Source organism: uncultured Devosia sp. (assembly GCF_913055165.1).
In the GTDB taxonomy this organism is placed as follows: domain Bacteria; phylum Pseudomonadota; class Alphaproteobacteria; order Rhizobiales; family Devosiaceae; genus Devosia.
In genome coordinates this window covers 1-57,671 of the sequence record NZ_CAJXJS010000013.1, presented here as the reverse complement: position 1 = coordinate 57,671, position 57,671 = coordinate 1, and the positions used below count along the sequence as shown (strand labels likewise).

Annotated in this window: 49 protein-coding genes and 1 pseudogene (1 of these 50 running past the window's edge); 27 read left to right on the top strand and 23 right to left on the bottom strand. The window is 62.9% G+C overall.

Translation table 11 applies throughout. The features are described 5' to 3' along the window. The 4 genes from QZ564_RS06550 to QZ564_RS06535 all read right to left on the bottom strand — a co-directional run. Nucleotides 1-209, bottom strand: partial view of an outer membrane beta-barrel protein gene (locus QZ564_RS06550; RefSeq protein ID WP_297106581.1) — the start only. Its footprint begins 1,057 nt before the window's first position; the window shows 209 of its 1,266 coding nt (coding positions 1-209); it begins with the start codon at nt 207-209; its stop codon lies beyond the left edge, outside the window. A gap of 149 nt (nt 210-358) precedes the next feature. Continuing rightward, entirely contained in the window at nt 359-808 is a 450-nt protein-coding gene (locus QZ564_RS06545) for an NfeD family protein (RefSeq protein WP_297106578.1), read from the bottom strand. A gap of 12 nt (nt 809-820) precedes the next feature. After that, on the bottom strand, nt 821-1,816 hold the full coding sequence (locus QZ564_RS06540; protein WP_297106575.1) for an SPFH domain-containing protein: 996 nt from the start codon (nt 1,814-1,816) through the stop codon (nt 821-823). A 79-nt stretch (nt 1,817-1,895) separates the two neighbouring features. Next, complete coding sequence (locus tag QZ564_RS06535; protein ID WP_297106572.1) at nt 1,896-2,732, bottom strand: GH25 family lysozyme; 837 nt, start codon at nt 2,730-2,732, stop codon at nt 1,896-1,898. Between the two features lie 186 nt (nt 2,733-2,918). Here QZ564_RS06535 and QZ564_RS06530 point away from each other — a divergent pair, with 186 nt between their 5' ends. Both QZ564_RS06530 and QZ564_RS06525 read left to right on the top strand, forming a co-directional pair. After that, nucleotides 2,919-4,445, top strand: a complete 1,527-nt coding sequence (locus QZ564_RS06530) for a YifB family Mg chelatase-like AAA ATPase (protein ID WP_297106569.1) — start codon at nt 2,919-2,921, stop codon at nt 4,443-4,445. A 19-nt stretch (nt 4,446-4,464) separates the two neighbouring features. Continuing rightward, nucleotides 4,465-4,917: an NUDIX domain-containing protein gene (locus QZ564_RS06525; RefSeq protein ID WP_297106566.1), complete on the top strand. Its 453-nt coding sequence runs from the start codon at nt 4,465-4,467 to the stop codon at nt 4,915-4,917. Between the two features lie 45 nt (nt 4,918-4,962). Here the strand turns inward: QZ564_RS06525 and cfa are convergent, their stop codons facing one another. From cfa to QZ564_RS06510, 3 genes are all read right to left on the bottom strand, one after another. Beyond that, nucleotides 4,963-6,078: a cyclopropane fatty acyl phospholipid synthase gene (cfa, locus tag QZ564_RS06520; protein ID WP_297106563.1), complete on the bottom strand. Its 1,116-nt coding sequence runs from the start codon at nt 6,076-6,078 to the stop codon at nt 4,963-4,965. 108 nt (nt 6,079-6,186) lie between these two features. Continuing rightward, nucleotides 6,187-7,482: an isocitrate lyase gene (gene aceA, locus QZ564_RS06515; protein ID WP_297106561.1), complete on the bottom strand. Its 1,296-nt coding sequence runs from the start codon at nt 7,480-7,482 to the stop codon at nt 6,187-6,189. A gap of 124 nt (nt 7,483-7,606) precedes the next feature. After that, complete coding sequence (locus QZ564_RS06510) at nt 7,607-7,834, bottom strand: hypothetical protein (protein ID WP_297106558.1); 228 nt, start codon at nt 7,832-7,834, stop codon at nt 7,607-7,609. Between the two features lie 148 nt (nt 7,835-7,982). Here QZ564_RS06510 and QZ564_RS06505 point away from each other — a divergent pair, with 148 nt between their 5' ends. After that, nucleotides 7,983-9,392: a short-chain fatty acyl-CoA regulator family protein gene (locus tag QZ564_RS06505; RefSeq protein WP_297106555.1), complete on the top strand. Its 1,410-nt coding sequence runs from the start codon at nt 7,983-7,985 to the stop codon at nt 9,390-9,392. Here the strand turns inward: QZ564_RS06505 and QZ564_RS06500 are convergent, their stop codons facing one another. Beyond that, the gene (locus QZ564_RS06500) at nt 9,393-10,097 is read right to left on the bottom strand and encodes a YafY family protein (protein ID WP_297106552.1); all 705 of its coding nucleotides are present in this window, start codon (nt 10,095-10,097) and stop codon (nt 9,393-9,395) included. A 104-nt stretch (nt 10,098-10,201) separates the two neighbouring features. Then, nucleotides 10,202-11,212, bottom strand: a complete 1,011-nt coding sequence (locus QZ564_RS06495) for an aldose epimerase family protein (RefSeq protein ID WP_297106549.1) — start codon at nt 11,210-11,212, stop codon at nt 10,202-10,204. A gap of 174 nt (nt 11,213-11,386) precedes the next feature. Between QZ564_RS06495 and QZ564_RS06490 the strand changes: the two genes are divergently transcribed. The 3 genes from QZ564_RS06490 (at nt 11,387) to xylA (ending at nt 15,448) form a co-directional block, all read left to right on the top strand. After that, complete coding sequence (locus tag QZ564_RS06490; protein WP_297106547.1) at nt 11,387-12,430, top strand: LacI family DNA-binding transcriptional regulator; 1,044 nt, start codon at nt 11,387-11,389, stop codon at nt 12,428-12,430. A 250-nt stretch (nt 12,431-12,680) separates the two neighbouring features. Further along, on the top strand, nt 12,681-14,144 hold the full coding sequence (gene xylB / locus QZ564_RS06485; RefSeq protein WP_297106544.1) for a xylulokinase: 1,464 nt from the start codon (nt 12,681-12,683) through the stop codon (nt 14,142-14,144). Beyond that, nucleotides 14,141-15,448: a xylose isomerase gene (xylA, locus tag QZ564_RS06480; protein ID WP_297106542.1), complete on the top strand. Its 1,308-nt coding sequence runs from the start codon at nt 14,141-14,143 to the stop codon at nt 15,446-15,448. Before xylB ends, xylA begins: the two co-directional genes overlap by 4 nt. Nucleotides 15,449-15,488: 40 nt before the next feature. Here the strand turns inward: xylA and QZ564_RS06475 are convergent, their stop codons facing one another. Beyond that, the gene (locus QZ564_RS06475) at nt 15,489-16,565 is read right to left on the bottom strand and encodes a PAS domain-containing protein (protein ID WP_297106538.1); all 1,077 of its coding nucleotides are present in this window, start codon (nt 16,563-16,565) and stop codon (nt 15,489-15,491) included. Nucleotides 16,566-16,735: 170 nt separating this feature from the next. Here QZ564_RS06475 and QZ564_RS06470 point away from each other — a divergent pair, with 170 nt between their 5' ends. The 8 genes from QZ564_RS06470 to QZ564_RS06435 all read left to right on the top strand — a co-directional run bounded on the left by QZ564_RS06470 (nt 16,736) and on the right by QZ564_RS06435 (nt 29,647). Next, nucleotides 16,736-18,358, top strand: coding sequence for a glycoside hydrolase family 43 protein (locus tag QZ564_RS06470; protein ID WP_297106535.1), 1,623 nt, complete (start codon nt 16,736-16,738; stop codon nt 18,356-18,358). A 110-nt stretch (nt 18,359-18,468) separates the two neighbouring features. After that, nucleotides 18,469-19,740, top strand: a complete 1,272-nt coding sequence (locus QZ564_RS06465) for an O-acetylhomoserine aminocarboxypropyltransferase/cysteine synthase family protein (protein WP_297106532.1) — start codon at nt 18,469-18,471, stop codon at nt 19,738-19,740. Nucleotides 19,741-19,879: 139 nt separating this feature from the next. Further along, nucleotides 19,880-20,695, top strand: a complete 816-nt coding sequence (locus QZ564_RS06460) for a DUF2189 domain-containing protein (RefSeq protein WP_297106529.1) — start codon at nt 19,880-19,882, stop codon at nt 20,693-20,695. A gap of 104 nt (nt 20,696-20,799) precedes the next feature. After that, entirely contained in the window at nt 20,800-23,511 is a 2,712-nt protein-coding gene (gene mutS, locus QZ564_RS06455; RefSeq protein ID WP_297106525.1) for a DNA mismatch repair protein MutS, read from the top strand. Further along, entirely contained in the window at nt 23,492-26,302 is a 2,811-nt protein-coding gene (locus QZ564_RS06450) for a [protein-PII] uridylyltransferase (RefSeq protein ID WP_297106522.1), read from the top strand. The genes mutS and QZ564_RS06450 overlap by 20 nt, the downstream gene beginning before the upstream one ends. Before the next feature lie 182 nt (nt 26,303-26,484). Further along, a complete protein-coding gene (murJ, locus tag QZ564_RS06445; RefSeq protein ID WP_297106519.1) occupies nt 26,485-28,044 on the top strand; it encodes a murein biosynthesis integral membrane protein MurJ in 1,560 nt (519 codons plus the stop codon). Between the two features lie 67 nt (nt 28,045-28,111). Continuing rightward, nucleotides 28,112-29,155: a tryptophan--tRNA ligase gene (gene trpS, locus QZ564_RS06440; RefSeq protein WP_297106642.1), complete on the top strand. Its 1,044-nt coding sequence runs from the start codon at nt 28,112-28,114 to the stop codon at nt 29,153-29,155. Between the two features lie 18 nt (nt 29,156-29,173). Next, nucleotides 29,174-29,647 (top strand): universal stress protein, encoded by a 474-nt coding sequence (locus QZ564_RS06435; RefSeq protein ID WP_297106516.1) that lies wholly within the window; start codon nt 29,174-29,176, stop codon nt 29,645-29,647. An 80-nt stretch (nt 29,648-29,727) separates the two neighbouring features. Here the strand turns inward: QZ564_RS06435 and QZ564_RS06430 are convergent, their stop codons facing one another. Further along, nucleotides 29,728-30,138: an MAPEG family protein gene (locus tag QZ564_RS06430; protein WP_297106507.1), complete on the bottom strand. Its 411-nt coding sequence runs from the start codon at nt 30,136-30,138 to the stop codon at nt 29,728-29,730. Nucleotides 30,139-30,252: 114 nt separating this feature from the next. Here QZ564_RS06430 and QZ564_RS06425 point away from each other — a divergent pair, with 114 nt between their 5' ends. From QZ564_RS06425 to QZ564_RS06415, 3 genes are all read left to right on the top strand, one after another. After that, nucleotides 30,253-30,819, top strand: a complete 567-nt coding sequence (locus tag QZ564_RS06425) for a NifU family protein (RefSeq protein WP_297106505.1) — start codon at nt 30,253-30,255, stop codon at nt 30,817-30,819. A 73-nt stretch (nt 30,820-30,892) separates the two neighbouring features. Next, on the top strand, nt 30,893-32,086 hold the full coding sequence (locus tag QZ564_RS06420; RefSeq protein ID WP_297106501.1) for a TRAM domain-containing protein: 1,194 nt from the start codon (nt 30,893-30,895) through the stop codon (nt 32,084-32,086). 116 nt (nt 32,087-32,202) lie between these two features. Continuing rightward, entirely contained in the window at nt 32,203-32,586 is a 384-nt protein-coding gene (locus QZ564_RS06415; RefSeq protein WP_297106497.1) for a hypothetical protein, read from the top strand. 67 nt (nt 32,587-32,653) lie between these two features. Here the strand turns inward: QZ564_RS06415 and QZ564_RS06410 are convergent, their stop codons facing one another. The 5 genes and pseudogenes from QZ564_RS06410 to QZ564_RS06390 form a co-directional block, all read right to left on the bottom strand. Then, the gene (locus QZ564_RS06410; protein ID WP_297106494.1) at nt 32,654-33,481 is read right to left on the bottom strand and encodes a sugar phosphate isomerase/epimerase family protein; all 828 of its coding nucleotides are present in this window, start codon (nt 33,479-33,481) and stop codon (nt 32,654-32,656) included. Next, entirely contained in the window at nt 33,478-34,647 is a 1,170-nt protein-coding gene (locus QZ564_RS06405) for a dihydrodipicolinate synthase family protein (RefSeq protein WP_297106491.1), read from the bottom strand. Before QZ564_RS06405 ends, QZ564_RS06410 begins: the two co-directional genes overlap by 4 nt. A gap of 160 nt (nt 34,648-34,807) precedes the next feature. Further along, complete coding sequence (locus tag QZ564_RS06400) at nt 34,808-35,959, bottom strand: Gfo/Idh/MocA family oxidoreductase (RefSeq protein ID WP_297106488.1); 1,152 nt, start codon at nt 35,957-35,959, stop codon at nt 34,808-34,810. Nucleotides 35,960-36,082: 123 nt separating this feature from the next. Beyond that, a complete protein-coding gene (locus QZ564_RS06395) occupies nt 36,083-36,412 on the bottom strand; it encodes a hypothetical protein (protein ID WP_297106485.1) in 330 nt (109 codons plus the stop codon). 47 nt (nt 36,413-36,459) lie between these two features. Continuing rightward, a pseudogene (locus QZ564_RS06390) lies at nt 36,460-36,798 on the bottom strand (TSUP family transporter); the annotation flags it as partial. 311 nt (nt 36,799-37,109) lie between these two features. Here QZ564_RS06390 and QZ564_RS06385 point away from each other — a divergent pair. Then, complete coding sequence (locus QZ564_RS06385) at nt 37,110-37,799, top strand: TetR/AcrR family transcriptional regulator (protein ID WP_297106482.1); 690 nt, start codon at nt 37,110-37,112, stop codon at nt 37,797-37,799. Nucleotides 37,800-37,889: 90 nt separating this feature from the next. Here the strand turns inward: QZ564_RS06385 and QZ564_RS06380 are convergent, their stop codons facing one another. Beyond that, nucleotides 37,890-38,591, bottom strand: coding sequence for a PadR family transcriptional regulator (locus tag QZ564_RS06380; protein ID WP_297106479.1), 702 nt, complete (start codon nt 38,589-38,591; stop codon nt 37,890-37,892). 186 nt (nt 38,592-38,777) lie between these two features. Between QZ564_RS06380 and QZ564_RS06375 the strand changes: the two genes are divergently transcribed. Then, nucleotides 38,778-41,693, top strand: a complete 2,916-nt coding sequence (locus QZ564_RS06375) for an FAD-binding and (Fe-S)-binding domain-containing protein (protein WP_297106476.1) — start codon at nt 38,778-38,780, stop codon at nt 41,691-41,693. Nucleotides 41,694-41,877: 184 nt separating this feature from the next. Here QZ564_RS06375 and QZ564_RS06370 read toward each other — a convergent pair whose 3' ends face one another. The 5 genes from QZ564_RS06370 to miaB all read right to left on the bottom strand — a co-directional run bounded on the left by QZ564_RS06370 (nt 41,878) and on the right by miaB (nt 46,623). Continuing rightward, on the bottom strand, nt 41,878-42,915 hold the full coding sequence (locus QZ564_RS06370) for a hemolysin family protein (RefSeq protein WP_297106473.1): 1,038 nt from the start codon (nt 42,913-42,915) through the stop codon (nt 41,878-41,880). Between the two features lie 86 nt (nt 42,916-43,001). Beyond that, nucleotides 43,002-43,478 carry an rRNA maturation RNase YbeY gene (gene ybeY, locus QZ564_RS06365; protein ID WP_297106470.1) on the bottom strand — a complete coding sequence of 159 codons (477 nt, stop codon included), beginning with the start codon at nt 43,476-43,478 and terminating at the stop codon, nt 43,002-43,004. Nucleotides 43,479-43,489: 11 nt separating this feature from the next. Then, entirely contained in the window at nt 43,490-44,551 is a 1,062-nt protein-coding gene (locus QZ564_RS06360) for a PhoH family protein (RefSeq protein ID WP_297106467.1), read from the bottom strand. A 327-nt stretch (nt 44,552-44,878) separates the two neighbouring features. After that, the gene (locus QZ564_RS06355; RefSeq protein ID WP_297106464.1) at nt 44,879-45,181 is read right to left on the bottom strand and encodes a hypothetical protein; all 303 of its coding nucleotides are present in this window, start codon (nt 45,179-45,181) and stop codon (nt 44,879-44,881) included. Between the two features lie 32 nt (nt 45,182-45,213). Further along, nucleotides 45,214-46,623 carry a tRNA (N6-isopentenyl adenosine(37)-C2)-methylthiotransferase MiaB gene (gene miaB, locus QZ564_RS06350; RefSeq protein ID WP_297106461.1) on the bottom strand — a complete coding sequence of 470 codons (1,410 nt, stop codon included), beginning with the start codon at nt 46,621-46,623 and terminating at the stop codon, nt 45,214-45,216. 94 nt (nt 46,624-46,717) lie between these two features. On the opposite strand from miaB, the gene QZ564_RS06345 reads away from it, so the two are divergent. The 8 genes from QZ564_RS06345 to QZ564_RS06310 all read left to right on the top strand — a co-directional run bounded on the left by QZ564_RS06345 (nt 46,718) and on the right by QZ564_RS06310 (nt 54,891). Next, nucleotides 46,718-46,912, top strand: a complete 195-nt coding sequence (locus QZ564_RS06345) for a hypothetical protein (protein WP_297106458.1) — start codon at nt 46,718-46,720, stop codon at nt 46,910-46,912. Nucleotides 46,913-46,964: 52 nt separating this feature from the next. After that, nucleotides 46,965-48,668: an HWE histidine kinase domain-containing protein gene (locus QZ564_RS06340; protein WP_297106455.1), complete on the top strand. Its 1,704-nt coding sequence runs from the start codon at nt 46,965-46,967 to the stop codon at nt 48,666-48,668. A 127-nt stretch (nt 48,669-48,795) separates the two neighbouring features. Further along, nucleotides 48,796-49,143 (top strand): 30S ribosomal protein S15, encoded by a 348-nt coding sequence (rpsO, locus tag QZ564_RS06335; protein WP_297106639.1) that lies wholly within the window; start codon nt 48,796-48,798, stop codon nt 49,141-49,143. A 303-nt stretch (nt 49,144-49,446) separates the two neighbouring features. Next, entirely contained in the window at nt 49,447-51,591 is a 2,145-nt protein-coding gene (gene pnp / locus QZ564_RS06330) for a polyribonucleotide nucleotidyltransferase (RefSeq protein WP_297106453.1), read from the top strand. A 123-nt stretch (nt 51,592-51,714) separates the two neighbouring features. Next, nucleotides 51,715-52,269, top strand: coding sequence for an alpha/beta fold hydrolase (locus QZ564_RS06325; RefSeq protein WP_297106450.1), 555 nt, complete (start codon nt 51,715-51,717; stop codon nt 52,267-52,269). Nucleotides 52,270-52,413: 144 nt separating this feature from the next. Further along, entirely contained in the window at nt 52,414-53,109 is a 696-nt protein-coding gene (locus QZ564_RS06320) for a L,D-transpeptidase (RefSeq protein ID WP_297106447.1), read from the top strand. 154 nt (nt 53,110-53,263) lie between these two features. Next, entirely contained in the window at nt 53,264-53,710 is a 447-nt protein-coding gene (locus QZ564_RS06315) for a GNAT family N-acetyltransferase (protein ID WP_297106446.1), read from the top strand. Further along, nucleotides 53,707-54,891, top strand: coding sequence for an ABC transporter substrate-binding protein (locus QZ564_RS06310; RefSeq protein WP_363311695.1), 1,185 nt, complete (start codon nt 53,707-53,709; stop codon nt 54,889-54,891). The genes QZ564_RS06315 and QZ564_RS06310 overlap by 4 nt, the downstream gene beginning before the upstream one ends. A gap of 80 nt (nt 54,892-54,971) precedes the next feature. On the opposite strand, the gene infB is transcribed toward QZ564_RS06310, so the two are convergent. Further along, nucleotides 54,972-57,518 (bottom strand): translation initiation factor IF-2, encoded by a 2,547-nt coding sequence (gene infB, locus QZ564_RS06305; protein ID WP_297106632.1) that lies wholly within the window; start codon nt 57,516-57,518, stop codon nt 54,972-54,974. Nucleotides 57,519-57,671: the final 153 nt, after the last annotated feature.

Sequence of the window (57,671 nt, the reverse complement as noted above, 5' to 3'; positions counted from 1 at the left end):
ACGGACCAATCGATCTCAAAGGGGGGGTGACCCGGCTCCGGCGGCACCGCGAAGCCATCGGGAACCGGCGCGGCCGGATAGAGGCCCGGCGTCAGCCGTTCATTGGCCAGCGCTGACTCGTCGATGACGAGCGGATCGGCCAGGACCGCGCCAGCCAGGGCCGTGCCTGCCAGCATCGCTCCCAGCACTGTCCGAATTGTCCGGGCCAAATCCCGCTCCGCCGATCATGCCGGCAGACATGCGAAAGCCGGCGCAGCCCCATGGGCCGGGTGCCAATCCTTGCAGCTTATGGTTAATGAAAGCTTGAGGAAGTCCGTGCAGACCTTGCGCCACAAGGATTTAGCACCGGCTGGATGCTCTAGACAGGCTCGATGCGCAGGACGGGTCCCTCCGCCCCGACAATGCGCACCCGCTGCCCGGCAGGCAGATCCGGGCCGCGCACCCGCCAAGTGGTGTCGCCAATGGTCAGGCGGCCAAATCCATCCACGATCGGATGATCCAGCACCACCTCGCGGCCGATGAAATGCTCGGTGCGCTCATTGAGCAAGGGTCGGTCGGTTTGGGTGGCACGGTTACGCGTGAACCTGACCCAGAGCAGAATCGAGACCAGCGACAGCACGCCAAACACCAGCCATTGCACCGGCCAGGCGAGCGGCTGGAACAGGGTGATGAGACCGGTGAGAATGCCAGCGATGCCCATCCACAAAAGGAACCCGCCGGGCAAGACCAGTTCGAGCGCCAGCAGCACCAGCCCGGCGACGATCCAGCTCCAGGGACCGTTCTCGACCAGGAAATTGACGATCTGCATGGATTTGCTCCGTCAGCCCTGGCCGGATGTGCTGCTGGGCGGCCGGCCGGAGCGGGCCGGGGCCGGCCTGTCGGTGCCGAAGGTTTCCTTGGCGATCTCGGCGATGCCGCCAATGGCGCCGATAACGCTGGAGGCTTCCACTGGAAGCATCAGCAGTTTCTGGTTGGGCGCCGTCGCCACCTTCTCCAGCGCCTTGATGTAGTTGTTCGCGACAAAGTAATTGATCGCCTGCACATTGCCCGCTGCAATCGCCTCGGACACCAATTGGGTGGCCTTGGCTTCGGCCTCGGCGGCGCGCTCGCGAGCCTCGGCATCGCGGAACGCCGCTTCGCGGCGGCCCTCGGCCTCAAGCACCTGCGCCTGTTTTTCGCCCTCTGCCTTGAGAATGGCAGCCTGCCGGCGCCCTTCGGCTTCCAGAATGGTGGCGCGCTTCTCACGTTCGGCCTTCATTTGCCGGCCCATGGATTCGACCAGGTCCTTGGGTGGATCGATATCCTTGATCTCGATCCGGGTGATCTTGACGCCCCAGGGCGATACGGCGGTATCGACCACGCGCAGCACGCGGTCATTGATCTCGTCGCGATGGCTCAAAAGCTCATCGAGATCCATGGAGCCCATGACGGAACGGATATTGGTCATGGTCAGGTTGAGAATGGCGTTTTCCAGATGGGTCACCTCGTAGGCGGCCGAGGCGGCATCAAGCACCTGGTAGAAGGTGACGCCATTGGCGGTGACCGTGGCATTGTCGCGGGTGATGACCTCCTGGTGCGGCACGTCCAGCACCTGCTCCATTACGTTCATCTTCTTGCCGATCGTGTCGATGAACGGCACGATGAGGTTGAGGCCGGGTTTCAGCGTACGCGTATATTTGCCGAACCGCTCGATGGTGAAATTGTAGCCCTGCGGGACCGTCTTGGCGCCGGCGAACAGCACCAGCACGAACAAAACCCCCAGCCCGATCAGGGTCACGCTGAGGCCATCGAGCCCCAACTCATTGAAAAAGCCCATTGACGCCGCCCTCCAGTGCTGTCTCGCGCCGCAACTTTATGCGGCGGCTTGGCGCTTGGATAGCGACAAAATTGCCAGGTTATTTGGCCGGCAGGCACCGCCCGCTGGCCTGCAGCGCCGCAATCGCGCGCGGATCGCAGCCGGTATGGAGGAACATCAACCAGTCTTCGGTCGAACCATAGAACACATTGCGGTCGACCTCGCCGCGCACGCCCGGCACCACCCCGGTCTGGGTATATTGCCAGAAGGTCCAGGGCCGGTTCTGGTAGCGCTCATGGGGCTCTGCCGCGGTCGAGCGCAGCCAGAACGCATTGGGGAAATATTCACCCGCCAGAATGTCCCGATGGAAATTCATATCGGTATAGATGATCGGCAGCCTGCCGGTATGGCGCTCCATCACGTCCAGCATCAGGCGGATCTTTTCCAGCGCATCGGCCTTGTTCGGCTTGGTCTTGCAGCTCGAATGGTTGTTCCACTCCAGGTCAAGCACTGGCGGCAGGGCGCTGGGGTCGTAGGGCACGTTCTGGGTGAACCAGGCGGCCTGTTCCGAGGCCAGCGAGCACCAGGTCATGAAATGATAGGCCCCGCGCGGCATCCCGGCTTCACGCGCCCGCTCCCAATTTACCCGGAAATTGGGGTCGACATAGTCCTTGCCCTCGGTCGCCTTCATGAAGACGAAATGTGTGCCCGCAGCCCGGGCGCGCGCGAAATCGACATTCTCCTGATAGCGCGCCACGTCGATCCCCTGGATCGGCATGCCCCGCGCGCGGTCGACACCGGAATGGGGCCGATTATCGCCAGGAATGGCGCTATAGAGCCCGCCCATGCTGCCACAGGCGGCCAAGGCCACCACGGCAAGGCTCAGAACGGCGCCGCGAAACGCGGCGGAGACGGAGCGACGGATAGTCAGGGACATGACGGAAAACACTCAAACGCAACAAGAAAACGCTGTCCTTTGATTCAACATGGCCCGGTTAATGGAGTTTTAGGGTAACCATTGTGGCAGCGTGCATGGTTAACAGGCCATCTTTCGTTCGCTCTTCGTTCTTGCTGGTGCCAATGTGATCTGCTAGCGTGCCGTCGGCAATTGGGGGCAGCGCCGATGGTCACGCGCGTGACGACTGTAGCGTTTCAAGGCATCGAAGCGGTGCCCGTGGATGTGCAGGCCCAGATTGCCCCCGGCTTTCCCAACCTCGTGCTGGTCGGTCTGCCGGACAAGGCGGTGCGCGAGAGCGGCGAGCGGGTGCGGGCGGCGCTGACGGCGACAGGGCTGGGTCTGCCTCCCAAGCGCATTACCATCAACCTGGCTCCGGCCGACCTGCCCAAGGAAGGCAGCCATTACGATCTGCCCATTGCGCTGGCCCTGATGGGAGCGCTCGGCGCCATTCCGCAGGATGCCCTGGATGGTTTCATGGCGCTGGGCGAATTGGGGCTTGATGGCCGGCTCGCCCATGTGGGCGGCATTCTACCGGCAGCCATGGCCGCCAGCGCCAAGGGGATGGGGATCATTTGCCCAAAAATCTCGGGTCCGGAGGCCGCCTGGGCGGGCGAGGAGATCGATATCATCGCTGCCGACAGCCTGATCGCCCTGGTCAACCACCTGACCGGTCATCAGCTGCAGGCAAGGCCGCAGCCGGGCCGCCATCTGGCCGCCCCCGGTGCCTTGCCCGATCTCATCGACGTTCGCGGCCAGGCCGTAGCGCGTCGCGCCCTGGAAGTGGCGGCCGCTGGCGGACACAACATGCTCATGGTCGGCCCGCCCGGGGCAGGCAAGTCCATGCTGGCCGCCCGCCTGCCCTCCATATTGCCGCCGCTCTCGGCACGCGAGCTGCTCGACATTTCCATGATCCAGTCCATTGCCGGTGAACTGGCTGGCGGCGTGCTCTCGGATCGCCGGCCCTTTCGGGCCCCGCATCATTCGGCATCCATGGCGGCATTGGTGGGCGGCGGCCTCAAGGTGCGACCCGGAGAGGCGAGCCTGGCGCATAATGGGGTGCTGTTTCTTGATGAACTGCCCGAATTTGCGCCCAATGTGCTCGACAGCCTGCGCCAGCCGCTTGAAAGCGGTGAAACCGTCATCGCGCGTGCCAATGCCAGGGTGTCCTACCCCAGCCGCTTCCAGCTGATCGCGGCCATGAACCCGTGTAAATGCGGCATGGCCGGCACGCCGGGCCATAGCTGCAAGCGCGGTCCCGCCTGCGCCAGCGATTATCAGGCGCGGGTGTCCGGGCCTTTCCTGGATCGCATCGACATTCGCGTCGATGTTCTGGCGGTTTCCGCCGCCGACATGATCGTGCCCACGGCGCCCGCAGAAAGCTCCGCCGACGTGGCCAGGCGGGTGGCGGCAGCGCGGCAACGCCAGCAGGAGCGCTATGCCGAGGCCGGGCACCCGCAGGTGCTGACCAATGCGGCAGCGCCCTCGGCCTTGATCGAAAAGCTGGTGGCGCCGGATCGCGAAAGTCAGTCCTTGCTGCTGCAGGCGGCGGAACGCTTCAATCTTTCGGCCCGCGCCTATCATCGGGTGCTCAAGGTGGCGCGCACCCTTGCCGATCTGGCGGGCTCCGATAAGGTCGCGCGTCCCCATATTGCTGAGGCCCTGAGCTATCGGCTCAATTTCGGCGCTACATGACGGCTGTTTGGAACCACTCATGAAACACCGCATCTCCGCTGGCGTCCTGGCGCTGCGCAATAGTTCCATCCTGTTGGTGCGCCACCTTCGCCCCGGCATCCATGATTTCTGGGCGGGTCCCGGCGGTGGTGTGGAAGGTGGGGAGGAACTGCATGAAGCGGCCGAGCGCGAGGCGTTCGAAGAGGCGGGCGTCAGGGTCAAGATGCGGGCCATGGCCTATATTGACGAATTGATTGACCAGTCGGGCCGGATGGTGAAATTCTGGTTCCTGGCGGACTATGAATCCGGCGAGATCGATGTGTCGGCCAATCCTGCAGAAGGCGAATCGATCAGCGAAGCCGGCTGGTATACCCGCGACGCGCTGCCGCCGGGTCATGTCTTTCCCGAAATACTGCGCGATCGCTTTTGGGCAGATTTGCAGTCTGGCTTTCCGGCACCGATCAAGCTGCCGCTCAGGCAGTCGATCTTCTGAGGCTTGTGGATAAACGTTTCACGTGAATCGCGCCGACTGCGTGCTTCAACTCACCCGGCGATAACCCCCGGGCATGCCGTCGGGCGACAGCACGATTTGCCAGAGATTGATCTGCCGTGCCCGGAACAGTGCGGCAAAGACCGAGAGATAATAGCGCCACATACGTCGGAAGCGATCGTCGTAACGGGCAGACAGTATCGGCCAGGCGGAGTCGAAATTGTTCCGCCAGGCCATCAGGGTCCGGTCATAATCGGCACCAAAATTGTGCCAGTCCTCCATGACGAAGAGACCCTCGCTGGCCATACCGATCTGGGCAATGGAGGGCAGCATGCCATTGGGAAAGATGTATTTTTCCGTCCAGGGGTCGCCATGGGTGGTCGAAACATTGCCACCGATGCTGTGCAACAGAAAAAGACCATCGGCCTTGAGCAGCGAGCGCACTTTAGCGAAAAAGCGGCGGTAATTCTTGTAGCCGACATGTTCGAACATGCCGATTGAGACGACGCGATCGAACTGATCCGAGACATCCATATAGTCCATCAGCCGTGTCTCGACCGGGAGGTGTCCGGCCCGTGCATTCGCAAAGGCTGCCTGCGCCTTGCTGACTGTCACCCCCAGGCCCGAGATGCCATAGCGTTCGGCGGCGAAGTGCAGGAAGCTGCCCCAACCCGAGCCGATGTCGAGGATGCGCATGCCGGGCTCGAGGCCGATCTTGCGGCAGGTGAGATCCAGCTTGGCCTCCTGCGCTTTCTCCAGCTTGTCGGCGGCCGGCCAGTAGCCGCAGGAATAGACCATGCGCCGGTCCAGCATGGCCTCAAAAAGGTCGTTGCCGATATCGTAATGCCGCTCGCCGACCTCGCGCACGCGCAGGCGCTGCAGGTTGAACAGGCGCGCCCGGATGAGACTGAGCATAAGCGGAAGATCGCGGGGAAAGGCATCCTGCACGCGTGCCGCGGCGAGCTTGAACAGCACCTGGTCCAGCGCATCGGCATCCCACCAGCCATCCATATAGCTCTCGCCCAGGCCCAGCGTGCCATCTCGCAGCAGCCGGGCGAACAGCCGCTCGTCATGAATGGTGAGTTCGGCTTGGGGTGCCGGGGCGACGGTAATGTCGGCTCTTGCGAGCTGGTCGAGCACGAAGCGTTTGGCGGCGGACGTCATGAGAAGCGCATATCCCGATGATGACCGGGAAAAATTCTAGCGCTTTGCGCGTATTGGCTTCAAGGGTGCCGGGCGGACGGTCCGCCCGGCATGGGTGGGAGACTATCGCTAGTGGAACTGCGCCGTTTCGGTGGATTCGGCCATGGCGGTCGTGGCGCTCTGGCCGTCACTCACCGTCATCGACACTGCATCAAAATAGCTGGTGCCCACCTCGCGCTGATGCCGCACGGCCGAGAAGCCATGGGCTTCGGCAGCAAACTCGGCCTGCTGCAGCCGTGAATAGCCGGCCATGCCGTCCTGCTTGTAGCTGCGGGCCAACTCGAACGTGGTGAGGCTGAGATTATGGAAGCCGGCCAGGGTGATGAACTGATACTTGTAGCCCATCGCGGCGATCTCGCGCTGGAATGCGGCCATTTCGGCTTCGCCCATATGCTTGGCCCAGTTGAAGCTCGGTGAGCAATTATAGGCCAGCATCTGCTCGGGATATTGCTTGCGGATGGCCTCGGCGAATTTGCGCGCTTCGCCCAGGTCTGGCTTGCTGGTTTCGCACCAGATCAGATCCGCATAAGGCGCATAGGCCAGCCCGCGGGCAATGGCACAATCAAGTCCGCCCTTGAGGCGATAGAAGCCTTCGGCGGTGCGCTCGCCGGTGACGAAGGGCTTGTCATAGTCGTCGATATCCGAGGTGATCAGCCGCGCCGCTTCGGCATCAGTGCGTGCCATGATCAGGGTTGGCACGCCCATGACGTCGGCGGCGAGGCGTGCGGCATTGAGCGTGCGGACGAACTGGCTGGTGGGCACCAGCACCTTGCCACCCAGATGGCCGCATTTCTTTTCGCTAGCGAGCTGATCCTCGAAATGCACAGCAGCGGCGCCCGCCTCGATCATGGCCTTCATCAGCTCGAACACATTGAGCGCCCCGCCAAAGCCGGCCTCGGCATCGGCGATGATGGGCACGAAGAAATCGAGATCGGTGGTGGTCACGCCATCGGCCTTCTCCATGGTCTGGATCTGATCGGCGCGCTGCAGCGCCTTGTTGATGCGCCGAACCACGGAGGGCACGCTGTCAACGGGATAGAGTGACTGATCGGGATACATATTGCCCGAGGAATTGGCGTCGGCGGCCACCTGCCAGCCGGAGAGATAGATGGCTTTGAGACCGGCCTTGACCTGTTGCACCGCCTGATTGCCAGTGAAGGTCCCGAGCGTGGGAACAAAATCTTCCGAATGCAACAATTGCCAGAGCTTCTTGGCGCCGTTCTCGGCCAGCGAATGGCGGATCGGTAGCGAACCGCTGAGCCGGTGCACATCGGCAGGCGTATAGGTGCGGGCGATGGTCTTCCAGCGGTCGGGGGCATAGTCCGGTGCAGGGAAGGTCTCGGGTTGATGCGGCTTGTCGAGCATGTCGTGTCTCCTCGGTTGGACATAGCTGTGCCGATCCGCCCGCTTGGGGCGGTGGGGGCAATGATTCACGTGAAGCAGAGTTGTGCCTGTCCCTCTCCCCTTGCGGGGAGAAGGAACCTTGTCGCTAGATAGCGACCTTGCGGCAGAAGGTGGCGGCGATCATCCCGGCGCCGGAGAACAGCTCCTGCGCGTCCTCTCCGCCCACCAGGGTGAACTGGTGACGCCCGATACGCCCGGCAATGGAATAGCCTTGTGAAGCGAGGCCGCGCGCCTTGAACTGCGCCATGGCTTCATTGGCGGTGGGGGCAATAATGGTGATGTATTCGTCGCGTTGGTCGGTGATCGGGGACATCTGCAATTCCTCCTGCTGGTGATGTAAAGATTTGACAAAGTGCGCGAATATGCAAGAGATAACGGAAGAGCCGCCAGTAAACCTGTAAATCGGCGGTCAATTGCCGGAAGCAGATTTGTAAAGTCTGTAAATTTCGGAGGAGGACGAAATGGTCGAAATGGCGGAAAGCCAGATTGGCGGTCGCATTAAGCGCCTGCGGCGCCAGCGGCATCTCAATCAGGCGGACCTCGCCCAGGCCCTAGGCATCTCGCCGAGCTATCTCAACCTGATCGAGCACAATCGCCGCAAGGTCACCGTGCCGCTGCTGTTCTCCATCGCCGGCTATTTCGGCGTCGAACCCGGGGAATTGGTGGATGGCGACGAGGGCCGGCTGGTCGGGGACCTGATGGAGGCCTTCGGCGACGACATTTTTGCCGATAGCGACCTGACCAATCTCGAGATCCGGGACCTGGCCCAGGCCAATCCGGCGGCGGCGCGCGCCGTGCTCAAGCTTTATGACCGCTATCGGCTTGCCAGTGCGGGAACGCCAGCGCCAAGCAGCCAGGGGGAAGGGGAGCCGTTCCACCTGGCCACGGACGCCATCTCCGATTTTCTGCAGGTCAATTCCAACCACTTTCCAGCCCTGGAGGACGCGGCCGAACGGGTGCGGGCCGATATCGACAATTCAGGCGATGGCTTCGAAAGCGCGATCCGCACCTATCTGTTCAATGTTTTCGGACTGGAAGTGCGTCTGGCCTCCCTGCCCCATGGCATTGCGCGCCAGCTTGACCCCGCCCGCCGGCATTTGCTGGTCTCCGACCTCCTGCCGCCTGAGACGGCCAATTTCCTGCTCGCCCAGCATCTGGGCCAGGTCGCCGCAGAGGCGGAAGTGGACGCGATCATCGCGGCCGCGGACCTGCCCGAGGGTGACGCGCCGATGCTGGCGCGCAATGTGCTGTCGGCCTATTTCGCCGCCGCGCTCATCATGCCCTATGGCCCATTCCTCAAGGCCTGCCGCGACTACCGCTATGATATCGAGCGTCTTGGGCGGCGGTTCGGCGCCAGTTTCGAACAGGTCTGCCACCGCATGACCACGCTGCAGCGCAAGGGCGCTTCCGGCATCCCGCTGCATCTGGTGCGCACCGACATCGCCGGTAATATTTCCAAGCGCTTTTCACTTTCGGGCATTCATATTCCGCGCCATTCCGGGGCCTGTCCGCGCTGGAATGTCTATGCGGCCTTTCTGGCGCCCGAGCGGATCAATGTGCAACTGAGCCAGATGCCGGACGGGCAGCGCTATTTCTGCATCGCGCGCACCATCACCAAGGGCGATTATCGCTACAACGCGCCGCGCCGCTATCTGTCCATCGGCCTGGGTTGTGCCATCCATCACGCCAAGGAAATGATCTATTCGGACGGGATCGACCTCACCAGCGACCTGCAGACCGTGCCCATCGGCGTCGGTTGCCGCATCTGCCCGCGCATGGAGTGCGGCCAGCGCGCCCACCCCCCGGCCGATCACCGCTTCCGGCTCGACGAGAATATTCGTCCCGAAAGTCTTTACGCGCGCATGACCTGACTAGGTTTCGCGATCCTGATGGTGGTCATGCTGCCAGCTGGCGCGCCATTCGCGCTCCAGCACGGCCCGGCGCTTGCCATAGCGCTCCTCGGTCAGGGTCAGGCAGACAATGCGGTCAGTCCGGAAATTGCGGAAATCCTGACGCAACAGGCACCAGGCGGCAATGGTCTGCTTGCCCTCGTAAAAGGCCAGGCCCACCGGCCAGATCGTGCGGCTGGTGGGGCGGCCCTGCTCGTCCTCATAGTCGATCGTCACGGCCTTTTCCTGCCGCATGGCCAGCCGGATATCGGCGAGAACCGGAATCGGCCTGCGCTGACCCCACAGCGCCACCGGCCAGAGCGCGGTATCGCTGATGCGGTCGCGCAAATCTTCGGGCGAGGCGGTCGCAATCTTGGCCAGTGCATTGCGGGCCGCGGCGCCCAGACCGTCATCGGGCTGGGTTTCCACCCAGCGCGCGCCCAGCACCAGCGCTTCCAGCTCTTCCGGGCTGAACATCAAGGGCGGCAGGAAAAACCCTGGCCGCAGCATATAACCAACGCCGGCCTCACCATCGATTGGCGCCCCCAGGCCAATCAACGTCTGGATGTCGCGATAAAGCGTGCGCACCGACACGTTCTGTTCTTCGGCCAGCGCCGCGGCCGTAATCGGCCGCCGATGCCGCCTAAGCGCATCCATGATTGCAAACAGCCGTTCAGTCTTGTCCATCAGCAGGCCTCCACCGCCCCCCCCGTCTATCACAGGGTCGTGAGCATTGCGGAACAGCCGGACGGATCATGTCAGCAGGGCTGGTCGTGACCCGGCCGAACCCGTCAGGCGATCTCGAATTCGCACCAATGGCCATAGGGCCGATCGGGCGAATAGATGACATTGGGAAAGTGCGGATTGTGGACCGCATCGGCCAGGGCCTGGTCTTCAAGGCAGAAGCCGGAATGCTTGCCATAGCGTTTGCCGTTGAGTCCGGGCACCGACACGTCTGTCCACACACCGTTATAGACCTGAACGCCAGGACGGTCGCTCCACAGCTTGAGCGTCAGATCGCGCTCGGGCGACACCACCGTGGCGATCGGATCAGCAGTCTTTCGTCCGCTATCGAGGACCAGGCCGATATCATAGTCGACCGGTGCGCCTTTGGCGTCGCGCATGGTGCGGGCCTGCCTGAGGTCATAAATGGTCCCTGCCGATGGCAGGATGGCCCCGGTCGGCGCCAGATCCGCGCCCAACTCGGTATGGGCCGACGAATTGACCTGGATCGTATGGTCAAGCACCGTGTCGGCGGTGCCCAGGTTGAAATACTGGTGCTGCACCAGGCTTATTGGCGTTGCCCGGTCAGTGGTGGCGGTCAGTTCGAGCCGCAGCCGATTGCCATTGAGCGTATAGGTGGCGGCGAAATTGACATTGCCCGGATAGCCCATGGCGCCGTCGGGTGAGAAATGGGTGAAGCGCACGGCGTTGTTGGCGCTGTCAGCCTGGCCCTGCCAGACCTGGCGCCCCAGGCCTTCCGGACCCCCGTGCAGCTGCAATGAACCCTCATTTGCCGGCAAATCATAGGTCACACCGTCCAGCGTGAAACTGGCATTTTTGATCCGATTGGCAACCCGGCCGGCCAGCGAGCCGAAATGTGGACTATGCGCCGGATAGGCGTCAAAGGCGTCAAAGCCCAACACCACCGATCGCTCTCCGCCTGTCACCGGCACCCGCCAGTCGCGCACCACCACGCCGTAGCCGATAATGTCGACCGTCACGCCGCTGTCACTGGTCAATCGGAATTGATCGACCCGCTGACCGTTGAATTCGCCGAAGGTTGAAACCGCGATTGCCATTCAGGCGTCCCCCATCCCGTCTGTTCCGGGGCGGAGCTGTAGCGCTATTTGCCCTTGGGCTGCAACGGCACACTTGACCTTTGGGCAGGGTGTGGGGACTGTGCGCTGGACGCAAGGCCGGCCCCGCACCCTGATGGGGCCAGGCGAAGACCGGGCCATGGCAGGAGAACAGGTTTGAGCGAAGACACGATCAGGCGGCGGGCCACGGTCCACGATGTGGCGCGGGCCGCCGGTGTGTCCCTGGCAACGGTGGATCGCGTGCTCAATGGCCGTCCTGGGGTTCGTGCGGCCACCGCCGAAAAGGTCGAGCAGGCGATCGCCGAGCTGGGTTTTGCCCGGGACCTCAATGCTTCGCTGATGGCGCGCGCCCGCGACCTCTCGGTCATCTTCTTCATCCCCGACGGCACCAATGAATTCATGGACGGCCTGGCCGAAGCGGTGCACCGGCGCTCGCCGCTGGCACTGGCGGACCGCATCCATCTCGATCTGCGCCGTATCAGGGCCTTCGATGCCGCCGCCCTCGCCCGCAGCCTGGATCAGCTCAGCGCGGCGGAATGCGATTGCGCAGTCATTGTCTCCAGCGACGCTCCCGAAGTGCTTGCGGCGATCGAGGCGGCGCACCGTCGCGGTGTTACGGTCATGACACTGGTCTCGGACCTGCCCGGCTCGGCTCGGCGCAATTTCATCGGCATCGACAATGTCGCGGCCGGACGCACGGCCGGCTCGTTGATGGGCCGCTTCCTGCCCCAGGGCGGCAAGGTGGCCGTGGTGGCCGGGTCGCTGCACCTGCGCGATCACGCCGAACGGCTGGAAGGCTTTGCTGCAGCTCTGCGCCAAGAATTTCCCCGCGTCGATATCATTGGACCCCTCGAGGGGCATGACGAGCGCACCGAGACCGCCGACATCGTCAGCGCCCTGCTGGATCAGAACCCCGATCTGGCTGGTCTCTACAATCTGGGCGCCGGCAATGGCGGCCTGGTCGCGGCGCTGGAAAAATCGAGCCGTTCCGGCACAGTGCGCGTCATTGCCCATGAATTGACGGGTCCCACCCGGGCCGGGCTCAGAAGCGGCGCCATCGACGTAGTCCTGGACCAAAATCCGGACGGCGAAATCCGCGAGGTCATCGCCGCTGCCCGGGCCCTGGCACTGGATGCCAGTCGTGTCACGGTCACCGATCCGATCGAGATTGGAATTTTCCTGCGGGACAACCTGCGCTGACAAATCGCGCATGTCATTGAGGCATGAACAATGGCGCTCGCGCCATGTAAGCAAAGCTCTCATGCCTTCCTCCCTCAAATCGCTCCCCGGGCGTGATTTGCAGGAAGACGGTCGACAGCCCATTGAAATTGGGATTTTCCTGCGCGACAATCTGCGCTAAACACCACGCCGATCCTGAAATCGGCGTGAGCCCAAGGGGCAGGGAGGACGTTTGCATGTTTTGCGCTGGTGGAAATGAGGTACGTGCCTCATGACCTTTCTTGGCATTGATATCGGCACCTCGGGCGTCAAGGCCCTGCTGATCGACGAAAACGGCAAGGCGATTGGCGAGGCCTCGGCGCCAGCGGTCGAGCCGGTGCGGCCGCAACCAGGCTGGTCGGAACAAAACCCTGCTGACTGGTGGGACGCCACTCTGGGCGCCATCGACAAGCTCAGGCACAGCCATGCTGCGGCATTGGCCGCGGTCAAGGGCATCGGCCTGTCAGGCCATATGCATGGGGCGACGTTGCTGGGCGCCAATGATGAAGTTCTGCGTCCCTGCATCCTGTGGAATGACGGGCGTTCGGCCGCCGAATGCGCCGAGATGGAAGCGACCCTGCCCACCCTGCGCCAGATTGCCGGCAACATTGCCATGCCCGGCTTCACAGCCCCCAAGATCGCCTGGGTGCGCAAGCATGAGCCGGACATCTTTGCGCGCATCAGAAAGGTGCTGCTGCCCAAGGCCTATGTGCGCCTGCTACTGACCGGTGAACATGTCGAGGACATGTCGGACGCAGCCGGCACGCTCTGGCTCGACGTCCAGAAACGTCAATGGTCCGACGATTTGCTGGATGTCACCGGCCTAAAGCGCGAGCACATGCCGCGCCTGGTCGAGGGCTCGGCGGTCTCGGCCCAATTGAAGCCTGATCTCATGGCGCGCTGGGGCATGAGCGGCACCGTGGTCGTGGCCGGCGGCGCGGGCGACAATGCCGCTGCTGCCTGCGGTATCGGTGCGGTGCGGCCCGGCGAAGGCTTCGTGTCATTGGGGACATCGGGTGTGCTCTTCGTCTCCAACGAGCGCTTCAGCCCCAATACCGACGGGGCCGTGCACGCCTTTTGTCATGCCATTCCCGACACCTGGCACCAGATGGGGGTCATTCTCTCGGCCACCGATTCCCTCAACTGGCTGAGCCGCATCACCGGGCAGAAACAGGCTGACCTGTCCGCGGCGGCCGAAGCCCAGTTCAAGGGGCCCGGCGAGGCCATCTTCCTGCCCTATCTGTCTGGGGAACGGACACCGCACAATAATGCCGGCGCGCGTGGCTCCTTTACGGGTCTCAGCCAGTCCACCGACGCCGCGCAACTGGCCCAGGCGGTCATGGAAGGGGTGAGCTTCGCCATGCGGGACTGCCAGCGCGTGCTGGCCGATGCCGGCACCACCATCAATCGCCTGCTGGCGGTTGGCGGCGGTTCCAAGTCTGCCCTCTGGCTCCAAATGCTGGCCACCAATCTCGGCATGGAGATTGCCCTGCCCGAGGACGGCGACTTTGGCGGCGCACTGGGCGCCGCCCGTCTCGGCCTCTGCGCGGCCACCGGCGCCAACCCCCTGGAGGTCATGTCCATGCCGGCCATCAAGACCACCATCGCGCCCGACGAAAAGCTGTCGGCCGCCTATACTGATCAATATGCGCGCTATCGCGCCCTTTACCCCGCCATCGAGGAGGCAATTTCGTGACCGATTTCTTCAAGGGCCTGTCCCAGATCAAATATGAAGGCCCGGACAGCAAGAATCCGCTGGCCTATCGCCACTACAACAAGGACGAGATCGTCGCCGGCAAGCGGATGGAAGATCACATCCGTCCCGCCATCGCCTATTGGCACACCTTCGCCCAGGAAGGTGGCGACCCGTTCGGCGGCCGCACCTTCGACCGGCCCTGGTTCGACAAGGGGATGGACGGCGCCAAGCTCAAGGCCGAAGTCGCCTTCGAATTCTTCGATCTGATCGACGTGCCTTTCTATTGCTTCCACGATGTCGACATTGCCCCCGAAGGCGCGTCGTTGGCCGAATCGAACAAGAATGTCCGTGAGATCGGCGACATCTTTGCCAAGAAGATGAGCCAGACCGGCAAGAAGCTCCTCTGGGGCACGGCGAACCTCTTCTCCAACCGCCGCTACATGGCGGGCGCCGCCACCAACCCCGATCCGGAGATTTTCGCCTATGCCGCCGGGCAGGTGAAGAATGTGCTGGAATTGACCCATGAACTGGGCGGGCAGAACTATGTGCTCTGGGGCGGCCGTGAAGGCTATGAGACCCTGCTCAACACCAAGGTGGGTCACGAGGCCGACCAGATGGCGCGCTTCCTGTCGCTGGTCATCGAGCACGCCAAAAAGATTGGCTTTGATGGCCAGATCCTGATCGAGCCCAAGCCGCAGGAGCCGTCCAAGCACCAATATGACTTCGACGTCGCCACGGTCTATGGCTTCCTGCAGCGCTATGGCCTGGAAAAAGACGTCAAGTGCAACATCGAAGTGGGCCACGCCTTCCTTGCCGGCCATTCCTTCGAGCATGAGCTGGCCGTGGCATCCTCGTTGGGCATGCTCGGTTCGGTCGATGCCAACCGCAACGACCTCCAGTCCGGCTGGGATACCGACCACTTCCCCAACAATCCGGGCGAAATGGCGCTGGCCTTCTACTACATCCTCAAGCAGGGGGGCCTGGGCAAGGGCGGCTTCAATTTTGACGCCAAGGTGCGGCGTCAGTCCCTCGATGCCGCCGATTTGTTGCATGGGCACATTCTGGGCCTCGACACCCTGGCGCGTGGCCTCAAGGGGGCCGCGGCGCTGATCGAGGATGGCGAGTTCGACAAGCTGCTGGATGACCGCTACGCCGGCTGGACCTCCGGCATGGGCAAGGACATCCTGGACGGCAAGCTGAGCCTGGCTCAGATCGCCGACAAGGTCCATGCCGACGGCATCAACCCGCAGCCCAGGTCAGGCCGCCAGGAATATCTCGAAAACCTGGTCAACCGGTTCGTCTGAGCCATGCTGGGCCCGGCCCCTTCATCGAGGGGCCGGGATCTCAGGTCTGGTGCGGAATGGTGATGGTGAAGCTGCTGCCTTTATCAAGCCGACTCACCGACAGGGTGGCGTCCAGATGCGCAATTTCCTGCATCAGCATCTTCATGCCGAAACCCTTCACCGTCCTTGGGTCAAAACCTTCCGGCACACCGCGTCCGTCATCGCGCACGCACAATTCGATCGCTCCGGGCCGGCGCCGGGCCGTCACGGCAATGATGCCACCATCTTCGGGCCCATAGGCATGCTTTTGCGCATTGGTCACCAGCTCGGAAACGATCAGCGCCACCGGGGTCACCAATTCCTCGCTGATCTCGATCTTGTCCGCGGAGGCCACCACATGGGCGCGGTTGATATGGTCGAGCTTGTCGCAGATCGAGCCGATGATATCGCCGATCTCGATGCGCACATCGAGTTCCGCGTGCTCGATGATGCGCTGGATTTCAACGATCGCCTGAATGCGGCTCAAGGCGCCGACCAGGGCGTTGCGCGCCGTGTCGTCCGAAAGGCTGGAGAGCTGCATGCGCAGCATGGCCTGGATCAGCGCCAGGGAATTGCGCACCCGATGCGTCATCTCGCGAGCCATGTCGTGGGTGCGTTGCGCCTGGTCGCGCAGGGCCTCGGTGCGCTCGTCCAGCGCCTGCTGCAGGCCTGTCTGCCGGTTCACCCGCTCGGTGATGTCGACCTGCGTGGCGATGAAGTAAAGCAGTTCCCCGGCATCGTCGAGCATGGGCGCCATATGCAGCTCGTTCCAGAACGGAGTGCCATCCTTCTTGTAGTTCAGAATTTCATGGCTGATGGTCTGGCGCTCTGCCAGCGCCGCCTTGAGCGCCTGCCGATCCTCGTCGCACGTTTCCGGTCCCTGCAGGAAACGGCAATTGCGCCCCAGCACCTCGTCTTCCCCATAGCCCGTCAGTTTGAGAAAGGCGTCATTGACGAACACCAGCGGGCAGTCGGGCTCGAACGGGTCGGCAATGGCAATAGGCACCGCGCTGGATTCCACGGCATGCACAAAGGGCTGCAGCCGCATCTTGGACTTGACGTTCTTCCAGTAGCTCAGCTCGCGAATATGCAGATCCAAGGCGTTCTTTCCATCTCTGACCGCTCGGACCATCGGCCTGCGGTTTGTGACGCTTCACTCTATTCCCGATCAGTCCGGACGAGATGGCCCGGCCGGCAACTGATGGAATGTCTCTTTCAACCCCTCAAAACGCAGATGACGACGATTTCGTGCCATCGCAGGAGATTTTCATGCCCCAACTGACCAATCCCATCCTCCCCGGCTTCAATCCCGACCCCTCGATTCTGCGCGTCGGCGACGATTATTACATCGCCACCTCCACTTTCGAGTGGTTTCCGGGGGTGCAAATCCATCATTCGAAGGACCTTGCCAACTGGGAGCTGATTACGCGGCCCTTGACCCGCAAGAGCCAGCTCGACATGCGCGGCGATCCGGACAGTTGCGGCGTCTGGGCCCCCTGCCTCACCCATGATGGGGAGAAGTTCTGGCTTGTCTACACCGACGTCAAGCGCAAGGACGGCTCGTTCAAGGACGCCCACAATTACATCGTCTGGGCGGACGATATCGAAGGCCCCTGGTCCGATCCGATCTATGTCAATTCCTCGGGCTTTGATCCCAGCCTGTTCCACGACGACGACGGCAGGAAGTGGTTCGTCAACATGACTTGGGACCACCGCCATCGACCGCTGCTGTTCGCCGGTATCGTCTTGCAGGAATTCGACCCCAAGGCCGGCAAGCTCGTCGGCCCGATCAAGAACATCTACAAGGGCACCGACCTCAAGCTGGTCGAGGGTCCGCATCTCTATAAACGCAATGGATGGTACTATCTGCTCACCGCCGAGGGCGGGACGGCCTATGACCATGCCTGCACCTTCGCCCGCTCGCGCACGATCGATGGGCCCTATGAGACTCATCCGGATCAATATGTGCTGACTTCCAAGGATGCGCCGCTGGCAGCCCTACAGCGCGCCGGCCATGGCGACATTGTCGAGACCCCAGAGGGAAAGACCTATCTCGTGCACCTGACCGGCCGCCCGACGACGCAGGAGCGGCGTTGCGTACTGGGGCGTGAGACCGCTATCCAGGAAGCCTATTGGGGCGAGGACGACTGGCTTTATGTGAAGAATGGGCCGGTGCCCTCCCTCCATGTCGAGGTGCCCGGCACGCGCGACGAAGCCGGATACTGGGCCGAACAGCGCTACAGCTTCGAGAAGGGCCTCCCGATCGACTTCCAGTGGCTGCGCACCCCCGACACCGATCGCATCTTCTCGACCGAGGGCGGCAAGCTCACCCTGTTCGGGCGCGAATCCATCGGCTCCTGGTTCGAGCAGGCGCTGGTGGCCCGGCGGCAGCAGCATTTCTCCTATGATGCCGAGACGGTGGTGGATTTCAAACCAACCGACGAGCGCACCTTTGCCGGTCTGACGGCCTATTACAGCCGTTACAACTTTTTCTACCTCGCCGTCACCGCCCACTCCGACGGGCAGCGCGAACTCCTGCTGATGAGCTCGGAAATCTCCTGGCCCGACGGCAATCTTCGCTTCCCCGCCGATCCGGTGCAGATCCCCAATGAGGGCAAGGTGAAGCTCGCATTGACCATTCGGGGCCGGGCGCTGCAATTCTTCTACGCCCTCGAGGGCCAGGAGCTGCAGCCTATCGGCCCGGTTCTCGATGCGTCCATTCTCTCGGACGAGTGTGGCGGCCACCAGGCCCATGGCAGCTTCACCGGCGCCTTTGTCGGCATGGCGGCCAGCGACCTCAACGGCACGGCGAGCCCGGCCAGCTTTGACTATTTCCTCTATCGTCCGCAGCACGATGCTTCGGACCGCTACGAGATCGACAGCCTCAAATAGCATCGTCGTCTCAATCAAAGGCGCGGGAGAGAACGGCTTGTCTCTTCCGCGCCTTGTCATTTTCGGGTTGACCGGCGAGTCTGGCTGCCGCGAGTCAAAGGGAGCCAATAATGAAACTCGAATCCATCGCCCTGCATCATGGATACGAATCGGAGGCCACGACCAAGGCGGCGGCCGTGCCGATTTACCAGACAACGTCTTACACCTTCGATGACACCCAGCACGGGGCCGACCTGTTCGATCTCAAGGTGGCGGGCAACATCTATACCCGCATCATGAACCCCACGACTGCGGTTCTGGAGGCGCGGATTGCGGAGATGGAGGGCGGCATCGGTGCCCTGGGTCTGGCCTCGGGCATGGCGGCCATCACCTATGCCATCCAGACCATTGCCGGCGTCGGCGACAATATCGTCTCGGTTTCCCAGCTCTATGGCGGCACCTACAACCTGTTCGTCCACTCTTTCCCGCGCCAGGGCATCGAGACGCGGCTGGTGCATCACGACGACTACGAGGGTTTCGAAAAGGCCATCGACGAGAACACCAAGGCCGTCTTCCTCGAATCCATTGGCAATCCGGCCGGCAATGTCGTGGACATCGAAAAGATCGCCGAGATTGCCCATCGCCATGGTGTGCCGGTGATCGTCGACAACACCGTGGCCACCCCTTACCTGACCAAGCCCTTCGATTTTGGTGCCGACATCGTGGTGCACTCGCTGACCAAATATATCGGCGGTCATGGCACTTCGATCGGCGGTGTTATCGTGGATTCGGGCAAGTTTGACTGGAAGGCGAATGCGGCCCGCTTCCCCGTCCTTAACGAGCCTGATCCGTCCTATCACGGCGTGGTCTATACCGAAGCGCTGGGCCCGGCGGCCTATATCGGTCGCGCCCGCGTGGTGCCGCTGCGCAATACCGGGGCGGCCCTCTCCCCTATGAATGCCTTCATGATCCTCCAGGGCCTTGAAACCCTGGGGCTGCGCATGGAGCGCCATTGCGCCAATGCGCTCAAGGTCGCGCAGCACCTCAAAAGCCACCCCAAGGTAGCCTGGGTGAACTATGCCGGTCTTGAGGACAGCCCCTATCACCCGACGGCGCAGAAGATCTCCAGGGGCTCGGGGTCGGGCATCCTCTCTTTCGGCATCCAGGGCGGCAAGGAGGCAGGAGCCCGCTTCATCGACGCCCTGCAGATGATCCTTCGTCTGGTCAATATCGGCGATGCCAAATCGCTGGCATGCCATCCGGCCACCACCACCCACCGCCAGCTCTCGCCAGAGGAACTCGAGAAGGCTGGCGTGTCCGAGGACCTGGTGCGCATTTCGGTGGGCATCGAACATGTCGATGACATCATCGCCGACATCAACCAGGCCCTGGCCAAGGCCTGATCACAAAATGCCGAGCCGGGGGCGACAGCCCCCGGTTTCAGGCCTAATATGGCGTCATAGCGGTCGCATCCTGCGTCTCGCGCCGGTCATGCGCTTCACGCAGTCTGCGACCCCCGCATCAGGTGGAGGAGTGACGACCATGGCTCGAATGCATGTCATGTCCGGCGTCGGTGACAAGCTCGACTTGCCGGCAATCCGGCGGATCACAATGGCTGATCTCGGCGAGGCGCTGCGGCGTGGCGCGGCCGATTTCTGGGCCAAGCCGAGCCATTATGTGCTGCTGATGCTGATCTATCCCATCATCGGCATCGTCCTGACCGTCTGGATGAATGGCTGGCACGCCTGGACGCTGCTCTATCCCCTGGTCGGCGGCTTTGCCCTGGTGGGCCCGATCGCCGCCCTGCCGCTCTACGAGGTGTCGCGACGGCTCGAAAGGGGTGAGGATCCAAGCTGGCGGGATGCGATGAGCGTGTTGCGCTCTCCTGCCTTGGGCGGCATCCTGGCGGTCGGCGCCATGCTTTTCGTGCTGTTTACCCTTTGGCTCACCAGCGCCCAGACGCTTTATGAGAGCCTGTTCGGCGCATCACCCCCACGCACTCTGGACGCCCTGCTTGCCCAGGTATTGACGCAGCCGGGGGGCATGACCCTGCTGGCGGTCGGCACGGGCATTGGCGCCCTGTTCGCGCTCGTAGTGCTCTGCACCACGGTCATCGCCTTTCCACTGATGCTTGATCGGGATGTCGGGGCCTATGTGGCCGTGGAAACCTCGTTCCGGGCCGTGATGTATAATCGTGTGCCGCTCTTTGCCTGGGGCGTCATTGTCGGGGCCGCCATCTTCCTGGGCTCCTTGCCGCTCTTTGTTGGCCTGGCCGTGGTACTGCCCATTCTTGGCCACGCCACCTGGCATCTCTACCGCAAGCTGGTGGAGCCGGTGTCACTCATCCGCGACGCCTGAATCTCGATCAAAACCAACCGGGCAAACCTGTTTCACCCGGTTGGTTTTTGTGCGCGAACCGCCTAAGGTCCGGGATCAATTTCGAGCCCTGACTGCCCGCGCCCATGGACCAGACCCCTTTCGAGGCCGCCTCCGGCCCCGCACCTGCGGGGCTGACGCCCATGATGGCGCAATATTTCGAGATCAAGGCGGTCAACCCCGGCTATTTGCTGTTCTATCGCATGGGCGATTTCTACGAGCTGTTCTTCGAGGACGCCGAGATCGCCAGCGTCGCCTTGGGCATCGTGCTCACCAAGCGCGGCAAGCATCTGGGCGAGGATATCCAGATGTGCGGCGTGCCCATCCACGCCGCCAATGATTATCTCAACAAGCTGATCCGCCTGGGTCACCGCGTGGCCATCTGCGAGCAGATGGAAGACCCCGCCGAAGCCAAGAAGCGCGGTTCCAAATCGGTGGTGCGGCGCGATGTCGTGCGTCTGGTGACCCCCGGCACGCTGACCGAAGACGATCATCTCGATGCCCGCTCGGCCAATTATCTGGCCGCACTGGCTATGGTGCGTCATGGCGATACCGACTTTGCCCTGGCATGGGCCGATATTTCGACCGGCGAGACCTTTGTCTGCGATCTGGCCGCGGCCCAGCTGGCCGACGAGATGGCCCGCATCGCCCCGGCCGAACTGCTGCTGACCGAAGCGACGCGAGCAGCCCTTGTCGAGCGGCATCTATTCGCGCCGTCCTGGGCGGGCATTGCTTCGGCCATCGCCCCGGAGTTGGTTGACAGCGAAGCAGCCATGCCACGCCTGCGGCAGAGTTTTGCGGATGATCAGTTCGACCCCACCATTGTTTCCCGTGCTGGAAGAGCGGCTTTGGGGGCGCTGGTCGCCTATGTCAGTGAGAGCCAGAAGGGCCGCCATCCGCCGCTGCGGCCGCCCCGCACCGATGAAGCCGCGGGCATGGCCATTGATGCTGCGACCCGGGCAAGCCTTGAAATACTGCAGACCCAGCGCGGCCAGGCGCGGGGCTCGCTCCGCCAGGCCATCGACCTGACCGCCACCGCGCCCGGTGCCCGCCTGCTGGCGGGCCGGCTGGCCGCCCCCTTATGCGCCGCCGGGCCGATCAATGATCGGCTCGATGCTGTAGCCCGGCTCGTCGAGGATACGTTGTTGCGGGGCCGCCTGCGCCAGGACCTCAAATCCGTGCCCGATCTGGCCCGTGCCTTGTCGCGCCTCGCCCTGGAGCGTGGCGGCCCGCGCGATCTCAGCGCCATTGGCAAGGCTGTGGGTGCCGCTCTGGAGCTGGCGCAGCATCTGCGCGCACAATCCGACTTGCCCAGCATACTGGATGGCCTGACGCAAACCCTTGGCGCCGCGCCACAGCTGCTTGCCAGCGAATTGGCGGTGGCGCTGGATGATGAGTTGCCGCTGCTCAATCGTGACGGCGGCTTCGTGCGCGCCGGCTATGACGCAAAGCTCGATGAGGAACGCGCGCTGGGCCGCGAGACCCGCGCTGTGGTGGCGGCGCTCCAAGCCCGGCTGATGGACGAGACCGATGTGCGGTCCTTGAAGATCAAGCACAATGGTGTGCTCGGCTATTTCGTCGAGGTGCCGGCTGCCCATGGCCAGAAACTGCTCGAAGCCCCCTTTCGGGAGAGCTTCATCCATCGTCAGACGCTGGCCAACGCCATGCGCTTTACCACCACCGAGCTGGCCGAACTGGAAGGCCGCATCGCCCGGGCGCAGGACGCGGCGCTCGAAATCGAGCTGGCCATCTTTGCCCGGTTGCGCCAGGAGACCCTGGCGCGCACCAGCCAGTTGCAGGGACTTGCCGATGCCTTGGCCGAGCTCGATGTGACCGCCGCTCTCGCCGAAGTGTCCGCCACGCGCGGCTATTGCCGCCCGATCGTCGACAACAGCCTTGCTTTTGCCATTTCCGGCGGTCGTCATCCTGTCGTGGAGTTGATGGTCAAGGCCGAGGGCCAGAGTTTTGTTGCCAATGATGCCGATCTCTCGGGAAGCGAAGAGGCCGGCGGCGGGGCCCTCTGGCTGGTCACGGGCCCCAATATGGGGGGTAAGTCGACTTTCCTCCGGCAGAACGCGCTGATTGCCATTCTCGCCCAGATGGGTTGCTACGTGCCGGCCGACAGCGCCCATATCGGGGTGGTGGACAGGCTGTTCTCGCGCGTCGGCGCCAGCGACGATATTGCCCATGGCCGATCAACCTTCATGGTCGAAATGGTGGAAACCGCCGCCATTCTCAACCGCGCCACCCGGCGCTCCCTGGTGGTTCTGGATGAGATCGGGCGTGGGACCGCCACCTTCGATGGCCTCTCCATCGCCTGGGCCGCCGTGGAAGCCTTGCATGAAACCACCGGTTGCCGGGCCCTCTTCGCCACGCATTTCCACGAATTGACCGCGCTGGCTAAAACCCTGTCTCGCGTCGCCAATGTCACCATGAAGGTGCGCGAATGGGAGGGCGAGGTGGTGTTCCTGCACGAAGTGGGGCCCGGCGCCGCCGACCGCTCCTATGGCATTCAGGTGGCGCGCCTGGCGGGCCTGCCCGAACCGGTCATTGCCCGCGCCAAACAGGTTCTTGATCTACTCGAACAGCGCTCGGCCGGTACCGCCTCTTCCAGCCAGAAGGCCAGCGTGCTAGACGATCTGCCGCTCTTTGCCCATCAGCCGGCCCCGGCATCGAAGGGCAAGGATCCCATCCATGAAGCGCTCGACGCCATTCGTCCCGATGAGATGACACCCCTGAAGGCTATCGAAGCGCTCTACCAACTAAAGAAAATCCGCGATGACGCTCGTCGAAGCTGAGGCCCGGCCCAAAAAGGCACAGTTCGCGCTCAAGACCGCCGATATGCTGCTGGCAGAGTTCGATGCCCTTGTGGGCGATGAGCCGGCCCGCTCGCCCAATGCCCGTGCGCTGGTGCTGGCCCATATCCGCCAGACCCTGGCTGATGCCCGCACAAGCGCCGAGGCCGAGCTTGTTGCCAACGGCAAGGGTACGCGTTGCGCCCAGAATCTGTGCGCGGCACAGGACGAGATCATCATCGCCGTGCACCGCTTTGCCACCATGCGCGTCTATCCGGTCGACAATCCCTCCGGCGCCGAGGCCATCGCGCTGTCGGCCGTTGGCGGCTATGGCCGTGGCACGCTGGCGCCGGGATCGGATATCGATCTGCTCTTCATCCTGCCCTACAAGCAAACGCCTTGGGGCGAACAGGTCACCGAATATATTCTCTATATGCTCTGGGACCTCGGCCAGAAGGTTGGCCACGCCGTACGTTCGGTGGACGAATGCATCCGCATGGCCCGCGCCGACATGACCGTGCGCACCGCAACGCTCGAAGCGCGGTTTCTCACCGGCGACAAGGGGCTCTATGACCAGCTCACCCATCGCTTCGAATCCGAGATCATGCCCAAGACGGGCCCCGAGTTCATTGCCGCCAAGATGGCCGAGCGTGATGAACGGCACAAGCAGATGGGCAATACCCGCTATGTGGTTGAGCCCAATATCAAGGACGGTAAGGGCGGCCTGAGGGACCTCAACACGCTGTTCTGGATCGGCAAGTACTTCTTTTCCGTCCGCACCAGCCAGGAGCTGGTGGGCAAGGGTGTGCTCTCGGCGGCCGAATATCGTCTGTTCTCGCGCGCGGAGGATTTTCTCTGGGCGGTCCGGTGCCACCTGCATTTCATCACCGGCCGCGCCGACGAAAAACTGACCTTCGACATGCAGCCCGAACTGGCCCATCGCATGGGCTATGCCGAGCGGCTCGGCATGCTGGGCGTCGAGCGCTTCATGAAGCGCTATTTTCTGGTCGCCAAGGATGTCGGGGACCTCACCCGCATCATCTGCGCGAGCCTGGAATTCCACCACGCCAAGGACATGGACCTGGTCGGGCGCGTGCTCGCCCCCTTCCGTTCCGGCAAATCCAAGATCAAGGGCGAGACCGCCTTCATCATCGATACCGGGCGGCTCAATATTGCCGGGCCCGACGTGTTCGAGAAGGATCCGGTCAATCTCATCCGCGCCTTCATGGTGGCCGGTCGCGAGGAATTGCTGTTCCACCCAGACGCCATCAAGGTCATCCGCGACAGCCTCAGGCTGATCGACAACAAGCTGCGCAACGACCCCAAGGCCAATGCGCATTTCCTCACCATCCTGACCAGCGCCAACTATGTCGAGCGCATTCTGCGGCAGATGAACGAGAGCGGGGTTCTGGGCAAGTTCGTCCCCGATTTCGGCAAGATCGTCGCCCTGATGCAGTTCAACATGTATCACCATTATACAGTGGACGAACATCTGATCCGTGCCGTCGGCGTCATGGCCCAGATCGCCAATGGTGGGCTGCGCGACGAACTGCCCCTCACCCATGAGCTCCTCCCGCAGCTCAACGACACGCGCCTGCTCTATGTGGCCTTGTTCCTGCACGACATCGCCAAGGGGCGGCCGGAAGATCATTCCATTGCCGGCGCCCGTATCGCGAAAAAGCTCTGTCCGCGGTTCGGGTTGACCGAGGCCGAAACCGACACCGTCTCCTGGCTGATCGAATACCATCTGCTCATGAGCGAGATCGCCCAGGCCCGCGATATCCAGGACCCTGAAACCGCAAAGAGCTTTGCCGACGTGGTGCAGTCGCCGCAGCGCCTGGCGCTGCTGATGATCCTCACCGCTTGCGACATCCGGGCGGTCGGACCGGGCACCTGGACCGGCTGGAAAGGTTCGCTGCTGCGCGCCCTTTATTTCGCCACCGAGCCCCTGCTCTCCGGGGGGCATAGCCAGGTGAGCCAGTCCGATCGCGTCAACGAGGCCCGCAAGGCCTTGACCGAAGCCCTTTCGGGTTGGGCGCCGGCCGACATCGAAGCCTATACGGCCCGGCACTACGACCACTATTGGTTGCGCGCCGAGCCCGAATTGCAGCTCGAGCACGCCCGGATGATCCGCAGTGCCGACAGCACCGATCAGCCCTTTGCCGGCTCCATCCGGGTCAAGGCTTTTGAGGGGATTACCGAGGTCAGCTTCTATACACCCGACCATCCGCGGCTGCTCTCGCTGATCGCTGGTGCCTGCACCATGCAGGATGCCTCGATCATCGGCGCGCAGATTTTCTCGACCCGCGACGGAAGGGCGATCGACACCTTCCGGTTGAAACGCTCCTTCACCTCAGATGAGGACGAAAAGGTGCGCGCTACCCGCATCATTGATACCGTCAAGCAATTGCTTCAGGGCAAGCGGCAGGTGCTGATCGATCTGGGCAAGGAAAGCCGTCACAACAAGCGCCTCAGGCCGTTCAGCCTGCCGGCGCAGGTTTCGGTCAGCAATGCCATTTCGGAGAAGTTCACGGTCATCGAGGTGTCGGGCCTCGACCGCATCGGTCTGCTCTATGCGCTGACCCGGGAGATTTCCGATCTCAACCTCACCATCGGCTCAGCCCATATCGGCACCTATGGCGAAAAGGCCGTGGACGTTTTCTACGTCACCGATCTCACCGGCCAGAAAATCCACGTCAAATCGCGGCAAAAAAAGATCCACGATGTGCTGATGGCGGTGTTCAAGCGGCCCAGCGAGGACAAGGCGCAGGACAAGAAGGTGGTCAATGGGTGAGGCATTGTGGGAACCGCGAACTTGGTGTGCGTGGTCCCACCCCACCCTCATTCCCTCCCCATCAAGGGGAGGGAGGCGCAGGGTTGAAGCGCCGGGGTTCAACGCCTCCCTCCCCCTTGTGGGGAGAGTAGCGCAGCTCGGCCGGATGGCCGCAGCGAAGCTAGGGTGGGGGTGAGCTACCCATGAGCCTCTTCCGCAATTTCGTTTCCGTGGGCTCACTCACCCTGCTCTCCCGCCTCGCCGGCTTCGTCCGCGACGCCTTGATGGCAGCGGTGTTGGGCACCGGCCCGGCGGCTGACGCTTTCTTTGCCGCCTTCCGCTTTCCCAACCTGTTCCGGCGCCTCTTTGCCGAGGGCGCCTTCAACACCGCCTTCGTGCCCATGTTCTCCGGGGCGCTGGAAAACCAGGGCGAGGCGGGAGCGAAATTGCTGGCCGCACGCATCATGAGCTGGCTGGTGCTGGTTCTTGTTGCCGTGACCATTCTGGCCGAAATCTTCATGCCACAGATCATGCTGGCCTTCGTGCCCGGCTTTGTGGACGACCCGGCCAAGTTCGAGCTGACCGTGCTGCTCACCCGGATCATGTTCCCATACCTGGCCTGCATGTCGCTGATGGCGGCCTATGGCGCCATTCTCAATACACTGGGACAGTTCTTCGCAGCCGCTTTTGCGCCCGTGCTGCTCAATATCGTCAATATCGCGATGCTGGTGCCGCTGGCCTCCTTCTGGGTGCAGGCGCCTGCCGACGCTACCCTATGGGTCGCCGCTGCCACCATGGCGGGCGGCGTGGCCCAACTGGTGCTGGTTTGGGTGGCCATTGAACGCACCGGGTTCCGGCCGCAGTTCCGCCTGCCGCGCTTCGATCCCGAAGTGCGCCGGTTCTGGATGCTCGCCGTGCCGGCAATCCTCGCCGGTGGAATCACCCAGATCAATATTTTCGTGGGCACCATCATCGCCTCGGGCGCCGACAACGCCATTTCCGTCCTGTCCTATGCCGACCGGCTCTACCAGCTGCCGCTCGGCATTATCGGCATCGCTATCGGCACGGTGCTCCTGCCCGAATTGAGCCGGCACCTGAAAGGCGGCCGCGATCTCGAGGCCCGCGCCAGCCTGGACCAGGCGCTGTTCGTGTCCATGCTGCTGACCATGCCGGCCGCCATCGCATTGATCGCTCTCGCCGAACCGATCGTGCGGGTACTGTTCGAGCGCGGTGCTTTTGACGCCCTGGCGACCCGGCAAACCGCCGATGCCCTGATGGCCTTCTCGACGGGCCTGCCGGCCTATGTGCTCATTCGCGTGTTGCAACCTGGGTTTTTCGCCCGTGAAGACACGCTGACGCCGACCATCTATGCCGGGGTCAGCGTCGCGGCCAATATCGCCATCTCGCTCTGGCTGTTCCCAAGCCTGCAGCATGTCGGCATTGCCATCGCCACGGCGGCATCGGCCTGGATCAATGTCATTCTGCTCGGCAGCACGCTGGCGCTGCGTGGGAGTTTCCGGTTGACCTGGCTGCAATGGCGGGCGCAGCTGGCCATTGCAGCCATCAGCCTGGTCATGGGCGGAGCGCTGTGGCTCCTGGCCGATCGCGGTGTCGCGCATCTGGCCACCGGCGTGCCGCTCTGGCATCAGGCCGGGGTGCTGGCCGCGCTGATTGGCTTTGGAGTGCTGATCTACTTCACCCTTGTCCATGTCAGCGGTACGCAGAACCTGAGACAATTGCTGGGGCGCCTGAAGCGCCGCTAGCCGGTTCCATTCTCGGCCGCGCCCGTATAGAACGGGCGCCTGATTTCTCGACTATTCACTGAAGGGCATCATGACGTTCAGCCCCCGCGTCTTTTCCGGTATCCAGCCATCTGGCGATCTGCACCTTGGCAATTATCTCGGCGCCATCCGCCGGTTCGTGCCGCTGCAGGACACGCATGAAACCATCTATTGCGTGGTCGACATGCATGCCATCACCGTCTGGCAGGAGCCCGATGCCTTAAGGCGCGCCACCCGCGAAGTGGCGGCCGCCTTCATCGCCGCTGGCGTCGACCCGAAGCGCTCCATCGTTTTCAACCAGTCCCAGGTCGTGCAGCATGCGGAACTGGCCTGGGTGTTCAACTGCGTGGCGCGCATGGGCTGGATGGCCCGCATGACCCAGTTCAAGGACAAGGCCGGCAAGAACAGCGAAAACGTCTCGCTGGGCCTGTTTGCCTATCCCTCGCTGATGGCTGCCGATATCCTGCTCTACAAGGCCACCCACGTGCCCGTGGGCGATGACCAGAAGCAGCATCTGGAACTGACGCGCGACATCGCCGCCAAGTTCAACAACGATTATGCCGCCTCCATCGCTGCCCAGGGCGTTCCAACCGATGAGGGCCAGTTCTTTCCCATCACCGAGCCGCTGATCGCCGGGCCCGCCACCCGCATCATGAGCCTGCGCGATGGCACCAAGAAGATGAGCAAGTCGGACCCGTCCGACCAGTCGCGCATTTCCCTGCTCGACGATGCCGATGCCATTGCCAAGAAGATCAAAAAGGCCACCACCGACCCGGCCGAGCTTCCGCATGACGTCGATGGTCTCAAGGAACGCCCCGAGGCCGACAATCTGGTGGGCATCTTTGCCGCCCTCAGCGACAGGACCAAGGGCGAGGTTCTTGCTGAGTTCGGCGGTCAGGGCTGGGGCAAGTTCAAGCCGGCGCTGGCTGATCTCGCTGTTGCCGTCCTGGCACCAATGGCCGACGAAATGCGCCGCTTGCTCGACGATCCGGAAACCATTGATGCTGTGCTGCGCGACGGCGGCGAACGGGCCGGTGCCATTGCCGAAGAGACAATGAAACAGGTTCGTTCTATCATCGGCTTCATTCGTTAAGAGAATTCGGAGGCGCTCTTGGTTTCGCAGGTCGAATACAAGCGCAAATTTCTCGTGGTCATCGACGAGACCGAGGAATGCGACCGGGCTCTCACCTTTGCCGCCTGGCGCGTCAAGCGGACCGGTGGCACGGTGGTCCTCATGACGGTGATCCCTCAGCCCGAATTCATCGGGCTGGGTGTAGAGGACGTGTTGCGGGCCGAGGCGGTTGAGGAGGCGGAACGCAATCTCGACCGGCGCATGGCCCGCATCAAGGAAATCGGCGAAGTGCGCGCCGAATCGGTGATCCGCGAGGGCAATGGCCCGGAACAGATCGAGCGGGTCATCGACAAGGACCACGACATCGCCATTCTGGTCCTGGCGGCCTCCAAGTCACCGGAAGGTCCGGGCCCGTTGGTGACCCACTTTGCAGCCCGCGCCAATGTGTTGCCCATTCCCCTGACCATCGTGCCGGGCCGTATGAGCGATGAAGAGGTCATCGCGATCTGCTAAGCGTCCCGCAGGGAAAATCTCCCCGGCGGGGAGATTTTAGCGCAGCAGGCCATGAGCGCTATGCTCGAGTGGCGGACACATTACCCGCCTCCGGCCGCCTTGAGCGCAATCGCCACCATGACCAGCGCCAGCCCAGCGGTGGCAGCGTTCCAGCTGAAGGTGCGCACCCAGGGCAGGCCAAGGGCATAAAGCGGCAGATAGAGGCAGCGGCAGCTGAGGTAGAGCACGCTGCCAGCAATGCTGAGCCAACCGCCCGCTCCACCCAGCAGCTCAAGGGTCAGCACGGCGGCCACAAAGATCGGAAAGGTCTCGAGGAAATTGCGCTGGGCGCGGTCCAGCCGGGCCGCGACGCCCGTGGGAAGCAGGTTTTCGTCCCTGGCGCCAACGGTATAGCGGTTGCCCACCTGGGCCTTGAAGCTGAAAGAGGCGGCACTCAGATGCACCAGCCCCAGGATCATGGCGCCGAATAAGGTCCAGAGCTCGACGGACATGAGATGATGGCCTCGATGACGAACCCGCGACCGATAGCATTATTGCCCTTGCGCTGGCAGACCAAAAGTCTATTTTAGAAACATTCTAATCGTATCGATTCAGCGGAAACGCCCATGTTCATCCAGACCGAAGCCACGCCCAATCCGGCGACCCTGAAGTTCCTTCCGGGGCGCGAAGTGCTGGTCGGCGAGCCGCGCGACTTCCGCTCCCCCGAGACCGCTGCGATATCGCCGCTGGCCTCTGGGCTGTTCGCCATTTCCGGCGTCACCGGGGTGTTCCTGGGATCCGATTTCATCTCGGTGACCAAGGACGATACCAACTGGGCGCATATCAAGCCCGCCATTCTCGGCGTGATCATGGATCACTTCCTGTCCGGCAAGCCGGTACTGGCCCAGGGCGACGCCAATCCCGTCGATTTCGATGAAGTCGATGAGTTCTTCGAGGACGAAGACAAGGAGATGGTCGAAGTGATCAAGGAGCTTCTGGCCACCCGCGTGCGGCCTGCCGTGGCCATGGATGGCGGTGACATCATCTTCAAGGGCTACAAGGAAGGCACGGTGTTCCTGCACATGCAGGGTGCATGTTCCGGCTGCCCGTCTTCTACGGCCACGCTCAAGAATGGCATTGAAAATCTGCTGCGGCACTTCGTGCCCGGCGTAGAAGCCGTCCAGCAAGTCTGACATAAACCAGCTAAGCAGCAAGCCGGGAGCCCGATGAGCAATCATCGGGCTTCTGTCTATCGGGGCTCCGGCAATGACCATCACCGCCACTATCGAGACACTCGGCCATAAAGGCGAAGGCGTAGCCACCATTGGGGGGCAGCGCGTCTTTGTGCCCTTTGCTCTGCCCGGCGAGCGGGTTGCGATAACGGTCGATGGCAATCGCGGCGCGCTGGTCGAGCTGCTGAGCGCTGCGCCAAATCGCATTGAACCCTTGTGCCCCCATTTCGGCATCTGCGGTGGCTGTCAGCTGCAACATATGGATGCACCAAGCTACGCCGCCTTCAAGTCCGGGCTGGTCGAAGCGCCACTGCGTCAGGTGGGGATCGAGGCCGGGGTGACCCGGTTTGTCCTGGCCCATGGCAAGGGGCGGCGGCGCGCGACCCTACATGCGCGCCGGGACGGCGCCGGCTATATGCGCCTCAGGAGCCACGAGCTGCTCGATCTGGATGCCTGTCCCATATTGGTGCCGCAACTCAAGCGGGCGCCCGACATCGCCCGAGCGCTGGGGGCAGCAGTTGGCGAATGCGACATAAGCGTCACCGCTACCAATGCCGGCATTGATGTTGGCATTCGCAAGGCGCCCAAGGGCCTTAGCGCCGAGAAGCTGGTGCCGCTCGCCAATGAGCTGGGTCTGGCCCGGTTGGCGCTCGAAAGAGAAATGATCCTGCTGCGCCAGCAGCCCACCGTGACCATGGGGCGCTCCGAAGTCGAGCTGCCCATCGGCAGTTTCCTCCAGGCAACCGCAGAGGCCGAGCAGGTGCTGTCCGATTATGTGCTTGGGGCCGTGGGCAAGCCCAAATCCATCGCCGATCTTTTCTGTGGCATCGGTCCCTTCGCCTTGCGACTGGCCGAAATCGCTCCGGTCTATGCCGCCGATAGCGACCGGGCCGGCATTGCGGCCCTCGACAAGGCAGCACGGCACACCAAGGGTCTAAAGACCATCACCGCCAAGACCCGCGACCTGTTCCGGGATCCCCTCACCCGCTTTGAACTCAATTTTGACACGATAGTGCTCGATCCTCCGCGGGCTGGCGCAGAGGCCCAGGTCAAGGAAATCGCCGCTTCCCGTATCGCCCATGTGGTGATGGTGGCGTGTGACCCGAAGACCTTTGCCAGAGACGCCGCCCTGCTTGTTCAGGCAGGGTTCATGTTGAGTGACCTAGTAGCCGTGGATCAGTTCGCCTGGTCCAGTCACATCGAACTGGCTGCGACATTTCGCCGGTAACATTTGCGCAACAGTTTGCGCGGGTGCGGCGTTGGCCCATCAGGGCATTTTGAAATCGAAGCATTCGCGCAAGGCCCCCCTCCCTGGCCGGGCGCGACAATTGATGGAGCATTGTGATGATGCTGAAGACTTTTCTTGCCGCTGCCGCTGTAGCGGCCGCGTTCGCCGCGCCTGCTATTGGACAATCCGCCGCCGATCCCGCTGGCGTCTGGCAGGACCGCTGGGGCACCACCTTCACCTTCCGTCTGTGCGGTGACGGCACCCAGCTTTGCGGAACGCTGAACGATATTCAGGGCGACAGCCGCACCGAAGAAAACCTGGCCTATGTGAACCAGCAGGTCGTCAAGGCCGAGCAGACCGCTCCCGGCACCTGGGAAGGTCAGATCGCGCTCAACGGCACCAATGCCAAGGCCATTGTCGAGCTGACCGGTCCCGACACCATCAAGCTGACCGGCTGCCAGCTGCTGTGTTCCAGCATCGAATATCAGCGCATGTCCTGATCGGCAGGCGCCATGCAAAAGCCCCGGACTGCGGTCCGGGGCTTTTTGTTGAACGCAACGGCTTGCCTCAGCAGACCGCCGCGACCCGCTCCTTGATCACCTGCAGCACCTCGTCACCTGGTCGCTTCCACCAATTGTCCTGGCTGAATATTTCCACCTCCTGAGGGCCATGGAAGCCGGCATCCTCGATCATCCTGCGGATGCCCTTCAAGTCGATGACCCCGTCCCCCATCATGCCGCGGTCCAGCAGCATGTCCTTGGTGGGTACCAGCCAGTCGCAGATGTGATGGGCAAAGATGCGCTTCATCCGCCCTGCCCGGGCAATGGCATTGGCAAGGTTCGGGTCCCACCAGATGTGATAGACATCGAGCGCCACGCCCACGGTTTCCCCGAGCATTTCGCAGATATCGAGCGCCTGATCGACCGTGTTCACGCAGGCGCGGTCGGCCGCATACATAGGATGTAAGGGCTCGATGGCGATCTTCACCCCCGAGGCCTTGGCGTGGGGCAGCATGGCGGCAATGCCGTCGGTCACTTGCTGGCGAGCGCCGGGCAGGTCCTTTGATGATCCCGGCAGGCCACCCACCACCAGCACCAGGCAATCGGCATTGAGCGCTGCTGCCTCGTCGATAGCCTTCAAATTGTCATCGATCCGCTTTTGCCGGTCAGCGGCGTCGACGCCGGGGAACATGCCGCCACGGCAGACACCGGTGACGCGGAGCTTGTTCTCCCGGACAATGCGGGCGGCCTCATCGAGCCCAATGGCTTCGATCTGGTCGCGCCAGGGTGAGATGGCGGTGACACCCGCACGCAGACAGCCATCCACGGCTTCGGCAAAGCCCCATTGCGGGCGGGTGGTCGCCAGGTTCAGCGAAATGACGGTATCGGCGCTCATGCGGAAACTCCATGGACGGCGAGAACGGCCTCCATGCGCTGGGCGGCGAGGTCGGGATCGGCCAGAACTCGTGCCTTGTCGGCGAGACGGAAAAGTTCAGCAAGATGCTGCAGCGAACGCGTCGACTGCTGCCCGCCGATCATGGCGAAATGGTCCTGCAGCCCATTAAGATAGGCGAGGAAGACGACACCGGTCTTGTAGAAGCGGGTGGGGGCCGCAAAGATATGGCGGCTGAGCGGGACTGTCGGCTCAAGAATGTTGAAGAATTCTGCCTTGTTGCCGCGACCCAAGGCCGCCAGGCCCGCCGAGGCGGCGGGTGCGATGGCGTCGAAAATGCCGAGCAGGGCATGGGAATAGCCCTGCTCGTCGCCGGCGATCAGCTCTGCATAGTTGAAGTCGTCACCCGTATACATCTTCACACTGGCCGGCAGGCGCCGCCGCATGGCAATTTCCTTTTCCGCGGACAGAAGCGAAATCTTGATGCCATCGACCTTGTCGGCATTGGCGGCGATGACGTCGAGACAGACCTCCATCGCCTTGTCGTGGTCGATATCGCCCCAATAACCCTGCAGGGCCGGGTCGAACATCTCGCCCAGCCAGTGCATGATCACAGGCTGCTTCACCTGGGAGAGGACGTGGCCATAGACGCGGGCATAATCGTCGGGCGACTTGGCAGCGGCAGCGAGGGCACGGCTGGCCATCAGGATGACGCGGCCGCCCTCCCCTTCGACAAAGCCGACCTGCTCGTCATAGGCCTTCAAAATGTCGTCGATGCTGACATCGGGGCCGGGCGTCAGATGATCGGTGCCTGCGCCATAGGCGATCAGGCCGTCGTCGCGGGTGCGCGCTTCGGCCTGGGAGCGCTTGATCAGCTCCTGCGCTTCGGTCCAGGTGAGACCCATGCCACGCTGGGCCGTATCCATGGCCTCGGCGACGCCAAGGCCCAGATCCCACATGCGGTGGCGGAATTTGAGCGTCGTGTCCCAGTCAATGGCCGGGGTCAGCCAGGGGTCGTTGCTGGCCAGCGGATCAGCCACGACATGGGCTGCCGAATAGGCGATGCGCGGAAAATCCGTTGCCTTGAATTTGACGAAGGGGATCGGATCGCCGGTCAATGTATAGGGCGTGACCGATCGGTCGGGATTGGGCAGGTTGATGGTCGGCATCAAGGCCTCCAAGAAAGGCCCCCTCACCCGGTGCTACGCACGGACCTCTCCCCCAAGGGAGAGGTGAAGAGGGCACAATGACGGGTCGGGCGACACCTCTCCCTTTGGGGGAGAGGTCGGCCCCCTTGGGGGCCGGGTGAGGGGGCCTTGCGGCCCGCCATCAAAACTCCAGCTTGGGCACATCCAGCCAGCGGCGTTCGGCCCAGCTCTTCAAACCAAGCTCGGCAAGCTGCACGCCCTTGGCACCGGCTTCCAGCCCATAGGGCCAGGGGGCGTCCTCGGCGACGTGGCGCAGGAACATCTCCCACTGGGCCTTGAAGCCATTGTCTGCGGGCCAATTGTCCGGAACCTCTTCCCAATCGTTGAAGAAGTTCATGGTCTGCGGCTGGTCGGGGTTCCACACCGGCTTGGGCGTGTTGACGCGATGCTGGGTCCAGCATTTGTGGAGGCCCGCAACGGCCGAACCATGCGTGCCATCGACATGGAAGGTGACCAGATCATCGCGGCGCACGCGGGTGGTCCAGCTCGAATTGATCTGGGCGATGATGCCGCCCTCGAGTTGGAACGTGGCATAGGCGGCGTCGTCGGTGTCGCAATTGAAAGTGTTACCCTGTTCATCGACGCGCTGCGGAATATGGGTGGCGCCCAGGCACGAAACCGCCTGCACTTCGCCGAAGAGATTATCCATCACATAACGCCAGTGGCACAGCATATCGAGGATGATGCCGCCACCATCATTCTTGCGATAGTTCCAGCTCGGGCGCTGCGCCTTCTGCCAGTCGCCCTCGAACACCCAATAGCCAAACTCCCCGCGCACCGAGAGGATTTTGCCAAAGAAGCCGCTGTCCTTGAGCATCTTGATCTTTTGGAGGCCCGGCAGGAACAGCTTGTCCTGCACCACGCCATGCTTGAGGCCCGAGGCACGGGCCGTCTTGGCCAGGTTCACCGCAACTTCGAGATCGTCCGAGGTCGGCTTTTCGCAATAGACATGCTTGCCGGCGGCCAGGGCGCGCTCGAGCAGGCCCGCGCGCATCAACGTGGTGCCGGCATCAAAGAAAATGGCGTCGTCGGGATTGGCCAAGGCCGCATCCAGATCGTCGCTCCAACGCGCGATATTATGCTTTTTGGCCAGAGCCTGCATCTTATCGGCATTGCGCCCGACAATGATCGGATCGACGACAAGCCGGTCGCCATTTTTCAGCATGATGCCGCCCTGGTCGCGGATCGCCAGGATCGAGCGCACCAGGTGCTGGTTGTAACCCATGCGTCCGGTGACGCCATGCATGATGATGCCAAGCCGTTGCTCTGCCATTCGAAAACCTCCCAAGCCGCAGCATTCAGTGTAACTGATTAGTTACTTACCTATATGAGCGCGCCGGCCCCCGTCAAGCGCAGGATGCGTTGGTTGAGCAAAAAGGCGGGGAGCGGAAGACCGCTAGAGGCCGATCACCATCTTGAGCCCGATCACGCCGAGAAAGACCAGGATCATCCGGTCGAAGGCCTTGCGGCTCAGCTTGCCGGCGATGGCCTGGCCCAGCGGCATGAAGATCAGGATGGGAATGAGCGCCAGAATGCCCTCGAGCAGCCACTGCCCCTGCATCACCCCGGCCACTGCCAGGGCGGGTAGCTGCACCGCCGAGTAGAGCAGGAACATGGCTGAGACAGCAAAGACATGGGCGTCCCGCTCCATGGCCATGGCGTGAATGAAGGTGACGCCGATCGGCGCAGAAATACCGGTGGCACCCTGGAGGATGCCACCCCCCATGCCGAACAGTGGCCCCACCCGCCGCGCGAGGATCGGCCCAACACGAAATGCGACGCCATCAGCTTGAGCGCGACATGGCCCAGAAGGATTATGCCCAGGGTCAGCACCAGAGCCCGCTCCGGCAGGCTGGTCAGTGCCCAGGTACCCAGCCCGATCCCGATTGCGCCACCGGCGAGAAACAGCGGCAGGAAGGCCATGCGGTCATCCCGTGCAGAGGCGCGAAAGCGCCAGACCTGCCAGGCATTGGTGAAGATCAGCGGCACGCACATCAGGCCAACGGCATGCTGCAACCCGAAGACTGTGGTCAGCACCGGCAGCGCCACCAGCGGCAACCCCATGCCGGTCGCGCCCTTGACGATGGCGCCTGCCCCCAGCGCCAGCGTCATGATGGCCAAGCGACCGATATCCATTTCCATGCACTCGGCTCCAGTCCTTAGGTCGCACCACGATGTCGCACAGTACCACCGTAATTTCATATCCTCTCGTGAACGACTTAGATCACCGTTCAGTTACATCTGCCTTGACTCTCCCTGGCATGGACCGCAAGCTGCCCGCCGAGAAGCAGACGAACGGTTTCAGCATACTTGGCTGCGGGCGGCGCCTGGCGTTTCGGCCCATTCTTTACCCGGCCTGCCACCGCTGTTATTTGCATCCTTCTTGCTGACCGTCTTCAAGGCCATACCGGCGGGGTCCAATAGTGCCAGATTCCTCTTCACCCGCTGTCTTGGAGACGCCTCGGCGCAAAGCCGAGCCCGCAAAGCGCCCCCGCAACTCGGTCAAGACCAAGGCCTCCATCCTTGCGGCGGCACGGGTGGAGTTCGCTGACCGGGGCTTCGAGGGCGCGCGGGTGGATGCCATTGCCGACAGGGCCGGCGCCAATAAGCGCCTGCTCTACCACTACTTTGGGAACAAGGAGGACCTGTATCGGGCGGTGCTGCTCGATGCCTATCAGGAAATCCGCCAGGGCGAACGGGCGCTGAGCCTGGACCAGTATGACCCGGTCCAGGCCATGGATCGGCTGGTGCGCTTCACCTTCCGGCACTTCCTCGCCAATCCCTGGTTTCCGCGCCTGCTGGGCACGGAAAACATTGAGAATGCGCGGTTCTTGAAGACTTTGCCGGACATCAAGGCATTGCATTCGCCACTGGTCGGGCAGATCGCCGCGATCATCGAGCGCGGCGCGGCCGCAGGCGTTTTCCGCCGCGATGTCGACCCGGTGCAGCTTTACATATCGGTCGCCGCGCTGGGCTTTTTCTACGTGTCGAACACGGCGACCTTGTCGGTGATCTTCGAGCGTGACCTGACCAGCGTCAACATGGTGCAGGAGCGGGAGGCGCATGCGGTGCAGATGGTGCTGGACTTCCTGCGCACCAAGCCGGGCACGTGACGCGGCGGGCACCTCCGGGCCTTGCCGAGGCCAGGAGGTGGGCCAGGACCACCAAGATGAACGGGCGAAGAGGCCTTTAAAGGCTGCGCCTCAGATGTCTATGTCGTCTTCGCCCAAACCACCCACTTCCGAGGCCGCCCGGCGCAGAATTTCGGCGGCGCGACGCTGCTGGTCGGCACTGCCCTTGCGCGCCTTCTTGATCGCGTCCTTGAGCGCCTTGCGCGCCGCTTCCAGTTCGGGAGCCGCGTCGTGCATGGGACGGTCGGGTTCGGCCTCGCGTTCACCCCAATGGGGCGGCACATTGCCATTTTCGGGGTCGCCCGAGAACGGCCAGTCGGCCTTCACGAACTCCCGGAAGCGGTTCATCTGCTCGCCGGTGCGGGCCAGGAAATCCAGGGTCGAGGCAACGGCCTCGCGATTATCCTCAAGATGGCTCCGGCCCTCATCGGTGATGGTGTAGAGCTTCTTGTTGCCGTCCGGGGCCGAGGTGACATAGCCGGCCTCCTCGAGATAGGTCAGCGCCGGATAGACGATGCCGGGACTGGGCGAATAAACGCCATTGGACCGCTCTTCCACCGCCTTGATCAGGTCATAGCCGTGGCGCGGCTGCTGGTCGATGAAATAGAGCGCCACCAGCCTCAGATCGCCCGAGGCCAGCATCCGCCCAACGCGGAAATTGCCACCCATATTGCCGAATTCCTCATCGGCCATGCGCTGCATGCGGCCCCAGCCGCGCCGCGCCATGCGTTCGAATTGCCGCCAGTTCGGCTCGCCATTCTTCCAGTAGCTCATCAGTCTGTCTCCAGATATATCGCAAAGCCCTTGGCCTTAGGAGATTGGTGCTGTTTGGCGCAGTATCAAGATATATCTTTGGAACAATTCATCGCGCTGAATCGACGGCAGAAGCGACCAGGCGCGGTCACTGGCACCGCACAAAATTCTCTCCCCTTTGCAGGGCTAACATGTTAGTTACGCATTATGCAGCAAGCCGTCGCCTCATCCCTACAGCCCCATGCTCCCGCTCCTGATCGCCTGGCGGCCGGTGAGCGCGTTGCCGCCCGCCTCAGGAGCCAGCTTGCCGGCGCGATCCACACCGACCCACTGATGACCTATGCCTGGAGCGGCGATGCCAGCTCCTACCGGCTGATCCCGGCCGTGGTGGTCTTTGTCAATTCGGAGGACGAGGTTCGTGCCGTCTTCAAGGCCGCGCGCGCCGAGGGCCTGCCGGTGACCTTCCGGGCGGCCGGCACTTCGCTTTCGGGTCAGGCGGTGACCGATGGTGTATTGGCGGTGCTCGGCGATGGCTGGCGCAAGCTCGATATCCACCCCGGCGCTGACCAGATCACGCTGGGGCCGGCGATCATCGTGGCGGAGGCCAACAGGGCCCTCAAGCCTTTTGACAGGAAAATTGGCCCCGACCCGGCAAGCCAGGCCACCTGCAAGATCGGCGGCGTGGTCAACAATAATTCTTCCGGCATGTGCTGCGGGGTGGCGCAGAACACCTATCACACCATGGCGCGTCTGAGGATCGTGCTGACCGACGGCACCATGCTGGATTCGGGCGACAAGGCCAGTTGCGACGCGTTCCGCGCCAGTCATGCCGGCATGCTTGAGGCCCTGCATCAATTGCATCACGAGGTGATGGCTGATGCCGAGCTGGTGGCGCTGATCCGCCGGAAGTACCGGATCAAGAACACAGTGGGTTATTCGCTCAATGCCCTGGTCGACTACCACGATCCGCTCGACATCCTGATCCACCTCATGGTCGGCTCGGAAGGCACGCTCGGCTTCGTCTCCGAAGTCACCTACAACACCGTGCCCGAACATCCCTTCAAGGCGACCGGGCTCATTCCCTTCCCCGATCCGCAATCGGCGGGCCGGGCCATTATCGAGATGGCCAATGGCGGGGTGCAGGTGACCACCGGCATCACCGCGGCCGAATATATCGAGCGCCGGGCGCTGGCGACGGTTGAGCATCTGCCGCCCATGGCGCCGCTCCTGCCCTGGCTGACGGACACTTCGCCGGCGGTGCTGATCGATGTCACGGCCCCCGACGCGACCACCCTGGCCTCTGAGGTGGCCAAGGCCGAAGATTTGCTGAGACGCCATGGGGCTACCCATATCGATCTCTCCACGGACATGGGACGCAGCCATGCCCTTTGGGACATTCGCAAGGGGTTCTTTGCCTCGGGTGGCGCCGCGCGGCCCAAGGGCACCGCCATGCTCACCGAGGACGTGGCTGCGCCGATCGAGCAACTTGCCGCCTTCGTCATCGACATGCGGAACCTGCTGGACGCCCATGGCTACGAGGATGCGATCATCTTTGGCCACGCGCTGGCAGGCAATCTTCACTTCCAGATGAGTGACAATTTCGCCGAGGCAGGGGCGGCCGAGAAGTTCGACCGCTTCAATCGCGAGCTTTCTGATCTGGTCTCGGTGCGCTATGGCGGCTCGCTCAAGGCCGAGCATGGCACCGGCCGCGCCATCGCGGCCTTTGTGGAAGCTGAATGGGGCGCCAAGGCCTACGCCCTGATGCACCGGATCAAGGCCATCTTCGACCCGGAACGGCTGCTCAATCCGGGCGTCCTGCTCAATGACGACCCCAAAATTCACATCAAGAACCTCAAGGTCATGCCGCTGGCCGACGAACTGGTCGATCTTTGCATCGAATGCGGTTTCTGCGAGCCAGCCTGCCCCAGCCATCATATGACCCTGACCCCGCGTCAGCGCATTGCCGTGACCCGCGAGCGGGCGCGATTGCGCGAAACCGGAGAGGACCCGGCGCGGCTGGCGCGGTTCGAAGCCGATTTCCAATATGCCGGCATGGACACCTGCGCGGCGTGCAATTTGTGTTCGCTCAGATGCCCAGTTGGGATCGAGACCGGCACCATGATCATGGGCGAGCGCGCCCGGCGACGCGGTGGCATGGCTCATTCGGCGGCCCGCTTTGCCGCCGATCATCGCGGTGCAGTCGAAGCCGCGATGCGTGGCGGGGTCGCGTTGGCCGATGCCGCCCGCACCATCATCCCCGCGCCTGCGCTCGAGGCGATCACCGATACGGCGCGGCGGGTGACCGGCAACAGGGTGCCGCGGGTATCGCGGGCGCTGCATCACGGACCGGGCGCGCCCAAGGTCCGAGACAATCGGCAGGACCCACGCCGGACCGGCTTTCCGGTCCCGATCACCCAGGCGGGGCGTCCGAGCGTCGTCTATTTCCCGGCCTGTCCCAGCCGCATGTTTGGCGCGCCGAAAACCCCGCATGAGCTGCTTGATACCCCGGCGGCCATGGTCCGGCTGCTGGAGCGAGCCGGCTATGACGTGATCGTGCCGGAAAAGCTCAATGGCCAGTGCTGCGGGCAACCGTTCCAGTCCAAGGGGTTTCCCGAGGAAGCGCAAAGGGTCGGTGGAGAGCTCAAGGCTGAACTCTCGAGCCTGTCCGATGCTGGCCGGCTGAGCGTGGTGACCGATGCCTCGACCTGCGCCAAGCATCTCAAGGAGTTTCCAGGGGATGCGGTCGTGACCGATTCCGCCCAATTCCTGGCGCAGCATGTCCTGCCCAAGCTGACCGTGTCGCAGAAGCTGGCGGTCGTGGCCGTGCACCACAATTGCTCCGCCCAGCGGCTGGCCGAGCAGCCCGCCACCGAGGCCGTGGCCGCGGCCTGCGCCGACAGGGTCGCCGTGCTCGCCTCAATCACCTGCTGCGGCTATGCCGGGGACAGAGGCCTGTTCCTGCCCGAACTCAACGCCCATGCGACGCGGCGGGTGGGGAACGACATTCCCGAGGGGTGCGAACTGGGTGTGTCGACAGTGTCCACCTGCGCCTCGGGACTATCCGAGCGGTCGGGGGTGCCCTTTGTCAGCCTGGCGAGCCTGCTGGAATGGGCGAGCCGGTAGGTTTCGTCCAGTCACCCCACCCTCATTCCCTCTCCCTCCCACAGAGGGGGAGGGATCAAGGGTTGGGTGCCCCATGCGTTAGCGGCTTAGCGCCGTTCGAGCTGCCACTCGACCATAGGTCTCGCGGCCTTCTCGCCTCAAACCTCTCCACTGGAGAGATTTGCCCTGTGGGATGGCTCGAAACCTACTCCGCCGCCTGGTTCTCCAGCAGCGGGCGCTGGTCGGTGATGGCCAAGGGTTCGACGGCGACGATCTCTTCGGCCCGCTTGCGGTGAATGCGCAGGCGTTTGACGCGGCGGCTATCGGCGGCCAGCACTTCAAATTCGAAGCCCTTGATGCCGTTGATCCGTTCGCCGCGCTTGGGCACATGGCCCGCCAGGTCGAAGACCAACCCGCCGATCGTGTCGACATCCTCGGCGTGCTCGCCCGGGTCGAAATCGGGGCCGATCAAGGCCTGCACGTCTTCAAGCTCGGCGCGGGCATTGGCGACATAAACGTCCTCGCCAACCTTGCGGATCAGGGCTGCCTCGGTGACGTCGTGTTCGTCCTCGATCTCGCCCACCACGGCTTCGAGCAGATCCTCGATGGTGACGAGGCCATCTGTGCCGCCATATTCGTCGACCACGATCGCCATATGGGTGCGGCTGGCGCGCATGGATTGCAGGAGGTCTGCTGCCGGCATGAAGGTGGGCACGAACATGGCCTTGCGCAGGATGCCCAGCTTGCCGATCTTCTGCCGGAGAGCGGTGGAGAGCAGCTTGACCGGCACCTCCTTTTCAGGATCGGTTACCGGCTCGGTGATCTTTTGCAGCGCATCCTTGATGTGGATGAAGCCCACGATGTTGTCGAGCCCATCCTCATAGACCGGCAGGCGCGAATGCCCCACCTGGCGGAAGCGCGCCAACAGGGTCCCCAGATTGATGTCGGATGGCACGGCCTGGATGTCCGAGCGCTCCACCATGACGTCGTCGATCGACACCTTGGAGAGCTTCAGGACATTTTGCAGGATCAGCCGCTCGCTTTCGGAAAAATCGGCTGTCTCGGGACTGCCGCTTTCCTCGAGCGCGACCTGCAGATCGTCGCGCAGGGACACCGTGGTCCGCGCCATCAGGCTGCGGATGCGGTGCCACAGGCTCGGCCCCCGCGGCGCGGCGGGGGCGGGACTAGAGGGAGGTTCGGGGTTTTCGGCCACCCGGAGGGCCCTACTGTCGCTATCGTTCATTCATCTCGTGCCGCTGAAAACAGCGGCTTCTGTTGTCCTATGAGACCGGAAAAGCCCCCGAAGTGCTGGGGTTCCATGGCCAGAGATCAATCAGCATAGGGATCGTCTATCCCCAGCCCGGCCAATATCTTGGTTTCCAGCCCCTCCATTTGAAGGGCTTCGGCCTCATCAAGGTGATCATACCCTAAAATATGGAGAAAGCCATGCACCATAAGGTGGGTGAAATGATGGTCGAGACTCTTGCCCAGATCGGCCGCTTCCCGCTCCAGCGTTTCACGCGCCAGGGTAATATCCCCCAGCAACCCCATGACGGGCGCGAACGGTTCAATCTGTGGAAAGCTCAACACATTGGTGGAGCTGTCTTTTCCGCGCCATTGCGCATTGAGCGCGCGTTGCTCCTCATCGTCAGTGAGCAGCACCGAAATCTCGGCCGCGCCCTTGATCTTGGGCCTAGCACCGGCCAGGGCGGCCAGCACTGCCCGTTCGGCCAGGGCGTCGAAATGATCGGGCCAGCCATCCGCATTGCGGATGACAGCAACTTCCAGGGGGGGCGAGGACGGCATCGGCTTGGGGTTCAACTCCGGGGCAGGGTGCCCAGTGTCCGCGCCAGGCCTTCCCTGTCCCCGTCCTTTTCGGCGAGGCGGCGCGCGGCGTCCTGCTCATAGGCCCGAACGATCCGCCCCACAAGCGCGTGGCGCACCACGTCCTTGTCGCCGAAGCGCGAGATATGCACGCCCTCGACGCCGTCCAGCAGCTTGATCGCCTCGACCAGCCCCGATTTCTCGCCGCGCGGCAGATCGACCTGGCTGGGGTCGCCCGTGACGATCATTTTCGAGTTCTCGCCCAGGCGGGTGAGGAACATCTTCATCTGCATGGATGTGGTGTTCTGCGCCTCGTCGAGAATGACCACGGCATTGGCGAGCGTGCGGCCGCGCATGAAGGCGAGCGGGGCCACCTCGATAATGCCCGAGGTGATGCAGCGCTCGACATTTTCGGGCTTCATCATGTCGTAAAGCGCATCATAGAGCGGGCGGAGATAGGGATCGACCTTCTCCTTCATGTCGCCGGGCAGGAAGCCGAGGCGCTCGCCGGCCTCCACCGCCGGGCGCGAAAGGATGATCCGGTTGATGTCGCCGCGCTCGAGCAGGCTGGCAGCATGGGCGACCGCCAGATAGGTCTTGCCGGTACCGGCGGGGCCAGTGCCGAAAACCAGTTCGCTCCGCTCCATGGCGCGCATATAGGCGTCCTGCGCCGGGGTGCGGGCGACAATGGTCGACTTGCGCGTGGCGATCTGGGCCATGCGCACCTTGCCCTTGCGTTCCAGCGTGGGCAGGGTCAGCTGACTGTCCTCGGTCTCGATCATGCGGATCACCGCATCGACATCGGCAATGTCCATGCTGCGGCCCTCTTCAAGGCCGGCATAGAGCGATTCCAGCACCCGGCGCGCCTGATCGACCTTGGAAGCCGCACCCTTCAAAAGCACATGATTGCCGCGCGGCGTGGCGCTGACGGCAAGGCGCTGTTCGATAAGGGCGAGGTTCTGGTCGAAGTCGCCATAGAGCTGGGCAGCCAGGCGATTATCTTCAAAGGCGAGTTCGAGTTGCGATGCGAGGGCGTTATCGGCGGTGGGTGGCAAGTGCCTGCTCAAACTTTCTCGGCTCCCGAATGGGGCGCCGCGGAGCGCGTCGCCCTGACCACAACGAGGCTAGGCTGATTTGGGTTCGTTGTCTGTAGCAATATTGTGACGCTTGCCGCCGTCGCCAAGGGCGCGAATCGCTCCAGCGGAGCGATTTGAGGCGGCAAGGCCATGAGAGCTGGGCTCGAAGGGCAAGCCACGACACGCGTTAGCTACCCCTGCATCCGTTCCAACACCTCAGCCACGCGCCGCTGCGCTTCTGCCGGCAGCGGCAGGATGGGCCTTGGCGGCTGGGCTGTGGTGAGCGCGAGTTGGGAGTTGAGGATGCTACAGCGACCGGATAAGTTTTCGCTGCTCTGCCAGCCAGTCGGCCATGTCAACGCATGCGACAGTCCTACCCGGAAAAGCGGTAGCTTCGTTTCGCAACGTACGTTCCGCACCCGCTAGTTCTTCAAATAGCGCCTCAGGTATCGTTGGCTCTTGGCCAAAAAATGCAACTGCATCGAGCACCGCCGCCCTTAGCCGGTCAAAATAAGCTGGCGCGATCTCTCGATATGACTGGATGGAAAGTAGCGCGCCCAATGTCTCGGATTGTACTCGACTGAGCATAATTTCTTCATCGGACTGCATTTTTTGACCCTTTGAACATACCTGCGGTAAGGCTAAGCCGTCACGGCCCGCACCAGCCGCCCTTCGAGCGAATTGGTGCTGGTACCGATGATTTCAACCTCATGGATCGCGCCGATGAGATCGGTCGAGCCTTCCAGGTGCACGGCCTGCAGATAGGGCGACCGGCCGCCGACCTGGCCGGGCATGCGGCCCACGCGCTCGATAAGCACGGGCAGCGTCTTGCCGACACAGGAAGCGTGGAAGTCGGCGGTCTGCTTGTTGACCAGCTCCTGCAGGCGATAGAGCCGCTCGGACTTGATGGCTTCGTCGACCTGGTCGCCCAGGGTCGCGCCGGGCGTGCCCGGGCGGGTGGAGTATTTGAACGAGAAGGCCGAGGCATAGCCGGTTTCGCGGATGATGGTCAGCGTGTCCTCGAAATCCTGATCGGTCTCGCCCGGGAAGCCGACGATGAAATCGCCCGACAGCGCCATGTCGGGCCGGGCGGCCTTGATGCGCTCAATCAGGGCCAGGTATTTGGCCGCCGTGTGCTTGCGGTTCATGGCCTTCAAGATGCGATCCGAGCCGGACTGCACCGGCAGGTGCAGATAGGGCATGAGCAAGGGCAGGTCGCGATGGGCGGCGATCAGGCCGTCATCCATGTCGCGCGGATGGCTGGTGGTGTAGCGCAGGCGCTCGAGGCCCGGGATTTCGGCCAAAAGGAAACAGAGTTCCCCCAGCCCCACATCCCGCCCGGCGGCATCGGTGCCGTGATAGGCGTTTACATTCTGGCCCAGGAGGGTGATTTCCTTGACCCCGGCATCGACCAGGCGGCGCGCCTCGTCGAGCACCTGGGCCACCGGGCGGCTGACTTCGGCGCCGCGGGTATAGGGCACCACGCAGAAGGAACAGAACTTGTCGCAGCCCTCCTGCACGGTCAGAAACGCCGTCAGCCCGCGGGCAATGGTGGCTTCCTTCCTTGCCGCGGGAAGGTGGGCAAACTTGTCTTCCTCGGGGAAGTCGGTATCGATCACGGCCTTTTTGAGCGCCGGATGCATATGCCGGTTCGCCTCGGCCCGGGCCAGCATGTCGGGCAGGCGGTGATAGGCCTGGGGCCCAAAGACCATGTCAACGACCGGGGCGCGCCGGGCAATTTCCTCGCCCTCGGCCTGGGCCACGCAACCGGCCACGCCGATCATCATGTCGCCACCGGCGGCGCGTTTTTCGCCCTGCAATTCCTTCAGCCGCCCCAGCTCGGAAAACACCTTCTCGCTGGCCTTTTCGCGGATATGGCAGGTGTTGAGCAGGACCAGATCGGCCTCGGTGATCTCCTGGGTCGGCATATAGCCGTGCGGGGCCAATGCATCGGCCATGCGGTCGCTGTCATAGACATTCATCTGACAGCCATAGGTCTTGATGAAGACGCGCTTTTGCGCGGTCCGGGGGCTGCTTGCAGTCTCGTTCATGCGGCGCTGTTTACCAGAGCCTGAAGTTAGATGCCATGCCCTGCAACCTCGGGCGCTTCTGCGGTGTTGTACTCGCGCAGAAGGATGCATCTCGATGACTGACAACAAACAAAAATCCGATCAGGCCGCCGCCCTGCGGAATGGGCGCAAGCCCGGGCCCAAGGATTCTCCCGTTCAGGTGCGCAATGCCGGTCCGGAGGAAATGGCCGACCAGCCCGCAAGCTGGGATGAGACCGACGAAGCGGTGGACGAGAGCTTCCCGGCCAGTGATGCAAGTGCCAAGTATTGAGTAACCCGCGCCCGCTAAAGAGGGCGGCGCAGGCAAGGAAAGCTGGGGCGAGATGACGGACAGAATGGTCCAAAGAGGGACTGTGGCGGCGACGCAGCGTGGCCGCCCGATAGCAGTCTATCTCATCGCCCTGGTGCTTGCCATTCTCGTTCCTGCCCTGGCGGTGGCGCTGGTGCTGCTCAATAGCTTCAACGATTCCCAGCAACGTGTTCTGGCAGCGCTCACCAATGCCACGGTCCAGGCCATGGGCCAGTCGGTGGACCGCGAAATCAGTGGCATGGCGACGACGCTGCGCGTCCTCTCCACCAGCCAGGCCCTGGAAGAAGGCGATCTCGCCGCTTTTCACGACCGGTCATTGAGCGCTCTGGCGGGAAGCGGCTCCTATCTGATCGCAGTCGACGAGAATTTCCAGCAATTGCTCAACACCCGGGTCGACTATGGCGACGAACTCGGGCACTCGTCTGACCCCGAAACGGCAATCAGCGCGATCGAACGCGGCGTGGCCACCATCTCCCCGCTGTTCTTCGGGCAGGTGGCGCAAACCTATGTGTTCAATGTCTGGCTCCCGGTGACCGGCGTCGAGCCGGTGCGGCTGGTGGCCATGACCCAGAATGCGCGCAATCTGGTTCCGGCCCTGCAATCGCGCCAACTGCCAGAAGGATGGCATGCGGCTCTGGTCGATACCAATAACGCGGTCATTGCCGCCACGGCACAATCCAATCTCGAAATCGGGTCCATCCTGCCCATTCGGCAGGACCTCGAGGAGAACGCTGGCGATAGCTGGGCGCAGGAGCAATGGAATGGCGACCGCGTGGTCACGGCCGAATGGCGTTCGGGCTATACCGGTTGGCGCATCATTGCCTGGGCGTCGGCTGGCCAGGTGCAGCGGCCCTTGCAGGAATCGGTGATGCAATTGGGCGTCTGGGGCGTGTTGATCGCGCTCCTGGCTTCGGGCGTGGCCGCGCTGATCGCCCGCCGCATCGGCAGTTCGGTGCAGGGCCTGCGCCTCGACGCGGCGCGTCTCGGCCGCGGCGAGGCGGTCTATCCGCGCACCTATCCGGTTTCGGAAATCGCCGAGATATCCGAGGCGCTGGGCGAAGCGTCCGAGCAGCGCCAGACCGCCGACAGGGACATCCGCTTCCTGATGCGCGAATTGGCGCATCGCTCCAAAAACCAGATGGCGGTGATCGCTGCCATGGCCAAGCAGACGGCCCGCGGCGCCAGCGATATCCCGACCTATGTGGCGGCGCTCGAGCGGCGCATCATGGGGCTGGCACGCTCAACCGACCTGCTGCTCGCCCATGGCCGGGCCGGTGTGATGCTGGCCGACCTCGTCGACCAGCAACTGGCCCCGTTCCGCCCGGCCGAAGAGAGCCGGTTGTCGATTGAGGGTCCCGATATCCGCATCAACCCGCAGGGCGCACAGATCCTCGGCATGGCCCTGCACGAATTGGCCACCAATGCCACTCGCCATGGCGCCTTTGCAGCAGCCGAGGGCCGGGTGGAGCTCAATTGGCAAAGCAGCGCCGACACCCTATCCATCTGCTGGCGCGAGCATCTGGGGCGCAAGCTGGTGGTCGGCGAAGGCTCCGGCTTTGGCACGATCGTGCTGCGCACCATGGTCGGCGGGTCCCTGGGAGCGCAGGTGCGGAGGGAGGTCCATGAGGATGGCGTGGAGTGGATATTTGCCGTCCCGCTCAGCGCCCTCGACCCCGAATTTGCCGCCGCGCGGCCGGACGAACCGATGTCACCATAACTCTGGTCGGGCCTTGTGTTGCGGCCTCTCGCCAGGCCAGATGCGCGCCTCCAATAAATTCTGGCTTTTGCACCCTGTTTGCCCTATAGCAGCGCCAGCCGGATTTTTGGGGCATTTGCCCCCGATCCTGCACAGTCATGGCCCCTCCTGGACGACATCCCGGCTGGGGCGACCAACATCCTCCTCTATCGAAAGGATATGCCCGATGTCGATCACTGCTGAACGCAAGACGCAGCTCATCCAGGAATACGCCACCAAGCCGAACGATACCGGTTCGCCGGAAGTTCAGGTTGCGATCCTGTCCGAGCGCATTTCGAACCTCACCGAGCACTTCAAGGGCCACAACAAGGATAACCATTCCCGTCGTGGCCTGCTCAAGCTGGTGTCGACCCGTCGTTCGCTTCTCGACTACCTCAAGCGCGTGGACGAGAACCGCTACAAGACGCTGATCGAAAAGCTCGGCCTGCGTCGCTAACAGACGCTTTCCGGCGCGGGAGGCCAGGCCTTCCGCGCCGGTTGCCCTTTTGGGGCATGCCGGAAAACCCGGCGCCATAGGCCGGCATTGCCGGAGCATGGCAGGATTATCGGCTTCTTCCGCTGCTGGAGAGGCTCATTGTCTTGTCCATGTTCTGTCTGTGCCAGACATGAACCCGTGCCTGATTTTGAGCCGGCGTGCACATGGGTGCGACGTCGAGTGCGGGCACACCGGAGACGTTCGTGGGGAGCTAGCCTGGCCCCGCGTTCCCGCGCCTCCGGCAGAATGGAAAGACGAACAAAGATGTCGATCAAGTTTGATCACCACAAGGTCGAGCTCAACTGGGGCGGCCAGCCCCTGACGCTCGAAACCGGCAAGATGGCTCGCCAGGCCGATGGCGCTGTGCTCGCCACTCTGGGCGAGACCGTCGTGCTCGCCACCGTTGTCAGCGCCAAGTCGCCCAAGCCGGGCCAGGACTTCTTCCCGCTGACCGTCAACTACCAGGAAAAATACTTCGCTGCCGGCAAGATCCCGGGTGGCTATTTCAAGCGCGAAGGCCGTCCGACCGAAAACGAGACGCTGACCAGCCGCCTGATCGATCGCCCGATCCGCCCGCTGTTCCCCGATGGCTACAAGAACGAGACCCAGGTCATCGTCACCGTGCTCCAGCACGACATGGAGAACAATCCGGACGTTCTGGCCATGGTCGCTGCTTCCGCCGCCCTGACCATTTCGGGCGTGCCCTTCATGGGCCCGATCGGCGCCGCCCGCGTGGGCTATGTCGACGGCGAATATGTCCTCAACTTGCCGGTCGACCGCCGTGCGGATTCCAAGCTCGACCTTGTCATGGCTGGCACCGCCGACGCCGTGCTGATGGTGGAATCGGAAGCCAAGGAGCTTTCCGAAGAGGTGATGCTGGGTGCCGTGATGTTCGGCCACAAGGCCTCAGCCCAGGTGATCGAGGCCATCATCAAGCTGGCCGAACTGGCCGCCAAGGAACCGCGCGACTTTGCCGCTCCGGATTATTCGGATCTGGAAAAGGAAGTCCTGGCACTGGCCGAAGCCGACCTGCGTGCTGCCTATAAGCTGACCGACAAGCAGGCGCGCTATGCCGCCGTGGACGCCGCCAATGCCAAGGTCAAGGAGGCTTTTGCCGCCAAGATCGAAGCGGGCGAAGTTTCCAAGGAAGATCTGGGCGAAGTGGTGCACAACCTCCAGGCCAAGATCGTGCGCTGGAACATTCTCGATACCGGCAGCCGCATCGACGGCCGCGACACCAAGACTGTCCGCCCGATCCTGGCCGAAGTCGGTGTCCTGCCGCGCACCCATGGTTCGGCCGTCTTCACCCGCGGCGAAACCCAGGCGCTGGTCGTTGCCACCCTCGGCACGGCTGAAGACGAGCAGTTCATCGATAGCCTGGAAGGCACCAAGAAGGAAAACTTCCTGCTGCATTACAACTTCCCGCCCTATTCGGTCGGTGAAGCGGGTCGCATGGGTTCGCCCGGCCGTCGCGAAATCGGTCATGGCAAGCTCGCCTGGCGCGCCATCAACCCGATCCGCCCCTCGATCGAGGAATTCCCCTATACCATCCGCGTGGTTTCCGAGATCACCGAGTCCAATGGCTCGAGCTCGATGGCAACCGTCTGCGGCACTTCGCTGGCGCTTATGGATGCCGGCGTGCCGATGAAGAAGCCGGTGGCCGGTATCGCCATGGGCCTGATCCTGGAAGGCGACAAGTTCGCCGTGCTGTCCGACATCCTGGGTGACGAAGATCACCTGGGCGACATGGACTTCAAGGTGGCCGGCACCGAAGACGGTGTCACCTCCCTCCAGATGGACATCAAGATCGCCGGTATCACCGAAGAGATCATGAAGCAGGCCCTGGCCCAGGCCAAGGACGGCCGCATCCACATTCTGGGTGAAATGGCCAAGGCCCTGGCCGAGAGCCGCGGTGAAGTGGGCGAATTCGCCCCGCGCATCGAGACCCTCAAGATCCCGACCGACAAGATCCGCGAAGTGATCGGCACCGGCGGCAAGGTCATCCGCGAAATCGTGGAAAAGACCGGCGCCAAGGTGAACATCGAAGACGACGGCACCGTGAAGGTTTCCTCCTCGGATGGGTCGCAGATCGAAGCCGCCATCAAGTGGATCCGCTCGATCACCGACGAGCCGGAAGTCAATGCCATCTACCAGGGCACGGTCGTCAAGACCGCCGACTTCGGCGCCTTCGTCAACTTCTTCGGCGCCAAGGATGGCCTGGTGCATATCTCCCAGCTGGCCGATCAGCGCGTCGCCAAGACCACCGACGTGGTCAAGGAAGGCGACAAGGTCTGGGTCAAGCTGCTCGGCTTTGACGAGCGCGGCAAGGTCCGCCTCTCCATGAAGGTCGTCGACCAGGAGACCGGCAAGGAAATTGCCAAGGAAGCCAAGGAAGACGCTGCCGAGTAAGGCAGGCTTCTTGACCACACGAATGCGGAAGGCCCGGAGTGATCCGGGCCTTCTCTTTTACGGGGCTGGTGGAACCGGAAGCGGGCCGGCCGGCGTTGATGGAGCAGTTGCAGGGGACCCACCATGACCACAGTGCTCTTCATCCATAGCGCCGGCGCCCAGGATCAGGGCGAGGGCAGCAGCCGGCTCCGCGAGGCGCTGGAGGCCCGACTGCCCTCGGGCATTCACTTCAAGGCCCCGCAAATGCCGGACCCCGATGATCCCAAGGCCGAGTTCTGGCTGGCCGCTTTCGAGTCAGAGGTGACGGGCATCGAGCATGATCTGATCATTGTCGGTCATTCCCTCGGCGGTTCAATCGCGCTTCAAGGCCTGGCGCGGCTGGGAGTGCCGGTGAACCTGAAAGGCGTGATCGTGGTGGCGGCACCCTTCTGGGGCGCACCCGATTGGGAAATGGAGAGCTTCAGCCTGCCTGAAGACGCGTCCGAAAAACTGGTCGATTTGGCCCGGCTCGTCATCCTGCAGGGCGACAGGGATGAGGTGGTGCCAGCCGACCATCCCAAGCGCTACAAGGCCCTGCTGCCCAACGCCCAGGTGCAGATACTGCCTGGCATCGACCACCAGGCGGCAGGGGCGGCCGACGCGGTCATTGCCGCCGTCAGCGATTTGGCGGAGCACTAGTGTGTCCTTTGCACCACAGCGCCTCATCCATCACATTGCGGCGAGGAACGGCCCCATTGGTGCCACGTTAAGGCCACCAAGCGTTACTCAATAGCGTGACGTGCCCGGCGTCCGCTTTCTCCCGTCTGCCTTGAGGTTGTTGTTTTGATTTCCCGCCGCCTGTTCCTGCTTGGCCTCAGCGCCACTGCCCTTTCGGCCTGTTCCACCACGCGTCAGCCCGTGGTGCAGGAACCGGTCATCGATCCCTATTATCTGCGCATGTATGGACCGGTGCCGGGCGAGCCCTATCCGGTCGCCGCCATGGATCTGCGGCGCGTCGATCCGAAATGGTGGCGCCAGGAAGTGCCCTACTACACCTCCGAACGGCCCGGCACGCTGGTGGTCGACACGCCGGCGCACTACCTCTATCTCGTCATGGAGAACAATCGCGCCCTGCGCTACGGCATCGGCGTGGGCAAGGACGAGGCCCTGGTGTTCCGCGGCGAGGCCACCATTGGCCGCAAGGCCGTCTGGCCGCGCTGGACCCCGACCAAATCCATGATCGAGCGCGAGCCGGAGCGCTACGGACCCTATGCCGGCGGCATGGGTCCGGGCCCGGAAAACCCCTTGGGTCCCCGTGCGCTCTATCTCTACAAGAATGGCCGCGACACTCTGTTTCGCATTCACGGCACCACAGAGCCCTATACCATCGGCACCAATGTCTCCTCGGGTTGCATCCGGCTGATGAACCAGGACATCATCGATCTCTATGCCCGCGTGCCGGTCGGCGCGCGCGTCACGGTGATCAATGGTACGCCAGGGAGCCTGGTGGCGACGCCGGGTTTCACCCCGGTGGTGTAGACCTCAGTTTCAAGAAATTGCCGGCGGCGGACCCCCACCGTAGTCACCCGCTCCCGGCAACACCAAGGCCCGCTCTCCAGCATTGGAGGCGGGCCTTTTCTTTGCACCGTTACGGTTTATGTTGGTGCTCGACTGCTTTTGAATTGAGTGCGCTATGTCTAACCACCACAATGTTTTTTTCTCGCCAATGACGGGGAACGACGCAGAAGATGTCCTAGCGCTCTATCGCGGCTATATGCGCACCGGCCAAACGGCCGCCCGCATCGCCCATCTCGCATCGGACTACCCCGCCTTCAAAGCGACGCTTGGCAACACTCTAGTCGGGTTCTGCTATTCCAATAGTTTTGCTCCTGATGTGCTGGAACTCTGCAATATTTATGTCGACCATAGGCAACACAACCTTGGAATTGGCTCTGAACTCATCCGATTGGTTCATCAGGCCGCAATCGTGGATGGGTTCTCCGCGATGATCTTGAGCAATAGCCAATTATATGAGACCCTGCTTCCAAAACGCGACCCTCGATCCTTTTACGAAAGACACGGCTACACAGTGCTTCTAGAGACTCCTAAAACGCTAATCTATTCTCGAGCTCTGCCCTGAGCGGCACTCCTGTTAAGATCGGAGTAGTGGCACCACTAACTGGACAGCGTAAGCGTCAAGGGCTCGGTATTGTCACCTCTCTAGAAAAGTATCTCACCTGGGAAACCGGTAAGGCCCTGACGGGCCAAAGGCGGCCGGTCGAGCTCGTAATTGAGGATGATCGCTCCGAACCATCACTGGTAGCCGACGCCGTTCGTCGGTGCCTTAGCGCTGGTGCTTTGGCCATTGTGGGACCTTCCGACTCCGCCTGCGCTGGAGTGATTGCCAATCACCCAGACTTTGCCAAAGTGCCCTTCATTCTGTCCTTTGCAACACGTACGGCATTGCTGGGGCCACATCAAAACGAACTATTCCGCGTGACCACGCCTGACTTCAGGCGGGTCATGATCCTTTTGCGATTTATTCAGCAAACCGTCAGTGGCCGCGATCTGACGGTTTTTAGCCTTGATGATCATCCAGACTCCTATGCGTCCGGTTTACTTGACGATCTAACCAAGGCAGCAGCCGACCTAGACTTCCACCTCAATCACGTCACCTTTAGTATAGGGCAGGTCGACATACCGATGGACACCGGACGCCACCCAGTCGTTATTTGTGCTCCGAGCCATGAGTCTACCTGGTTGATTGAGCAACTGCGCTCACGACGGCTACCCTCACCGATTTATTCATTTGGTTCAAACCGCAATTATCTGCGCCACTCCGCTGTTGGAACTACATTGGTCTGTGACATCAAGTACGATGACTACAATCCAATCGTGCAACAATACCTACAGGAAATTTTAGGCAAAGATGACGCAGGAGAGGAAGTATCCCTGTCATCGGTGCTGGCGATGCATGTTATTTCACAAGCAGTTGCCGCACTTGAACAGAGTCACATGCAAACCATTGCCGAAAGCCGAGCAGCTTTATCCAAGATACTTTCGGTAGCAGAATTCCAGGGACCGTTTGGCCTTGTGGCATTCTCCAAGAACAGGGAGATGATCGGTCACGAAAACATTTCTCTTGTCACTGTACGTAGACGCGGATTCACCGTCTATTTTGGTGCCCCTGAAACTTTGAAAGTTTGGGGTTTACATGCGAGGCTCAAATGGCAGGCCCGGCTCTGGGAGGCGATCATAATTGTCAGTACCATTGGCGGTGCCGTCGGCTTGTTGCAGTTGGCAGTTCAGGCCCTGGGGTAAGGTTCAATAATGGTGACCCGCTCAGCAAAAAGGGCGCGGATTGTTCCGCGCCCTTTTCAATTTTTCCAGCTGCGTAGCACCTACAGCGAGCGCTGGACGGTCTCGACGCGGAAGCATTCGATGACGTCGCCGGCACGGATGTCTTCGTAGTTTTCGAAGGCCATGCCGCATTCCTGGCCGACGGCCACTTCCTTGACTTCGTCCTTGAAGCGCTTGAGCGTCTTGAGCTTGCCTTCGTGGATGACCACGTCGTCGCGCAGGAGGCGCACGCCGGCACCGCGTTCCACGATGCCTTCGGTGACCTGACAGCCGGCGACCTTGCCGACCTTGGTGATCTGGAAGACTTCCAGGATCTTGGCGTAGCCGATGAAGGTTTCCCGGCGTTCCGGCGCCAATAGGCCCGACATGGCGCTCTTCACGTCATCCACGAGGTCGTAGATGATGTTGTAATAGCGGATTTCGATGCCGTCGCGAGTGGCCAGGTCCTGCGCCTGCTTGTTGGCACGGACATTGAAGCCGATGATGATGGCGTTCGAAGCCGAGGCCAGGGTGACATCGCTTTCGGTGATGCCGCCCACGCCGCTCATCAGGATCTGGGCCGAGACTTCCTCGGTCGAGAGCTTGTTGAGCGAAGCCACGATGGCTTCCACCGAACCCTGCACGTCGCCCTTGATGACCAGCGGGAACTTGGAAATGCCCGAGGCCTTGAGCTGGTTCATCATCTGCTCAAGGCTGGTGGCACCGCCACCGGCGGTCTTTTCGCGGATGGCGCGCTGACGATATTCGGTGACTTCGCGGGCACGCGCTTCGCTTTCGACGACCGAGAAGCGGTCACCGGCGCTCGGCACACCCGAGAAGCCCAGCACTTCCACCGGCACGGAGGGACCGGCTTCCTTGACCTGCTCGCCCTGGTCATTGATCAGCGCGCGGACGCGGGCCATTTCGGTCCCGGCCACCACGATGTCTCCGACCTTGAGCGTACCGCGCTGAACCAGCACGGTGGCCACGGCGCCGCGACCCTTGTCGAGCTTGGCTTCAATGACCAGACCCTCGGCCCGCCCGTCATGGGGGGCCTTGAGTTCGAGCACTTCGGCTTGCAGCAGGATGGTCTCAAGCAGCTTGTCCAGACCCGCCTGGGTCTTGGCCGAGACTTCCACGTCGAGCACATCGCCGCCCATGGATTCCACGAAGACTTCGTGCTGCAGCAGTTCGGTGCGGACGCGCTGCGGATTGGCCTCGGGCTTATCCATCTTGTTGATGGCCACGATGATCGGCACATTGGCCGCCTTGGCGTGCTTGATGGATTCGATGGTCTGCGGCATGACGCCGTCATCGGCCGCCACCACCAGAACCGCGATATCGGTCGCCTGGGCGCCGCGGGCACGCATGGCGGTGAACGCCTCGTGGCCCGGGGTGTCGAGGAAGGTGATCTTGTTGCCGTTCTTTTCGACCTGATAGGCGCCGATATGCTGGGTGATGCCGCCGGCTTCGCCACTGACGACATTGGCTTCGCGGATGGCGTCGAGCAGGCTCGTCTTGCCGTGGTCGACGTGACCCATAATGGTCACGACCGGGGCACGATCGGCCAGATCCTCGGCCTTGTCGTCGGAGGGCAGGTCGAACAGACCTTCTTCGACGTCCGCTTCGCTGACGCGCTTGACGGTGTGGCCCAGTTCGGTGGCGATCAGCTCGGCCGTATCGGCATCGATCACATCGGTGATCTTGGCCATCTCGCCCTGCTGCATCAGCATCTTGATGACGGTTACCGAGCGCTCGGCCATGCGGTTGGCCAGCTCGCCCACCGTGATGACTTCGGGAATGATCACTTCGCGGCTCAGCTTGGGCGCATCCTGCTGGTTGCGGCCCATCTTCTTGTCGCGACGACGGCGCATGGCGGCCAGCGACGGGCCGCGATCGCGATCGCTTTCCGTGGTGGCGCTGGCAACCGTCAGGCGGCCGCGCGACGAGCCATCATCGGCGCCGCGCCGCGACGGGCGCTCGGGCTGCGCACGGCTGGCGCGGCGGGCATTTTCCAGTTCCGCGGCCGTGGTCGGGCGATGCTGGGGTGCACCGGTACGGGTGCGGCGGCCATCGGCTTCGCTCGGCGGGGCAGGAGGCACATTCCCGATCGGGGACATGCCGGCGCCCGGACGGCGTTCTCCGGCAGGACGTGCGGCACCACCCGCTGCGGGGCGGCGATCGCCGGCCGGACGGGGGCCACGCTCGCCTTCGCCGGGACGGCCGGCAGGGCGCTCAGCCCGCTGCGGCCGGTTGGCCTGACCGGGACGGCCCGACACGGTGCGCACGGCCGACGGGCCGGGATTGCGCTGGCTGGCCGGCACATAATCTTCACGCGGGGCAGGGGCTTCCTGTTCGGGCTCGGCACTGCGCGCGGCGGCTTCTTCGGCCTGCCGGACCTGCTCGGCCCTGGCGCGCTCTTCTTCAGCGCGAGCCGCTTCTTCGCGAATCTGCCGCCGGCGATTCTCATCCTCGATCCGGCGGGCTTCTTCGGCGGCGAAACGCTCCTTGTCTTCGGCCTGGCGGGCACCAGCCAGGGCCAGCGCCTGACGGCGGGCTTCGGCTTCGGCGGCGCTCAGCCCGAGCGGGGCGCGGTTCTGCTGCTGCATGGGTCGACCCTGCGGACGACCGCCCTGGCCACCCGGTGCACCCGAACGGGCGCCACCCATGCCCGGCTGGCCGCCTGGCTTGGGCACCACGCGGGTGCGTTTTTCCACGACCACGGTCGAGCGCGAAGGCCCACGCGACGTCCCGCCGGGGCG

Excerpts from the sequence above, each read along its gene's own strand:
- QZ564_RS06465 (WP_297106532.1), top strand. The coding sequence starts at position 18,469 with ATGAAACTCGAATCCATCGCCCTGCATCATGGATACGAATCGGAGGCC.
- QZ564_RS06415 (WP_297106497.1), top strand. The coding sequence starts at position 32,203 with ATGATGCTGAAGACTTTTCTTGCCGCTGCCGCTGTAGCGGCCGCGTTC.
- QZ564_RS06450 (WP_297106522.1), top strand. The coding sequence starts at position 23,492 with ATGACGCTCGTCGAAGCTGAGGCCCGGCCCAAAAAGGCACAGTTCGCG.
- QZ564_RS06460 (WP_297106529.1), top strand. The coding sequence starts at position 19,880 with ATGGCTCGAATGCATGTCATGTCCGGCGTCGGTGACAAGCTCGACTTG.
- QZ564_RS06530 (WP_297106569.1), top strand. The coding sequence starts at position 2,919 with ATGGTCACGCGCGTGACGACTGTAGCGTTTCAAGGCATCGAAGCGGTG.
- QZ564_RS06355 (WP_297106464.1), bottom strand. The coding sequence starts at position 45,181 with ATGCAGTCCGATGAAGAAATTATGCTCAGTCGAGTACAATCCGAGACA.
- QZ564_RS06545 (WP_297106578.1), bottom strand. The coding sequence starts at position 808 with ATGCAGATCGTCAATTTCCTGGTCGAGAACGGTCCCTGGAGCTGGATC.
- mutS (WP_297106525.1), top strand. The coding sequence starts at position 20,800 with ATGGACCAGACCCCTTTCGAGGCCGCCTCCGGCCCCGCACCTGCGGGG.
- QZ564_RS06395 (WP_297106485.1), bottom strand. The coding sequence starts at position 36,412 with ATGGGGGGTGGCATCCTCCAGGGTGCCACCGGTATTTCTGCGCCGATC.
- murJ (WP_297106519.1), top strand. The coding sequence starts at position 26,485 with ATGAGCCTCTTCCGCAATTTCGTTTCCGTGGGCTCACTCACCCTGCTC.
- QZ564_RS06535 (WP_297106572.1), bottom strand. The coding sequence starts at position 2,732 with ATGTCCCTGACTATCCGTCGCTCCGTCTCCGCCGCGTTTCGCGGCGCC.
- QZ564_RS06375 (WP_297106476.1), top strand. The coding sequence starts at position 38,778 with ATGCAGCAAGCCGTCGCCTCATCCCTACAGCCCCATGCTCCCGCTCCT.
- QZ564_RS06470 (WP_297106535.1), top strand. The coding sequence starts at position 16,736 with ATGCCCCAACTGACCAATCCCATCCTCCCCGGCTTCAATCCCGACCCC.
- QZ564_RS06525 (WP_297106566.1), top strand. The coding sequence starts at position 4,465 with ATGAAACACCGCATCTCCGCTGGCGTCCTGGCGCTGCGCAATAGTTCC.
- infB (WP_297106632.1), bottom strand. The coding sequence starts at position 57,518 with ATGCAGCAGCAGAACCGCGCCCCGCTCGGGCTGAGCGCCGCCGAAGCC.
- aceA (WP_297106561.1), bottom strand. The coding sequence starts at position 7,482 with ATGCTCGACAAGCCGCATCAACCCGAGACCTTCCCTGCACCGGACTAT.
- xylB (WP_297106544.1), top strand. The coding sequence starts at position 12,681 with ATGACCTTTCTTGGCATTGATATCGGCACCTCGGGCGTCAAGGCCCTG.
- QZ564_RS06420 (WP_297106501.1), top strand. The coding sequence starts at position 30,893 with ATGACCATCACCGCCACTATCGAGACACTCGGCCATAAAGGCGAAGGC.
- QZ564_RS06425 (WP_297106505.1), top strand. The coding sequence starts at position 30,253 with ATGTTCATCCAGACCGAAGCCACGCCCAATCCGGCGACCCTGAAGTTC.
- ybeY (WP_297106470.1), bottom strand. The coding sequence starts at position 43,478 with ATGCCGTCCTCGCCCCCCCTGGAAGTTGCTGTCATCCGCAATGCGGAT.
- QZ564_RS06370 (WP_297106473.1), bottom strand. The coding sequence starts at position 42,915 with ATGAACGATAGCGACAGTAGGGCCCTCCGGGTGGCCGAAAACCCCGAA.
- QZ564_RS06400 (WP_297106488.1), bottom strand. The coding sequence starts at position 35,959 with ATGGCAGAGCAACGGCTTGGCATCATCATGCATGGCGTCACCGGACGC.
- QZ564_RS06495 (WP_297106549.1), bottom strand. The coding sequence starts at position 11,212 with ATGGCAATCGCGGTTTCAACCTTCGGCGAATTCAACGGTCAGCGGGTC.
- QZ564_RS06410 (WP_297106494.1), bottom strand. The coding sequence starts at position 33,481 with ATGAGCGCCGATACCGTCATTTCGCTGAACCTGGCGACCACCCGCCCG.
- QZ564_RS06315 (WP_297106446.1), top strand. The coding sequence starts at position 53,264 with ATGTCTAACCACCACAATGTTTTTTTCTCGCCAATGACGGGGAACGAC.
- QZ564_RS06405 (WP_297106491.1), bottom strand. The coding sequence starts at position 34,647 with ATGCCGACCATCAACCTGCCCAATCCCGACCGATCGGTCACGCCCTAT.
- QZ564_RS06380 (WP_297106479.1), bottom strand. The coding sequence starts at position 38,591 with ATGAGCTACTGGAAGAATGGCGAGCCGAACTGGCGGCAATTCGAACGC.
- QZ564_RS06345 (WP_297106458.1), top strand. The coding sequence starts at position 46,718 with ATGACTGACAACAAACAAAAATCCGATCAGGCCGCCGCCCTGCGGAAT.
- QZ564_RS06325 (WP_297106450.1), top strand. The coding sequence starts at position 51,715 with ATGACCACAGTGCTCTTCATCCATAGCGCCGGCGCCCAGGATCAGGGC.
- QZ564_RS06430 (WP_297106507.1), bottom strand. The coding sequence starts at position 30,138 with ATGTCCGTCGAGCTCTGGACCTTATTCGGCGCCATGATCCTGGGGCTG.
- QZ564_RS06510 (WP_297106558.1), bottom strand. The coding sequence starts at position 7,834 with ATGTCCCCGATCACCGACCAACGCGACGAATACATCACCATTATTGCC.
- pnp (WP_297106453.1), top strand. The coding sequence starts at position 49,447 with ATGTCGATCAAGTTTGATCACCACAAGGTCGAGCTCAACTGGGGCGGC.
- miaB (WP_297106461.1), bottom strand. The coding sequence starts at position 46,623 with ATGAACGAGACTGCAAGCAGCCCCCGGACCGCGCAAAAGCGCGTCTTC.
- QZ564_RS06540 (WP_297106575.1), bottom strand. The coding sequence starts at position 1,816 with ATGGGCTTTTTCAATGAGTTGGGGCTCGATGGCCTCAGCGTGACCCTG.
- QZ564_RS06500 (WP_297106552.1), bottom strand. The coding sequence starts at position 10,097 with ATGGACAAGACTGAACGGCTGTTTGCAATCATGGATGCGCTTAGGCGG.
- cfa (WP_297106563.1), bottom strand. The coding sequence starts at position 6,078 with ATGACGTCCGCCGCCAAACGCTTCGTGCTCGACCAGCTCGCAAGAGCC.
- QZ564_RS06505 (WP_297106555.1), top strand. The coding sequence starts at position 7,983 with ATGGTCGAAATGGCGGAAAGCCAGATTGGCGGTCGCATTAAGCGCCTG.
- QZ564_RS06340 (WP_297106455.1), top strand. The coding sequence starts at position 46,965 with ATGACGGACAGAATGGTCCAAAGAGGGACTGTGGCGGCGACGCAGCGT.